Origin of the sequence: Kluyvera chengduensis (assembly GCF_044197065.1) — a bacterium.
In the GTDB taxonomy this organism is placed as follows: Bacteria; Pseudomonadota; Gammaproteobacteria; order Enterobacterales; family Enterobacteriaceae; genus Kluyvera; species Kluyvera ascorbata_C.
The window spans coordinates 1,145,375-1,201,169 of sequence record NZ_JBIQOI010000001.1; the positions used below are offsets into that span (position 1 = coordinate 1,145,375).

Annotated in this window: 49 protein-coding genes, 3 pseudogenes and 2 riboswitches (1 of these 54 only partly in view); of the genes and pseudogenes, 31 read left to right on the forward strand and 21 right to left on the reverse strand. The window is 54.4% G+C overall.

Annotated elements, in window-relative coordinates; translation table 11 throughout:
* On the forward strand, positions 1-705 hold the 3' portion of the coding sequence (gene nhoA / locus ACH1XZ_RS05315; RefSeq protein WP_395594621.1) for an N-hydroxyarylamine O-acetyltransferase. The gene continues 141 nt to the left of window position 1, outside the view; 705 of the gene's 846 nt are visible here — the last part of the coding sequence; its start codon lies off the left edge, out of view; its stop codon occupies positions 703-705.
* 100 nt (positions 706-805) lie between these two features.
* Positions 806-1,594: an MBL fold metallo-hydrolase gene (locus tag ACH1XZ_RS05320; protein ID WP_395594707.1), complete on the forward strand. Its 789-nt coding sequence runs from the start codon at positions 806-808 to the stop codon at positions 1,592-1,594.
* 91 nt (positions 1,595-1,685) lie between these two features.
* Here ACH1XZ_RS05320 and ACH1XZ_RS05325 read toward each other — a convergent pair whose 3' ends face one another.
* The 7 genes from ACH1XZ_RS05325 to ACH1XZ_RS05355 all read right to left on the reverse strand — a co-directional run bounded on the left by ACH1XZ_RS05325 (position 1,686) and on the right by ACH1XZ_RS05355 (position 12,125).
* Positions 1,686-2,699: a magnesium transporter gene (locus tag ACH1XZ_RS05325; protein WP_395594622.1), complete on the reverse strand. Its 1,014-nt coding sequence runs from the start codon at positions 2,697-2,699 to the stop codon at positions 1,686-1,688.
* A gap of 54 nt (positions 2,700-2,753) precedes the next feature.
* Positions 2,754-2,938: riboswitch (M-box (ykoK) riboswitch) on the reverse strand.
* Positions 2,939-3,208: 270 nt separating this feature from the next.
* The gene (gene narI / locus ACH1XZ_RS05330) at positions 3,209-3,889 is read right to left on the reverse strand and encodes a respiratory nitrate reductase subunit gamma (RefSeq protein ID WP_271446983.1); all 681 of its coding nucleotides are present in this window, start codon (positions 3,887-3,889) and stop codon (positions 3,209-3,211) included.
* Positions 3,886-4,581, reverse strand: coding sequence for a nitrate reductase molybdenum cofactor assembly chaperone (gene narW / locus ACH1XZ_RS05335; RefSeq protein ID WP_395594623.1), 696 nt, complete (start codon positions 4,579-4,581; stop codon positions 3,886-3,888). Before narW ends, narI begins: the two co-directional genes overlap by 4 nt.
* Positions 4,581-6,107 (reverse strand): nitrate reductase subunit beta, encoded by a 1,527-nt coding sequence (narH, locus tag ACH1XZ_RS05340; RefSeq protein WP_395594624.1) that lies wholly within the window; start codon positions 6,105-6,107, stop codon positions 4,581-4,583. The genes narW and narH overlap by 1 nt, the downstream gene beginning before the upstream one ends.
* The gene (locus tag ACH1XZ_RS05345) at positions 6,104-9,844 is read right to left on the reverse strand and encodes a nitrate reductase subunit alpha (protein ID WP_395594625.1); all 3,741 of its coding nucleotides are present in this window, start codon (positions 9,842-9,844) and stop codon (positions 6,104-6,106) included. The genes narH and ACH1XZ_RS05345 overlap by 4 nt, the downstream gene beginning before the upstream one ends.
* A 137-nt stretch (positions 9,845-9,981) precedes the next feature.
* On the reverse strand, positions 9,982-11,367 hold the full coding sequence (locus ACH1XZ_RS05350; protein ID WP_395594626.1) for a NarK family nitrate/nitrite MFS transporter: 1,386 nt from the start codon (positions 11,365-11,367) through the stop codon (positions 9,982-9,984).
* Positions 11,368-11,543: 176 nt separating this feature from the next.
* Positions 11,544-12,125 carry a TetR family transcriptional regulator gene (locus ACH1XZ_RS05355; protein WP_395594627.1) on the reverse strand — a complete coding sequence of 194 codons (582 nt, stop codon included), beginning with the start codon at positions 12,123-12,125 and terminating at the stop codon, positions 11,544-11,546.
* Between the two features lie 122 nt (positions 12,126-12,247).
* Here ACH1XZ_RS05355 and ACH1XZ_RS05360 point away from each other — a divergent pair, with 122 nt between their 5' ends.
* The 3 genes from ACH1XZ_RS05360 (at position 12,248) to ACH1XZ_RS05370 (ending at position 14,959) form a co-directional block, all read left to right on the forward strand.
* Positions 12,248-13,738 carry an MFS transporter gene (locus ACH1XZ_RS05360; protein WP_395594628.1) on the forward strand — a complete coding sequence of 497 codons (1,491 nt, stop codon included), beginning with the start codon at positions 12,248-12,250 and terminating at the stop codon, positions 13,736-13,738.
* A gap of 127 nt (positions 13,739-13,865) precedes the next feature.
* A complete protein-coding gene (locus tag ACH1XZ_RS05365; protein WP_395594629.1) occupies positions 13,866-14,267 on the forward strand; it encodes an antitoxin Xre-like helix-turn-helix domain-containing protein in 402 nt (133 codons plus the stop codon).
* On the forward strand, positions 14,264-14,959 hold the full coding sequence (locus ACH1XZ_RS05370; RefSeq protein WP_395594630.1) for an RES family NAD+ phosphorylase: 696 nt from the start codon (positions 14,264-14,266) through the stop codon (positions 14,957-14,959). The genes ACH1XZ_RS05365 and ACH1XZ_RS05370 overlap by 4 nt, the downstream gene beginning before the upstream one ends.
* Before the next feature lie 5 nt (positions 14,960-14,964).
* Here the strand turns inward: ACH1XZ_RS05370 and yddG are convergent, their stop codons facing one another.
* Positions 14,965-15,843 (reverse strand): aromatic amino acid DMT transporter YddG, encoded by an 879-nt coding sequence (gene yddG / locus ACH1XZ_RS05375; RefSeq protein ID WP_395594631.1) that lies wholly within the window; start codon positions 15,841-15,843, stop codon positions 14,965-14,967.
* Positions 15,844-16,063: 220 nt separating this feature from the next.
* Between yddG and fdnG the strand changes: the two genes are divergently transcribed.
* The 4 genes from fdnG (at position 16,064) to araJ (ending at position 22,129) form a co-directional block, all read left to right on the forward strand.
* Positions 16,064-19,111, forward strand: coding sequence for a formate dehydrogenase-N subunit alpha (gene fdnG, locus ACH1XZ_RS05380; RefSeq protein ID WP_395594632.1), 3,048 nt, complete (start codon positions 16,064-16,066; stop codon positions 19,109-19,111).
* An 11-nt stretch (positions 19,112-19,122) separates the two neighbouring features.
* Positions 19,123-20,010, forward strand: coding sequence for a formate dehydrogenase subunit beta (gene fdxH, locus ACH1XZ_RS05385; RefSeq protein WP_322263330.1), 888 nt, complete (start codon positions 19,123-19,125; stop codon positions 20,008-20,010).
* Positions 20,003-20,659 carry a formate dehydrogenase-N subunit gamma gene (gene fdnI, locus ACH1XZ_RS05390; protein WP_035896970.1) on the forward strand — a complete coding sequence of 219 codons (657 nt, stop codon included), beginning with the start codon at positions 20,003-20,005 and terminating at the stop codon, positions 20,657-20,659. Before fdxH ends, fdnI begins: the two co-directional genes overlap by 8 nt.
* A 303-nt stretch (positions 20,660-20,962) precedes the next feature.
* Positions 20,963-22,129, forward strand: a complete 1,167-nt coding sequence (araJ, locus tag ACH1XZ_RS05395) for an MFS transporter AraJ (RefSeq protein ID WP_395594633.1) — start codon at positions 20,963-20,965, stop codon at positions 22,127-22,129.
* Between the two features lie 35 nt (positions 22,130-22,164).
* Here the strand turns inward: araJ and adhP are convergent, their stop codons facing one another.
* Positions 22,165-23,175 carry an alcohol dehydrogenase AdhP gene (gene adhP, locus ACH1XZ_RS05400; protein WP_395594634.1) on the reverse strand — a complete coding sequence of 337 codons (1,011 nt, stop codon included), beginning with the start codon at positions 23,173-23,175 and terminating at the stop codon, positions 22,165-22,167.
* Positions 23,176-23,392: 217 nt separating this feature from the next.
* Between adhP and ACH1XZ_RS05405 the strand changes: the two genes are divergently transcribed.
* The gene (locus tag ACH1XZ_RS05405; RefSeq protein WP_395594635.1) at positions 23,393-23,992 is read left to right on the forward strand and encodes an inorganic diphosphatase; all 600 of its coding nucleotides are present in this window, start codon (positions 23,393-23,395) and stop codon (positions 23,990-23,992) included.
* 62 nt (positions 23,993-24,054) lie between these two features.
* On the opposite strand, the gene ACH1XZ_RS05410 is transcribed toward ACH1XZ_RS05405, so the two are convergent.
* Together ACH1XZ_RS05410 and ACH1XZ_RS05415 are read right to left on the reverse strand one after the other, a co-directional pair.
* Positions 24,055-25,767, reverse strand: a complete 1,713-nt coding sequence (locus ACH1XZ_RS05410; RefSeq protein WP_395594636.1) for an ABC-F family ATP-binding cassette domain-containing protein — start codon at positions 25,765-25,767, stop codon at positions 24,055-24,057.
* A 409-nt stretch (positions 25,768-26,176) separates the two neighbouring features.
* Complete coding sequence (locus tag ACH1XZ_RS05415; protein WP_395594637.1) at positions 26,177-27,871, reverse strand: NAD-dependent malic enzyme; 1,695 nt, start codon at positions 27,869-27,871, stop codon at positions 26,177-26,179.
* A 296-nt stretch (positions 27,872-28,167) separates the two neighbouring features.
* Between ACH1XZ_RS05415 and ACH1XZ_RS05420 the strand changes: the two genes are divergently transcribed.
* From ACH1XZ_RS05420 to ACH1XZ_RS05430, 3 genes and pseudogenes are all read left to right on the forward strand, one after another.
* On the forward strand, positions 28,168-29,214 hold the full coding sequence (locus ACH1XZ_RS05420) for an NAD(P)-dependent alcohol dehydrogenase (RefSeq protein WP_395594638.1): 1,047 nt from the start codon (positions 28,168-28,170) through the stop codon (positions 29,212-29,214).
* Between the two features lie 180 nt (positions 29,215-29,394).
* A pseudogene (locus tag ACH1XZ_RS05425) lies at positions 29,395-29,946 on the forward strand (LysR family transcriptional regulator); the annotation flags it as partial.
* Positions 29,945-30,921 (forward strand): annotated as a pseudogene (locus ACH1XZ_RS05430) (zinc-dependent alcohol dehydrogenase family protein). The pseudogenes ACH1XZ_RS05425 and ACH1XZ_RS05430, both read left to right, overlap by 2 nt.
* Before the next feature lie 115 nt (positions 30,922-31,036).
* Here ACH1XZ_RS05430 and ACH1XZ_RS05435 read toward each other — a convergent pair.
* Positions 31,037-31,795 carry a class I SAM-dependent methyltransferase gene (locus ACH1XZ_RS05435; protein ID WP_395594639.1) on the reverse strand — a complete coding sequence of 253 codons (759 nt, stop codon included), beginning with the start codon at positions 31,793-31,795 and terminating at the stop codon, positions 31,037-31,039.
* A gap of 102 nt (positions 31,796-31,897) precedes the next feature.
* Here ACH1XZ_RS05435 and ACH1XZ_RS05440 point away from each other — a divergent pair, with 102 nt between their 5' ends.
* Complete coding sequence (locus ACH1XZ_RS05440; RefSeq protein ID WP_395594640.1) at positions 31,898-32,683, forward strand: helix-turn-helix transcriptional regulator; 786 nt, start codon at positions 31,898-31,900, stop codon at positions 32,681-32,683.
* Positions 32,680-32,847 (forward strand): thioesterase, FlK family, encoded by a 168-nt coding sequence (locus tag ACH1XZ_RS05445; RefSeq protein ID WP_395594641.1) that lies wholly within the window; start codon positions 32,680-32,682, stop codon positions 32,845-32,847. The genes ACH1XZ_RS05440 and ACH1XZ_RS05445 overlap by 4 nt, the downstream gene beginning before the upstream one ends.
* Here ACH1XZ_RS05445 and ACH1XZ_RS05450 read toward each other — a convergent pair.
* Positions 32,837-33,742, reverse strand: coding sequence for a LysR family transcriptional regulator (locus ACH1XZ_RS05450; protein ID WP_395594642.1), 906 nt, complete (start codon positions 33,740-33,742; stop codon positions 32,837-32,839). The genes ACH1XZ_RS05445 and ACH1XZ_RS05450 overlap by 11 nt on opposite strands.
* A 115-nt stretch (positions 33,743-33,857) precedes the next feature.
* On the opposite strand from ACH1XZ_RS05450, the gene ACH1XZ_RS05455 reads away from it, so the two are divergent.
* Genes ACH1XZ_RS05455 through ACH1XZ_RS05470 form a run of 4 tightly spaced genes read left to right on the forward strand, consistent with a single transcriptional unit; the run spans position 33,858 to position 36,934 of the window.
* Complete coding sequence (locus ACH1XZ_RS05455; protein WP_395594643.1) at positions 33,858-34,835, forward strand: 2Fe-2S iron-sulfur cluster-binding protein; 978 nt, start codon at positions 33,858-33,860, stop codon at positions 34,833-34,835.
* A 37-nt stretch (positions 34,836-34,872) separates the two neighbouring features.
* Positions 34,873-36,129, forward strand: coding sequence for an aromatic ring-hydroxylating dioxygenase subunit alpha (locus tag ACH1XZ_RS05460; protein ID WP_395594644.1), 1,257 nt, complete (start codon positions 34,873-34,875; stop codon positions 36,127-36,129).
* Positions 36,130-36,133: 4 nt separating this feature from the next.
* On the forward strand, positions 36,134-36,610 hold the full coding sequence (locus ACH1XZ_RS05465) for an aromatic-ring-hydroxylating dioxygenase subunit beta (protein ID WP_395594645.1): 477 nt from the start codon (positions 36,134-36,136) through the stop codon (positions 36,608-36,610).
* 9 nt (positions 36,611-36,619) lie between these two features.
* Positions 36,620-36,934, forward strand: coding sequence for a non-heme iron oxygenase ferredoxin subunit (locus tag ACH1XZ_RS05470; protein WP_035896118.1), 315 nt, complete (start codon positions 36,620-36,622; stop codon positions 36,932-36,934).
* 44 nt (positions 36,935-36,978) lie between these two features.
* On the opposite strand, the gene ACH1XZ_RS05475 is transcribed toward ACH1XZ_RS05470, so the two are convergent.
* Entirely contained in the window at positions 36,979-37,956 is a 978-nt protein-coding gene (locus tag ACH1XZ_RS05475; protein WP_395594646.1) for an NAD(P)H-dependent flavin oxidoreductase, read from the reverse strand.
* A 148-nt stretch (positions 37,957-38,104) separates the two neighbouring features.
* Between ACH1XZ_RS05475 and ACH1XZ_RS05480 the strand changes: the two genes are divergently transcribed.
* The 4 genes from ACH1XZ_RS05480 to ACH1XZ_RS05495 all read left to right on the forward strand — a co-directional run bounded on the left by ACH1XZ_RS05480 (position 38,105) and on the right by ACH1XZ_RS05495 (position 40,487).
* Positions 38,105-38,998, forward strand: a complete 894-nt coding sequence (locus tag ACH1XZ_RS05480) for a LysR family transcriptional regulator (protein ID WP_395594708.1) — start codon at positions 38,105-38,107, stop codon at positions 38,996-38,998.
* A gap of 83 nt (positions 38,999-39,081) precedes the next feature.
* Complete coding sequence (locus tag ACH1XZ_RS05485; protein ID WP_395594647.1) at positions 39,082-39,405, forward strand: antibiotic biosynthesis monooxygenase family protein; 324 nt, start codon at positions 39,082-39,084, stop codon at positions 39,403-39,405.
* A complete protein-coding gene (locus tag ACH1XZ_RS05490) occupies positions 39,398-39,781 on the forward strand; it encodes an amino acid-binding protein (protein WP_395594648.1) in 384 nt (127 codons plus the stop codon). The genes ACH1XZ_RS05485 and ACH1XZ_RS05490 overlap by 8 nt, the downstream gene beginning before the upstream one ends.
* Positions 39,774-40,487 (forward strand): ArsR/SmtB family transcription factor, encoded by a 714-nt coding sequence (locus tag ACH1XZ_RS05495; protein WP_395594649.1) that lies wholly within the window; start codon positions 39,774-39,776, stop codon positions 40,485-40,487. The genes ACH1XZ_RS05490 and ACH1XZ_RS05495 overlap by 8 nt, the downstream gene beginning before the upstream one ends.
* A gap of 13 nt (positions 40,488-40,500) precedes the next feature.
* Here the strand turns inward: ACH1XZ_RS05495 and tam are convergent, their stop codons facing one another.
* On the reverse strand, positions 40,501-41,259 hold the full coding sequence (tam, locus tag ACH1XZ_RS05500; RefSeq protein WP_395594650.1) for a trans-aconitate 2-methyltransferase: 759 nt from the start codon (positions 41,257-41,259) through the stop codon (positions 40,501-40,503).
* A gap of 74 nt (positions 41,260-41,333) precedes the next feature.
* Here tam and ACH1XZ_RS05505 point away from each other — a divergent pair.
* The 3 genes and pseudogenes from ACH1XZ_RS05505 to ACH1XZ_RS05515 form a co-directional block, all read left to right on the forward strand.
* Positions 41,334-42,068 (forward strand): annotated as a pseudogene (locus ACH1XZ_RS05505) (S66 family peptidase); the annotation flags it as partial.
* A 232-nt stretch (positions 42,069-42,300) separates the two neighbouring features.
* Positions 42,301-42,765 carry a hypothetical protein gene (locus ACH1XZ_RS05510; RefSeq protein ID WP_395594651.1) on the forward strand — a complete coding sequence of 155 codons (465 nt, stop codon included), beginning with the start codon at positions 42,301-42,303 and terminating at the stop codon, positions 42,763-42,765.
* Positions 42,766-42,810: 45 nt separating this feature from the next.
* Positions 42,811-43,005: a hypothetical protein gene (locus tag ACH1XZ_RS05515; RefSeq protein WP_395594652.1), complete on the forward strand. Its 195-nt coding sequence runs from the start codon at positions 42,811-42,813 to the stop codon at positions 43,003-43,005.
* Positions 43,006-43,344: 339 nt separating this feature from the next.
* Here the strand turns inward: ACH1XZ_RS05515 and uca are convergent, their stop codons facing one another.
* The 6 genes from uca to ACH1XZ_RS05545 form a co-directional block, all read right to left on the reverse strand.
* Positions 43,345-46,947 carry an urea carboxylase gene (gene uca, locus ACH1XZ_RS05520; protein ID WP_395594653.1) on the reverse strand — a complete coding sequence of 1,201 codons (3,603 nt, stop codon included), beginning with the start codon at positions 46,945-46,947 and terminating at the stop codon, positions 43,345-43,347.
* A gap of 152 nt (positions 46,948-47,099) precedes the next feature.
* Positions 47,100-47,732 (reverse strand): urea amidolyase associated protein UAAP2, encoded by a 633-nt coding sequence (locus ACH1XZ_RS05525; protein WP_163446363.1) that lies wholly within the window; start codon positions 47,730-47,732, stop codon positions 47,100-47,102.
* An 11-nt stretch (positions 47,733-47,743) separates the two neighbouring features.
* Positions 47,744-48,460: an urea amidolyase associated protein UAAP1 gene (locus ACH1XZ_RS05530; protein ID WP_395594654.1), complete on the reverse strand. Its 717-nt coding sequence runs from the start codon at positions 48,458-48,460 to the stop codon at positions 47,744-47,746.
* A gap of 4 nt (positions 48,461-48,464) precedes the next feature.
* Complete coding sequence (locus tag ACH1XZ_RS05535; protein ID WP_395594655.1) at positions 48,465-49,241, reverse strand: ABC transporter ATP-binding protein; 777 nt, start codon at positions 49,239-49,241, stop codon at positions 48,465-48,467.
* The gene (locus tag ACH1XZ_RS05540) at positions 49,238-50,053 is read right to left on the reverse strand and encodes an ABC transporter permease (RefSeq protein WP_395594656.1); all 816 of its coding nucleotides are present in this window, start codon (positions 50,051-50,053) and stop codon (positions 49,238-49,240) included. The genes ACH1XZ_RS05535 and ACH1XZ_RS05540 overlap by 4 nt, the downstream gene beginning before the upstream one ends.
* A 17-nt stretch (positions 50,054-50,070) precedes the next feature.
* Positions 50,071-51,129, reverse strand: coding sequence for a putative urea ABC transporter substrate-binding protein (locus ACH1XZ_RS05545; RefSeq protein WP_395594657.1), 1,059 nt, complete (start codon positions 51,127-51,129; stop codon positions 50,071-50,073).
* 57 nt (positions 51,130-51,186) lie between these two features.
* A riboswitch (guanidine-I (ykkC/yxkD leader) is annotated at positions 51,187-51,284 on the reverse strand.
* A gap of 251 nt (positions 51,285-51,535) precedes the next feature.
* On the opposite strand from ACH1XZ_RS05545, the gene ACH1XZ_RS05550 reads away from it, so the two are divergent.
* From ACH1XZ_RS05550 to ACH1XZ_RS05570, 5 genes are all read left to right on the forward strand, one after another.
* Entirely contained in the window at positions 51,536-52,552 is a 1,017-nt protein-coding gene (locus ACH1XZ_RS05550; protein WP_395594658.1) for an ABC transporter substrate-binding protein, read from the forward strand.
* Positions 52,552-53,577, forward strand: a complete 1,026-nt coding sequence (locus tag ACH1XZ_RS05555) for a FecCD family ABC transporter permease (protein ID WP_395594659.1) — start codon at positions 52,552-52,554, stop codon at positions 53,575-53,577. Before ACH1XZ_RS05550 ends, ACH1XZ_RS05555 begins: the two co-directional genes overlap by 1 nt.
* A gap of 2 nt (positions 53,578-53,579) precedes the next feature.
* Positions 53,580-54,335, forward strand: coding sequence for an ABC transporter ATP-binding protein (locus tag ACH1XZ_RS05560; protein WP_395594660.1), 756 nt, complete (start codon positions 53,580-53,582; stop codon positions 54,333-54,335).
* 299 nt (positions 54,336-54,634) lie between these two features.
* Positions 54,635-55,507 (forward strand): hypothetical protein, encoded by an 873-nt coding sequence (locus tag ACH1XZ_RS05565; protein WP_395594661.1) that lies wholly within the window; start codon positions 54,635-54,637, stop codon positions 55,505-55,507.
* 206 nt (positions 55,508-55,713) lie between these two features.
* Positions 55,714-55,795, forward strand: an 82-nt coding sequence (locus tag ACH1XZ_RS05570) for a transposase (RefSeq protein WP_395594709.1), incomplete at its 3' end; no start/stop codon positions are given.

Sequence of the window (55,795 nt, forward strand, 5' to 3'; positions counted from 1 at the left end):
GAGATGCACCTCGACGATCAATCACTAGAAGATAAGCTGGTTCACGCGCGTCGTGGCGGCTACTGCTTTGAACAAAACGGTCTGTTTGAGCGCGTGCTGCGTGAACTCGGTTTCCACGTGCGCAGCCTGTTGGGGCGCGTGGTGCTGGCACATCCGCCGCAGATGCCTCCGCGTACACATCGTCTGCTGCTGGTGGACGTTGACGGCGAGCGCTGGATTGCTGACGTTGGTTTCGGCGGCCAGACGCTGACCGCGCCAATCAAGTTGTTAGCGGATATCACCCAAACCACGCCGCACGGCGACTACCGTCTGCTGTATGAAAACCAGGAATGGATTTTACAGTTCAGCCACCACGATCACTGGCAGTCTATGTATCACTTCGATTTAGGCCGTCAGTACGCGTCAGATTACGTGATGGGTAACTTCTGGTCGGCACACTGGCCGCAGTCGCATTTCCGTCACCATCTGCTGATGTGTCGCCATCTGCCGGACGGTGGCAAAATGACGCTGACCAACTTCCACTTCACCCACTGGGATAAACACCATGTGGTCGAGAAGATTGATTTCCCGGACGTGCCCACGCTGTACGAAGCGCTGCAAACCCGCTTCGGGCTTGGTGTCAGCGATCCGAAATACGGTTTTAGCGTTAGCGAACTGGCGGCCATCATGGCGGCATTCGACACCCACCCCGAAGCCGGAAAATAACCCGTAGCCCGGCCAAGCGAAGCGCCGCCGGGAAGTAGCACAGAGCTAAACCCCGGCGGCGCTTCGCTTGGCCGGGCTACAAAATTTCAGGGATGAGATGATGGCATTAACGGTCCGTGTACTACTTGAAAACCAACTGGCTCGCGGCGCTGATAGCGGGCTGAGAGCCAAAGCGGGATTAAGTCTGCTGCTCGAGGATGAAAGTACCTCGATTCTTTTCGACACCGGCCCAGACGACAGCTTCCAGCACAATGCCGCACAGATGGGTCTTTCGCTGGACAATCTCACGGCGACGGTGCTTTCACACGGTCATTACGATCACTGTGGCGGCGTGCCCTGGCTGCCGGATAACAGCCGCATTATTTGTCACCCGACCATCGGCAATGAGCGTTATGCCGCGCTGAACGTGGCGGGGCGCAGCCATAAAATCAAAAAGCTTTCTCTGGAGATTGATTACGCTCGCCATCGTATGGAATACACCCGCACGCCGCTGCACATTAGCAACCGTTTTATCTGGTCAGGGGAAATAGCCGTTGAGCGTCCCAAAGCCTACGGCGTGACCGGCGATAAAACGGATTACGTGATTGATGAGGGCGTGTTGATTTACCTGTCTGAGCGAGGCTTAGTGATTATTACCGGCTGCGGGCATCGCGGGATTATCAACATTGTGCGGCACTGCCAGCAGATCACCGGCATCGACAAGGTTCACGCGATTATCGGCGGTTTTCATCTACGCTGCGCTTCACCGCGCACGCTCTGGCAAGTCCGGCAGTTTTTACAGCAGCTCAAGCCCGATAAGGTAATGGGCTGCCACTGCACCGGTGCCTGGGGCAAGCTGTGGCTGCCGGAGATTATCTCCCCGTCAACCGGTGACACCTTCACCCTGTAGCCCGGCCAAGCGAAGCGCCGCCGGGAATGTGCACGCTGCCAACCCCCGGCGGCGCTTCGCTTGGCCGGGCTACGGAATGGGAGGCTGCGGGTTAATTTAGTCCTAAGAAATGCTGGGCGATTTTGAAATAGATTATTAGCCCGGTGCCGTCAATTAGCGTGGCGATAAACGGGGCGGAGACCACCGCCGGGTCGATGCCGACGCGTTTGATAACCAGCGGGATCACCGACGAAACTATCGCACTCCAGATAGTGACGCACACCAGCGTCAGGCTGACGATAAAGGTGATTTCCGGACCAATGCCCATTATCCACGCCCGCAGGCAGCCTGCCGCGCCGAGCGTGATAGCAACCAGCATCGCCGTCGACATCTCTTTACGCAGAATACGTCCTAAATCCCGCAGACCGATTTCGCCCAGCGCCATGGCGCGCACCAGCGTGGAGGTGATCTGCGTGCCGCTGTTGCCCCCGGTGCCAATCAGCAGCGGGATAAAGAACGCCAGCGCAATGGCGGATTCCAGCGCCTCTTCAAAGTGCTGGATCACGGTGCTGGTGTAGGCTTCGGCGATAAACAACAGCAGCAGCCAGACGGCGCGCTTTTTCCACAGCGTGACCGGGCTTATCTCCAGATACGGTTTTTCAAGCGGCAACGTCGCCCCCTGAAGCTGCGCGTCTTCGGTGATCTCATCCGCTAACAGTTGGTCTATCTCTTTTTCATTCAGGCAGCCGATAAGCTTGCCGTTTTCAATCACCGGCAGCAGCGTCAGACGGTGCTTTTCGATAAGACCCGCCGCCACGTCACGGGTATCGTCCGGGCCGACATGGAATAGGGTGGTAGTCATCAACTGCGTGACCGGCTGATTATCATCGGACGCCTGGAGCAACGTGCGAGTCGATAATATTCCACGCAGATTGTCGCCGGAAACCACGAATACGGCGCAGGGGAAATGATCGTCATTTAATTGTCGCAGGAACATCTCGCGCGCTTCTTTTACGCTGAGGGGTTCCGGCAGCGAAATAAACGTTTTCGACATGTAGCTTGCAATATTATCGCCCGTTACTGGAGCAGTTGGGTAGTGCGGCGCAGTGGCATGAATATAAGACATCAAAATGTTCCCTATAGAAATTCTATATAGGGCGAACAAAACAGGAAAAGCTGAGAAAAATCCCTACGTCCCGGTTTTAGCACTGAACAACGTATCTGCACGGCCTTTGAGCCGTCAGAAGTTATCTTGGCAACACCTTGATTCGATGGATGCCTGTATTTCCCTGTGATGGTCTCTCTCGATACCACCAGGGCGATAACTTATGTTTATTCAGGAGCCTCGCCATAACAAGATTATTAATTACGATGCTGAGTGAATTTATATTTTCCATATGCCGCCAGGCACGGTGGTAAATTCAACGAGCGTAATATATCGCGTTATTACTTATTGTGGCGATGAAAGGTAAAGTGGTTGAGATTAGGTTTACTATTTTTTTGTGGCATAAAAAACCCGGCGTCGCGATGCTCGGCCGGGTTAGATGTAGGCCTGATAAGCGAAGCGCCATCAGGCATTTGGTGCTGGTTGCCGGATGGCGGCGATGCCTTATCCGGCCTACAGGGGCCGAGTTGCTATCGGCGGGAACGGACCACCTGATAACGTCGAGTCAGGTATTCCACTGGCGCGCTCCAGACGTGCACCAGACGGGTGAACGGGAACAGCAGGAAGATGGTCATGCCGAGTACCAGATGCACGCGGTAAACCCAGGCCACGCCGTCCAGATGTGCAGAGGCGCCGCCGTGGAAGGTGACTACGGCCTGCGCCCAGTCGACCAGTTTCAGCATTTCGCTGCCGTCCGGGTGCTGCGCGGAGAACGGAATGGTGCTCAGGCCGAGGCAGCACTGGATCAGCAAGATGCTGAGGATCAGAATATCCGCCGTCGATGAGGTGGCGCGAATGCGCGGATTGAACAGACGACGAATCAGCAGGCCAGCGCCGCCGACCAGCGTCATCACCCCGCAGGCACCGCCAAGGATCATCGCCATCAGCTGTTTCTGCGACAGCGGCAGCCAGGATTCATACACCCAGTGCGGCGTTAGCATACCGAAGAAGTGGCCGAAGAAGATCCCCAGAATCCCGACGTGGAACAGGTTGGACCAAATCACCATCCCGCGCTTGTCGAGCATCTGGCTGGAAGAGGCGCGCCAGGTGTACTGACCGTAGTCGTAGCGCAGCCAACTGCCTAGCAGGAACACCGTGCCGCAGAGGTAAGGGTAAATGTCGTAAAAGAAGACGTTGAGGTACTGTATCATTTCGGGCCTCCCGCACGGACGTCCACGTACTGTGGCGCCACGTCCTGGCTAAAGCGTCGTTGATAGCTTTGCAGCGGGGAACTGTCGCAGGCGGTGGCGTTATCTTCGATAAACTTCACCTGTTCCTCTTCCCAGACCGCATCCAGCGCCTGGCGGGTATCGTCTCGCGCTTCACCCGCCACCTGTTTTGTGACACTGTCACTTGATAATGATGTTTTAGCCAGCGCCAGCAGGGTATCGAACAGCTGATACCACGGTGCCTGACGCTGTTTCAGTCGACCGCCAATCAGCGCCAGAATCGGTGCGACGTTTTGCAGACCTTCCTGCGCCTGATCCTGTGGCAGAATGCTGAGATACTCAAGATAGAGCGGCAGATGGTCAGGCAGCTCGCGGCAGTCGAGCTGCAAACCGGCTTGTTCATACTGCGACATGAGCTCAACCATGGCCTGACCACGATCGCGAGATTCCGCATGTACATGCTCAAACAGCATGAGCGATGTCGCGCGACCGCGCTCGAAAATCTCGCACCATTCGGCCTGCTTATCGAGCAGCGAGGCCGCCAGGTGCTGTTCAAGGAATGGTCGCAGCGCCGGGGCGTCGCTGTCGATTAATGCAAACAGCTCATCCTTGTTGTCCCAGCTGAGCTCATCGGGATACTCCAGCAGCAGCCCGATTATTTTCAGGACTCGCATCAGTTTTTCTCCCCGATATTGATGGCGTCGATACGGTGGCTGTTAAACAGGTTGAACTTGGTGTCCGACCCGTGACAGCCGTCGCCGAAGGTGAAGCCGCAGCCCTTACTTTCCGGGAAGGCATCTTCCGCCATTTCGCGGTGGCTGGTGGGGATCACGAAGCGGTCTTCGTAGTTGGCGATCGCCAGGTAGCGGTACATCTCTTCAACCTGTTCCACGCTTAAGCCGACCTCTTCAATCGCGCGGGTATCGGTCACGCCCTCAACGGTCTGAGAACGTTTGTAGTGACGCATCGCCATCATACGTTTCAGCGCGCGCAGCACCGGGCCGGTATCGCCCGCGCTGAGCATGTTCGCCAGGTACTGTACCGGAATGCGCAGGCTTTCCACCGCGGGCAGAATACTGTCGGTTTTTGGCAGGGCTCCAGCATCGGCAACGGACTGAATCGGTGACAGCGGCGGCACGTACCAGACCATCGGCAGGGTGCGGTATTCCGGATGCAGCGGCAGCGCCAGCTTCCAGTCCATCGCCATTTTGTACACTGGTGAACGCTGGGCAGCGTCCAGCGTGTTCTGAGTAATGCCCTGTTTCAGCGCCTCTTCAATTACCGCCGGGTCGTGCGGGTCGAGGAATACATCACACTGACGCTCGTAGAGATCGGTTTCGTGCTCGGTGCTGGCGGCTTCTTCAATGCGGTCGGCGTCATACAGCAGCACGCCAAGGTAGCGAATACGGCCTACACAGGTTTCTGAACAGACGGTGGGCTGGCCGGATTCAATGCGCGGGTAGCAGAAGATGCATTTTTCTGACTTGCCGCTCTTCCAGTTGAAGTAGATTTTTTTGTACGGGCAGCCGGTGATGCACATACGCCAGCCGCGGCACTTGTCCTGGTCAATCAGCACAATGCCGTCTTCTTCACGCTTGTAAATCGCGCCGCTCGGGCAGGTGGCGACACAGCTTGGGTTCAGACAGTGTTCGCACAGACGCGGCAGATACATCATGAAGGTGTTTTCGAACTGCCCGTACATCTCTTTTTGCATCGCCGCAAAGTTCTGGTCGTGGGCGCGTTTTTCAAACTCGCCGCCGAGCAGCTCTTCCCAGTTCGGGCCCCACTCAATTTTGTTCATCCGCTGGCCGCTAATCAGCGAGCGTGGGCGGGCGGTCGGCAGGTTTTTGCCTTCCGGCGCGTTGTGCAGGTGCTGGTAGTCGTAGGTGAACGGTTCGTAGTAATCGTCAATGCCTGGAATAAGCGGGTTGGCGAAGATTTTCGACAGCACGCCCAGACGGCCACCCATGCGCGGGGTGAGTTTCCCGCTGATGCCGCGCACCCAGCCGCCTTGCCATTTCTCCTGGTTTTCCCAGTCTTTCGGGAAGCCGATGCCCGGTTTGGTCTCGACGTTGTTAAACCACGCGTATTCCATCCCTTCACGGCTGCTCCAGACGTTCTTACAGGTCACGGAGCAGGTGTGGCAGCCAATGCATTTATCAAGGTTTAAAACCATCCCAACCTGTGAGCGTATCTTCATTTTGCTGCCTCCTGAACCTGGTCATTGCCTTCATCATCCAGCCAATTAATATTTTTCATTTTGCGAATCATAATGAACTCATCACGGTTCGAACCGACCGTTCCGTAGTAGTTGAAGCTATAGGCAAGCTGCGCATAGCCGCCGATCATGTGGGTGGGTTTCGGGCAGATACGGGTGACCGAGTTATGAATGCCCCCGCGTCGTCCGGTGACCTCCGAGCCTGGGATGTTCATGATGCGTTCCTGGGCGTGGTACATCATGGTCATGCCCGGCGGTACGCGCTGGCTCACGACCGCGCGGGCAGTGAGCGCGCCGTTGGCGTTGAACGCTTCAATCCAGTCGTTATCGGCGATCCCCAGTTCTTTGGCATCGGTTTCGCTCAGCCAGACGATAGGCCCACCGCGCGACAGCGTCAGCATCAGCAGGTTTTCGCTATAGGTAGAGTGAATGCCCCATTTCTGGTGGGGCGTCAGGAAGTTCAGCGCTTTTTCCGGGAAACCGTTTGGCGGAATGTCCTTCATGTGGCTGACGCTGCGGGTGTCGATGGGTGGACGATAGGCCACCAGGCTCTCGCCGAAATCGCGCATCCACGGGTGATCCTGATACAGCGACTGGCGGCCCGATACGGTGCGCCACGGGATCAGCTCGTGTACGTTGGTGTAGCCCGCGTTATAGGAGACGTGTTCATCTTCAAGGCCGGACCAGGTCGGGCTGGAGATAATTTTGCGCGGCTGTGCCTGAATATCGCGGAAGCGAATCTTCTCGTCTTCTTTGTTGGTCGCCAGATGGGTATGGTTGAGGCCGGTAAACTCGCCCAGCGCTTCCCAGGCTTTTACCGCCACCTGACCGTTAGTTTCCGGTGCCAGGGTGAGGATCACCTCGGCGGCATCAATGGCCGTTTCAATGCACGGGCGGCCTTTCGCCGGGCCGTCGAGCTTGACGTAGTTGAGCTTGCCGAGGAAGTCGATTTCCGGTTGGGTTTTCCAGCCGATACCTTTACCGCCGTTGCCGAGTTTGTCCATCAATGGGCCAAGCGAGGTAAAGCGCTCGTAGGTGGCGGGATAATCACGTTCGACCGCGATAATGTTCGGCGCGGTTTTGCCTGGGATCAGGTCACATTCGCCTTTGCGCCAGTTCTGAATGGCAAACGGCTGCGCCAGTTCCGCCGGGGAGTCATGCTGTAGCGGTTGCAGTACTACATCGGTTTCAACGCCGAGATGGTCTTTACAGATTTCCGAAAACGCTTTGGCGATGCCTTTGTAGATTTCCCAGTCGCTTTTCGACTCCCACGCCGGGTCAACGGCGGCAGAGAGCGGGTGAATGAACGGGTGCATATCCGAGGTGTTCATATCGTCTTTTTCGTACCAGGTGGCGGTCGGCAGGACGATATCGGAGAACAGGCAGGTACTGGACATACGGAAGTCGAGTGTCACCAGCAGGTCAAGCTTGCCCTCAATGGCGGCGGTCTGCCATTCCACTTCTTCCGGTTTGACGTCGTCAGTCGAGCCAAGATCGTCGCCCTGAATCCCGCTGTCGGCACCGAGCAGGTACTTCAGCATGTATTCGTGGCCTTTACCGGAAGAACCCAGCAGGTTGGAGCGCCAGATAAACAGGTTACGCGGGTGGTTTGCGCCGTTGTCCGGCTGCTCGCTGGCAAAACGGATATCGCCAGATTTCAGCCCCTGAACGGTGTACTCCTGCGGCGTCATGCCTGCCGCTTCAGCTTTCGCCTTCACGGTCAGCGGGTTGAGGTTGAGCTGCGGTGCGGACGGCAGCCAGCCCATACGTTCAGCGCGGACGTTAAAGTCGATAAGATGACCGGTATACTTTTTCGGGTCGGCCAGCGGTGAGAGTAGTTCCTGCGCGGTCAGCTTCTCATAGCGCCACTGGCTGGCGTGGTTGTAGAAGTAGGAGGTGCTGTTCATCTGGCGCGGCGGACGGTTCCAGTCCAGCGCGAAGGCCAGCGGCAGCCAGCCGGTTTGCGGACGCAGCTTCTCCTGGCCCACGTAGTGCGCCCAGCCGCCGCCGCTCTGACCAACACAGCCGCAGAACACCAGCATGTTGATCATCCCACGGTAGTTCATGTCCATGTGGTACCAGTGGTTGACCCCGGCACCAAGGATGATCATCGAACGGCCGTGCGTTTTGTGCGCGGTGTCGGCGAACTCCAGGGCAATCTTTTCGATGTTGTGGCGCGATACGCCGGTTATCTGCTCGCCCCAGGCCGGGGTGTAGGCTTTTACTTCATCGAAGCTTTTCGCCGCCAGATCATCGTCCAGACCACGGTCAAGGCCGTAGTTCGCCAGCACCAGATCATAGACGCTCACCACCAGACGGCTGCTGCCGTCGGCGAAGGTCAGCTGTTTTGCCGGCAGCTTACGCACCAGAATTGGGTCTTGTTTGACGCTGCGGAAGTGTGGGTTTTCGTTGCCGCCAAAGTAGGGGAACGCCACGCCAGCGACGGTATCGCGGTTATCCAGCAGCGATAGCGTCAGCTCGGTCTCTTTACCGGCGGCCAGCGATTCGAGATTCCATTTGCCTTTTTCACCCCAGCGGAAGCCGATTGAGCCGTTAGGCACCACCAGTTCGCCGTCGCGGTTGTAGGCCACGGTTTTCCATTCCGGGTTGTTGGCTTCGCCCAGCCCATCCACCAGGTCCGACGCACGCAGCATCCGGCCTGGGGTATACGAACCATCGTCGCGGCTGTCGAGCATCACCAGCATCGGCATGTCGGTGTAGCGGCGGCAGTAGTTGATGAAGTATTCGCTTGGGTTATCGAGATGGAAGGCTTTGAGGATCACGTGACCCATGGCCATCGCCAGTGCGCTGTCGGTACCCTGTTTTGGTGCCAGCCACTGGTCGCTGAGTTTGGCGACTTCCGAGAAATCCGGGGTGATGGCGACGGTTTTAGTGCCTTTGTAGCGCACCTCGGTAAAGAAGTGGGCGTCCGGCGTACGGGTCTGCGGTACGTTGGAGCCCCAGGCGATGATATAGCTGGAGTTGTACCAGTCGGCGGATTCCGGCACGTCGGTCTGCTCGCCCCAGGTCATTGGTGACGCGGGCGGTAAGTCGCAGTACCAGTCGTAGAAGCTCAAGCAGGTGCCGCCAATCAAGGAGAGATAACGGGTACCGGCGGCGTAAGAGACCATCGACATTGCCGGGATAGGCGAGAAGCCCGCCACGCGGTCGGGGCCGTACTTTTTAATTGTCCAGACGTTGGCGGCGGCAATGAGTTGATTAAGCTCTTTCCACGACGAACGCACAAAGCCGCCTTTACCGCGGGCCTGTTTGTAGCTCTGGGTCTTTTCCGGATCTTTCATGATGCTATCCCAGGCCACCATTGGGTCCGGGTGCTCGGCGAGGGCGTCACGCCACAGTTCAATCAGCTTTTTGCGCGCCAGCGGGTATTTCAGACGGTTGGCGCTGTAGAGATACCAGGAGTAGCTGGCACCGCGCGGGCAGCCGCGAGGCTCATGGTTTGGCAGGTCAGGGCGGGTGCGGGGATAGTCGGTCTGTTGGGTTTCCCAGGTGACCAGCCCATTTTTAACGTAGATCTTCCAGCTGCATGAGCCCGTACAGTTCACCCCGTGCGTGGAGCGAACGATTTTGTCGAATTGCCAGCGCTGACGATAGCTGTCTTCCCAGTCACGGTTGTTGTCATAGACCTGTCCGTGACCGTTGGCAAAGGTCTCGCCTTTCTGCTTAAAGTAGCGAAAGCGATCCAGTAATTTACTCATGACATTTCTCCTGCTTCGATAATGTTCGGCATCGTGCCTTTGCCGGATGGCAACGCTAACGCGTTTTATCCGGCCTACAAGACCGCTCGACCCCGTAGGCCGGATAAGGCGTTAGCCGCCATCCGGCTCGTTTCTCGTTATTTTTTTGTCGGTGTGCGGCGGCCATAGACCAGCCACGTCACCAGCACGCACACGACGTAGAAGACAAAGAACACTTTCATGGCGCCCACCGGCGAACCGGTCATGGCTAAAGAGGTGCCGAAGGCTTTCGGAATGAAAAAGCCGCCGACCGCGCCGATGGCGGAGATAAAGCCAAGCGCTGCGGCGGTATCGGTTACCGCTTCGTGCTGGGCTTCTTCATCGCTGCCGCCGCGTTTTTTCACGCTGTCGAGGGTGATTTGACGGAAAATCACCGCGATCATCTGGAAGGTGGAGCCGCTACCGAGACCGGCGGTGAGGAACAGGCCCATAAACACCACGTAGAAAGCGACGAAGCTGCCGGAACCGCTGCCCGGCAACGTCAGGAACAGCAGGCCGGTAAAGACCGCCATCAGCACGAAGTTCACCAGCGTCACCTTCACGCCGCCGAGACGATCGGAAATCACACCGCCGAACGAACGTGCCAGCGCGCCGATAAACGGCCCGAAGAAAGCGAGTTTGAGAATGTTAACGTCCGGGAACTGGGTTTTCGCCAACATGGCAAAGCCGGCGGAGAAGCCGATGAATGAGCCGAAGGTCGCCAGATAAAGCAGGCTCAGTAGCCACATGTGCGGGCGTTTCAGTACCGGAAGCTGGTCGCGTACCGAGGCTTTTGAGCTGGCGATATCGTTCATCCCCACCCAGGCCGCTATGGTGGCGATAATCAATAAAGGCACCCAGATAATGGCGGCGTTGGACAGCGACAGGATAGAGCCGTCTTCTTGCGGTACGCCGTGAACGCCAATAAAGGTGAAGATCGGCAGGAAGATCACCGCGGGCGCCACCATCTGCATCACGCTGACGCCGAGGTTACCGAGCCCACCGTTAATACCGAGCGCGCTGCCTTGCTTCGCTTTCGGGAAGAAGAAGCTGATGTTGCCCATACTGGAAGCAAAGTTGGCCCCAGCGAAACCGCACAGCAGTGCGATGATGATAAATACTTCGTAAGGAGTAGAGGTGTTTTGAATGGCAATGCCCAACCAGATGCACGGCACCACCAGAATTACCGTACTTAACACCGTCCATTTCCGCCCACCCAAAATGGGTACCATAAAGGAGTAGGGCACGCGTAATATGGCACCAGAAAGTGAAGGTAACGCGGTTAATAAAAAGAGCTGGTCGGTAGTGAAATTAAAACCAACTTTATTGAGATTCACCGCAACGGCACTAAATAACATCCAGACGCAGAAGGCGAGTAATAAACAAGCAACGGAAATCCATAGATTCCGCCTTGCAATTGATTTTCCTTTATTCTCCCAGAAGCCGGGATTCTCAGGTTTCCATTCTTTTAGAAGATAATGATTCTCTTTCTCATTGCTTGCCATATAATCCTCGAGGAACGAGTCATAAAAAAGAAACAAAGGAAAAACAGCGAGGTAGGTGGGGAGGGTTATTATTGTCAGGCCGTTTTATCTCTTTATCGTTGAAGAATAGATAAAAAAAACGCGTTGTAAGAAAACGCGCTGTGAATAAAACGTTGTTAATTGTTACTAAATGTAAATTAAATGGGGTTGAGCTCTAGCGTAATATAATGTTGTATATAGCGATTGAAAATTTCATCACTTATTTCCGCCATCCCTAGCGCATAAATTCCATCCAGTCCACACACTAATGCAATTAATCGCCACGCAATATTCTCCGCGCTATCTATTGGCCGGAATTCATTCGCTTGCGTCCCGCGCAAAATGAGCGATACGGTTTCTTTATGCCACATATCCATCGTGAGCAGATACGCCCCCTTTATTTCGCTATCGCTGTCCGCCAGCAGCTGCGCTTCACGCCACAGGCGTATATAGGGTTCGAGTCGACCGTCGTCACTGCCGAGCATAGAAAACAGACGTTCATGCCAGTTTGCGTCGTCCGCTACCAGAGGCATATCGAGCATTTCGCGGATCAGCCTGACGAAGGCGAGGGATTTGAGTTCACCAATAGAGGTGAAGTGGTGATGGACCTGACCGCTGGATACGCCGGCAACGCTGGCAATGTTGCGTACGGTCATGGCGTTAAATCCTCCGTTTAGTGCCACTTGCATGGCCGTTTTAAGGATCGCTTCGCGTCGTTCTTCTCGGGTTAAATAGTTCATTTTTCTTCGTTTAAGTAGGGTTTAGCTGAGAATAACAAAAAATTGGACATGCGTTCAACAATCCGGCAGGATCCGTTTCCTGGACGTACGTCCAACAAATTAACGATGTGAGGAATGGAAGAATGTCACGCCAATGGTTAACGCTCATGGCTATCCTGATGGTCTATATCCCGGTGGCAATTGATGCCACCGTGCTGCACGTGGCTGCGCCGACGCTGAGCGTTGCGCTGGGCACCAGCGGCAATGAGCTGCTGTGGATAATCGATATCTATTCACTGGTGATGGCCGGAATGGTGCTGCCGATGGGGGCGCTCGGCGATAAAATTGGTTTTAAACACCTGTTGCTGCTGGGAAGCGGGATCTTTGGTCTGGCTTCGCTGGCGGCGGCATTTTCACCGACCGCGATGACGCTGATTGCTTCCCGTGCGCTGCTGGCGATTGGTGCGGCGATGATCGTTCCGGCAACGCTTGCCGGGATCCGCACGACCTTTGCCGAAGCCCGTCACCGTAATATGGCGCTGGGGCTGTGGGCAGCCGTGGGCTCCGGCGGCGCGGCGTTTGGACCGCTGGTGGGCGGTCTGCTGCTTGAGCACTTCTATTGGGGCTCGGTGTTTCTGATAAACGTCCCGATTGTGCTGGTGGTCATTGCCATTAATGCCCGAGTGGTGCCGCGTCAGCCTGCCCGACGCGAACAGCCGCTTAATCTTTTCCAGGCGCTGGTGCTGATTGCCGCCATCCTGATGCTGGTATTTAGCGCTAAATCGGCGCTGAAAGGGCAGCTCGCGCTGTGGCTGGTCACAATGGTCGCGATTGCCGGTGCCGGAATGCTGTACTGGTTTGTCCGCAAACAGCTCTCCGCCACGCGCCCGATGGTCGATATGCGCCTCTTTACCCATCGCATTATCTTAAGCGGAGTAATGATGGCGATGACGGCGCTGATAACCCTGGTCGGTTTTGAGTTGCTGATGGCGCAGGAGTTGCAGTTTGTGCACGGCAAAACGCCGTTTGAAGCCGGGCTGTTTATGCTGCCGGTGATGGTGGCGAGCGGCTTTAGTGGGCCGATTGCCGGGATGCTGGTCTCTAAGCTTGGGCTGCGTGAAGTGGCGACCGGCGGGATGTTGTTAAGCGCGCTGAGCTTTATTGGCCTGTCGATGATTGATTTCAGCACCCAGCAGTGGCTGGCATGGGGGCTGATGACGCTGCTGGGCTTTAGCGTGGCCAGCGCGCTGCTGGCCTCTAGTTCCGCGATTATGGCGGCAGCGCCGAAAGAGAAAGCGGCGGCGGCAGGGGCGATTGAAACCATGGCCTACGAGCTGGGCGCGGGGCTGGGTATTGCGCTGTTCGGCCTGATTCTGACCCGCAGCTACACCTCGTCGATTGTGTTACCCGCAGGGATAGACGGCGCGGCGGCCGAGCAGGCGGCTTCGTCGATTAGCGAAGCCATTAAGCTGGCGCAGTCGATGCCCGCTATACCGGCACAAAGCCTGATTGAGGCGGCAAAAACGGCGTTTATCAACTCGCACAGCATCGTGCTGGCGACGGCGGGGGTATTGCTTCTGCTGCTGGCCGCCGGTATCTGGCGCAGCCTGGCGAAGGTGCCGAATCCGGCATAATCTGCCAATCAGCCAGCCGTGCTCTCTCTGGTGGGTGTGTACATTATTGAACATTTGCACTACAATCGTTATTAAATGTACACAACCCTTTTCGGATGATGTACGGAGATAACGTACGGGAGGGCATATGGCCACAGTACAAGAAAGCCATGTAAACAGGAATGTCGACACCAGCAAGGCGCTGCCGGTTGTCTTTCGCATTCTGGAAAAATGGCAATGTAACACAGATGAACAACTTCGATTATTGGGTATTAGCTCACGTTCAACATTGAACAAATACAAAGAGTCGAAGGGGGGCATCCGCTTAAGTGTGGATATTCAGGAGCGTATGAGCTACATCCTGAACATTCATAAATGCCTGCGTTTACTGTTCACCGCCGATGACAGCATCTACGGTTGGGTGCGTAAACCAAACTCGCATCCTTTCTTTGCCGGACGCTCCGCTATGGACGTGATGAACGGTGGTCGGGTTGCAGACCTTTATGAGGTCGCCACGCGGCTTCAGTCCTGGCGAGGAGGCATGGCTTGAGCACTGAAGCGCCACCACTCATCGACTTAACCGGGGCCGCGGCATACCGGATCATTCCCAGCCGCTATCCCACCATCGATTTGTTCGAAGACGTTGCCAGCAGTGATGAGCTGGAAGCGGTCTGGGCCGTTGAAGCGCTGACCAACGAGCGATTGCTGGAGCAGGCGGGGGAATTGATGCGGGTGCCGAAAGCGGATTGGCTGGTCGGGCTGAACGGCAGCAGCTACGTGATGGCGGCCTTTACGCATATCAATCCGGAAGGGGCGCGATTCAGTACCGGCGATTTTGGTGGCTATTACTGCGCCCCTCAGCTTGATACCGCCATTAAAGAGACGGTGTATCATCAGGAACGTATTTTCGGCTATACCAATGAACCGGCGCAGAAGGTGCAGATGCGGGTGCTGTTTACCGAATTTGATGCAACTCTTGCGGATATCACCCAGGAACCCTTTATCTCATCGCCGCTCTATCACGCCACGGATTACAGCCAGTCGAAGGTTTTTGCCCAAACGCAGAAAATGCAGGGCAGAGACGGTATTCATTACTGCTCAGTGCGCCATACCGGCCACACCTGCTATGTGCTTTATCGGCCCTGCCTGGTCAAAAAAGTGACGCAGGCAGAGCATCTGGAGTATCACTGGAACGGTCGTTCGATTACTAACATTCTGAGCATTAAGCTCTACGGCGACTAAGCCGTTTACCGCCGGGTGGCCTGCCAGCAGAGCAGCGAACCCACGCAGACCATCGCCGCGCCTTGCCAGAATGACCAGGAGAGCGCGGCGCTGAGTAATACCGCCGCCAGCGCCGAAGAGAGGACTGGCGTAAAGTAAGATGCGACGGCCAGCAGGCTGACGTTGCCGTGCAGAATGCCCACATTCCATGCCGCATAGGCTAATCCTAATGCCAGTGCGCACATCACCAGTTTAATCACCACCGGCCAGCTAAAGACCATCGGCGGCTGATCGCTTAGCAGGAATTTCACCCACAAGCTTAACGCCGTCAGTAAAACAAACAGCGTAATACCGTTTTTGCCTTTGGCGTATTTGGCGGTGACGGTGCAGTACGCCGCCCAGATAAAGGCCCCGGCAAAGGCCAGAATATAGCTGAGCGGGCTGGAGATGACGTTGCGGGTTATTTCGTTGAGATCGAGCCCTTGTTCGCCGCCTAATACCCAGGTCACACCGAATACGGAAAGCAATAAGCCCGGGATCACCAGCCAGCTGCTTTTCTGGCCGTTGAAGATAATGGCAAATAAAATCGTCAGGCTTGGCCAGAGATAATTGACCATGCCGACTTCAATCGCCTGCTGGCGGGTGCCGGCATAGCCTAGTGACAGCGCGAGACAGATTTCGTAGCTGACAAAAAGCACGCTACCGGCCACAAGATAACGCGGTGGGATCTGACGCAACTGCGGGAAGCCGACGGTGAAGATGAGCAACAGGCCGCTCAGGCTGTAAATCATCGCCGCACCGCCCACGGGCCCAAGCCCTTCACTGACGCCGCGAATCAGCCCCACCATGGTGCTCCATAAGACGATAGCGGTGAGTCCCGTCAGCGTCGCTTTCTTATTATCCATCTCTAACCTGATGCTTTTACAAACGAAGTTTCCGGTTATAGCATTTTTTTGTGGCGGCGGGTGATATTTTTCCGCGATGTCTAACTCTAAAGGGTTAAGTAAAATCGCTGACCCTGACTATTAAGGGGGGCTCAGTTTTCGACATTGATTTGACGCAAAAAAAACAGGGGCATTGCTGTTAATTTTCCTCTCGAAGTACATCCATACAATGAGGAAAATAATGGACGTCAGCCGCAGAAAGTTTTTTAAAATCTGCGCGGGCGGTATGGCTGGGACGACGGCTGCGGCATTAGGGTTTGCCCCAAAAATGGCGTTAGCACAGGCGCGAAATTTCAAATTACTCCGCGCTAAAGAAGTTCGTAACTCCTGCACATACTGCTCCGTAGGTTGTGGGCTATTAATGTATAGCCTGGGCGATGGAGCCAAAAATACCCGGGAATCGATTTACCACATTGAAGGTGACCCGGATCATCCGGTAAGCCGTGGCGCACTGTGTCCGAAAGGCGCGGGGCTGCTGGACTATGTACACAGTGAAAACCGCCTGCGCTATCCGGAATACCGCGCACCTGGCTCAGATAAATGGCAGCGTATTTCGTGGAATGAAGCCTTCGACCGCATCGCAAAATTGATGAAGGCCGACCGCGACGCCAACTTTATTGAGAAGAATGAGCAGGGCGTGACGGTTAACCGCTGGCTCTCCACCGGGATGCTGTGCGCATCCGCGGCAAGTAATGAGACCGGCATGCTGACGCAGAAGTTTGTGCGCTCACTCGGCATGCTGGCGGTAGACAACCAGGCGCGCGTCTGACACGGACCAACGGTAGCAAGTCTTGCTCCAACATTTGGTCGCGGTGCGATGACCAACCACTGGGTTGATATCAAAAACGCTAACGTCGTGATGGTGATGGGCGGTAACGCCGCTGAAGCCCATCCAGTGGGTTTCCGCTGGGCGATGGAAGCGAAGAACAATAACGATGCCACGCTTATCGTTGTCGACCCGCGCTTTACGCGTACGGCGTCGGTGGCCGATATCTATGCGCCTATTCGTTCCGGTACCGACATTACCTTCCTGTCGGGCGTACTGCTGTATCTTATCGAAAACAATAAGATCAACGCTGAATACGTGAAGCATTACACCAACGCCAGCCTGCTGGTGCGGGATGACTTTGCCTTCGAAGACGGCCTGTTCAGCGGCTACGATGCCGAAAAACGCCAGTACGACAAATCGTCCTGGAACTATCAGTACGACGAAAACGGCTATGCCAAACGCGATGAAACGCTGACCCATCCGCGCTGCGTGTGGAACCTGCTGAAGCAGCACGTTTCCCGCTATACGCCGGACGTGGTGGAGAACATCTGCGGTACGCCGAAAGCGGACTTCCTGAAAGTGTGCGACGTGCTGGCCTCCACCAGTGCGGCAGACCGCACGACCACTTTCCTGTATGCACTGGGCTGGACACAGCACACCGTGGGGGCGCAGAACATTCGCACCATGGCGATGATTCAGCTGCTGCTCGGTAATATGGGGATGGCAGGCGGCGGCGTGAACGCCTTGCGCGGTCACTCGAACATTCAGGGGTTAACCGACTTAGGTCTGCTGTCGACTAGCCTGACCGGTTATCTGACGCTGCCGTCGGATAAACAGGCGGATCTGCAAACCTATCTGACAGCGAATACGCCGAAAGCGCTGCTGCCGGAACAGGTGAACTACTGGAGCAACTATCCGAAGTTCTTCGTCAGCCTGATGAAGTCGTTCTACGGCGACGCGGCAACGAAGGATAACGACTGGGGCTTTAACTGGTTGCCGAAATGGGACCAGGCCTACGACGTTATCAAATACTTCAACATGATGGATAACGGCAAAGTCACCGGCTATATCTGCCAGGGCTTTAACCCGGTTGCGTCGTTCCCGGACAAAAACAAGGTGGTACGCAGCTTAAGCAAGCTGAAGTACATGGTGGTTATCGACCCGTTAGTGACCGAAACCTCGACCTTCTGGCAGAACCACGGCGAGTCTAACGACGTTGACCCATCAACGATCCAGACCGAAGTGTTCCGCCTGCCGTCGACCTGTTTTGCCGAAGAAGACGGTTCGATTGCCAACTCCGGCCGCTGGCTGCAGTGGCACTGGAAAGGTCAGGATGCACCGGGGGAAGCGCGTAACGACGGCGAGATTCTGGCCGGTATTTACCATCGTCTGCGCGAAATGTATCGCAACGAAGGCGGTAAAGGCGTTGAACCACTGCTGAAAATGGGCTGGAACTACAAACAGCCGGACCATCCTGAGTCTGAAGAAGTCGCGAAAGAGAACAACGGCTATGCGTTGGCCGACCTTTATGATGCCAACGGCGTGCTGGTGGCGAAAAAAGGTCAGTTGCTTAATAGCTTTGCGCTGCTGCGCGATGACGGTACCACTGCGTCCTCCTGCTGGATCTACACCGGTAGCTGGACTGAAAAAGGTAACCAGATGGCCAACCGCGATAACGCCGACCCGTCAGGGCTGGGCAATACGCTGGGTTGGGCATGGGCATGGCCGCTGAACCGTCGCGTGCTGTATAACCGCGCCTCGGCGGACGTTAACGGTAAGCCTTGGGATCCGAAACGGATGCTGATCAAGTGGGATGGTAGCAAATGGACCGGTAACGATATTCCCGACTTTAATACCGCACCGCCGGGCAGCAAAACCAATCCGTTTATCATGCAGCAGGAAGGTCTGGGTCGCCTGTTTGCCCTCGATAAGCTGGCAGAAGGGCCGTTCCCGGAACACTACGAGCCGATGGAAACGCCGCTGGGTACCAACCCGCTGCACCCGAACGTTATCTCGAGCCCGGTTGTCCGTATTTACGAAGAAGATGCCCTGCGTCTTGGGAAGAAAGATAAGTTCCCATACGTCGGCACCACCTATCGTCTGACCGAGCATTTCCATACCTGGACCAAGCATGCGCGTCTGAACGCTATTGCGCAGCCAGAGCAGTTTGTGGAAATCAGCGAAGGGCTGGCGAAGGCCAAAGGCATTGCCAACGGTGACCGTGTGACCGTCAGCAGTAAGCGCGGCTTTATTCGCGCGGTGGCGGTGGTGACGCGTCGCCTGCAGACCCTGAATGTGAACGGTCAGCAGGTCGAAACCGTCGGTATTCCGCTGCACTGGGGCTTTGAGGGCGTAGCGCGTAAAGGCTATATCGCCAATACCCTGACGCCGAACGTCGGCGATTCCAACTCGCAAACGCCGGAGTATAAGGCGTTTCTGGTTAACATCGAGAAAGCGTAAGGAGCGTTTAAATGGCGATGGAAACACAAGACATTATTAAACGCTCTGCAACTAACCCGATTACCCCCGCGCCTCGTGCGCGGGATTATAAGGATGAAGTTGCCAAGCTGATTGATGTCTCCTCCTGTGTGGGCTGTAAAGCCTGCCAGGTGGCCTGCTCTGAGTGGAACGATATTCGCGACGAAGTAGGGCATTGCGTGGGGGTTTACGATAACCCCGCCGATCTCAGCGCTAAGTCCTGGACGGTGATGCGCTTTAGCGAAACCGAACAGAACGGCAAGCTGGAATGGCTGATTCGTAAAGACGGCTGTATGCACTGTGAGGACCCAGGTTGCCTGAAGGCATGTCCGTCCGCCGGGGCGATTATTCAGTACGCCAACGGGATCGTCGATTTCCAGCAGGAAAACTGCATCGGCTGCGGTTACTGCATCGCCGGGTGTCCGTTTAATATTCCGCGCCTCAATAAAGAGGATAACCGCGTTTATAAATGCACCCTGTGTGTAGACCGCGTCAGCGTGGGTCAGGAACCGGCCTGCGTGAAAACCTGTCCGACCGGAGCGATTCACTTCGGCACCAAAAAAGAGATGCTGGACGTGGCGCAGGAGCGCGTCGATAAGCTTAAGAAACGCGGCTATCCGCATGCCGGTATCTATAATCCGGAAGGCGTGGGCGGAACGCACGTGATGTATGTACTGCATCATGCGGACCAGCCGGAGCTGTATCATAAGCTGCCGAAAGATCCGGCCATCGATACCAGCATTAATCTGTGGAAAGGGGCGCTCAAACCGCTGTCTGCCGCTGGCTTTATCGCCACCTTTGCCGGGCTGATTTATCACTACATTGGTATTGGCCCGAACAAAGAAGTGGATGATGACGAAGAGGAGGATGGCCATGAGTAAGTCGAAAATGATTGTGCGCACCAAGTTTGTCGATCGCGCCTGTCACTGGACGGTGGCTATCTGCTTCTTCCTGGTGGCGGTATCGGGGATTTCGTTTTTCTTCCCGACGCTGCAATGGCTGACCGAAACTTTCGGTACACCGCAGATGGGGCGTATTCTGCACCCGTTCTTCGGCGTGCTGATCTTCGTGGTGTTGATGTTTATGTTTGCCCGCTTCGTGCATCACAACATTCCGGACAAGCAGGATATTCCGTGGGTGCTGGGGATTGTCGAAGTCCTGAAAGGCAACGAGCATAAAGTGGCGAAGGTCGGGAAATATAACGCCGGACAGAAGATGATGTTCTGGACCATTATGAGCATGATTTTCGTGCTGCTGGTGACCGGGGTGATTATCTGGCGTCCTTATTTCGCGCCGTTCTTCCCGATTCAGGTGATTCGCTATGCGCTGCTGATTCATGCTGCTTCCGCTATTATCCTGATCCATGCAATCCTCATCCATATGTATATGGCGTTCTGGGTCAAAGGGTCGATTAAAGGGATGATTGAAGGCAAGGTGAGCCGCCGCTGGGCGCAGAAACACCACCCGCGCTGGTATCGTGAAGTTGAGCGAGTAGAGGCGAAGAAAGAGAGTTCGGAAGGGATGAAGTAGGGGTTCTTTCCGGAAGTGAAGAGCGGTTTGATGTTTCTTAAGGGGAATGTTGAGCCGCTTTTTTTTGTTTGTGGTATAGCAGCACTCATGTGTTTGTAATGAGAGCATCGATGGCTGATATGATGCTTGAGCGTTCGTTGCATATTCTCCTGTTGCATTACGCACTCATGCCAGCATCGTGTATGAATCATTCGCGCTGTATATATGGATAAACCCGCCGTCGCACCTTTTTGTCTGGTCTGCTCCCCATGAATGGTCAATAATGCCCCTCTGCAAACTCAACAGAAACAAGTGATTAGAGGGATGAAAAAGACAATTTTTGCGCTGGCGCTGGGCACGTTTGGCCTGGGGATGGCGGAGTTTGGCATTATGGGCGTGCTGCCGGAACTGGCGCATGACGTGGGAATCTCGATCCCAGCGGCAGGCAATATGATCTCCTGGTATGCCTTCGGCGTGGTCATTGGTGCGCCGATTATTGCGCTGTTTTCCACGCGCTTCTCTCTGAAGTCAATCATGCTGCTGCTGGCGGCACTCTGCGTGCTGGGTAACGTTATTTTCACCGTGTCATCGAGCTACACGATGCTGGCGATTGGGCGACTGGTGTCAGGTTTTCCGCACGGGGCATTCTTTGGCGTGGGGGCGATTATTCTGTCGAAGATTGCACCGCGTGGCAGGGTGACGGCGGCGGTGGCGGGAATGATCGCCGGTATGACGGTGGCTAATCTGGTTGGCGTACCGGCGGGAACGTGGTTAGGCCATCAGTTCAGTTGGCGCTATACCTTCCTCGCGATTGCGCTGTTTGACGTGGCGGTGCTGGTGGCGATTATCGCCTGGGTACCAACGCTGTTTGATAAATCCGACGCGCGCCTACGCGAGCAGTTCCACTTCCTGAAAAGCCCTGCACCGTGGCTAATCTTTGCGGCGACCATGTTTGGTAATGCTGGCGTGTTCGCGTGGTTCAGCTACATCAAGCCGTTTATGATGAACGTCTCGGGTTTCCCGGAAGGGGCCATCATGTTCATTATGATGCTGGTGGGGCTTGGCATGGTGCTGGGTAATATTCTCAGCGGCAAGCTTTCCGGGCGCTACAGTCCGCTGCGCATAGCGGCAACAACCGATTTCGTCATCGTGGTCGCGCTGTTGCTTATTTTCGCGCTCGGCGGTTTCAAAATCGCGTCGTTGGTCTTGGCATTTATCTGCTGTGCGGGGCTATTTGCGCTTTCCGCGCCGTTGCAAATTTTGCTGCTGCAGAACGCAAAGGGCGGTGAAATGTTAGGAGCGGCTGGTGGGCAGATTGCCTTTAACCTTGGCAGTGCGATCGGGGCGTTCTTCGGGGGGCTGATGATTACGATGAATTTCGGCTGGAGTTCTGTGGCGCTGCCGGCAGCGGCGTTGTCATTCCTGGCGATGTCGTCTCTGCTGCTTTATGCCCGTTACCAGCAGCAGCAACAGAAGCTGGTGGCTGCCTGAGAGTAGCCTCTCCCTCACAGGAGAGGCTCTGAACATTAATGGCGAAGATCGATAACCATACGGCCACGAATCTGGCCCAGCTCCATCTCTTTAAAGATGGCGTTGATGTCGTTTAACGGACGCAGCGCCACTTTCGGTACCACTTTCCCTTCAGCGGCAAACTGGAAGGCCTCGGTCAGATCCTGACGGGTGCCGACCAGCGAACCGACCACTTCGATACCGTCGAGTACCAGACGTGGAATATCAAGGCTCATTGCTTCCGGTGGCAGGCCAACGGCCACCACGCGGCCACCGGCACGTACGGCGTCAACGGCGGAGTTAAAGGCCGCTTTCGCAACGGCGGTAACGACTGCAGCGTGCGCGCCGCCGGTCAGTTCCTGAACCTGTTTGGCGGCATCTTCGCTGCGTGAGTTGATAATAAGATCCGCGCCCATCTCTTTGGCCAGCTTCAGCTGCTCATCGTTCACATCGAGAGCGATCACTTTGGCATTAAAGACGTTTTTCGCGTATTGCAGCGCCAGGTTGCCCAGACCACCCAGACCGTAAATGGCAATCCACTGACCTGGTTTGATTTTCGAGATTTTGACGGCTTTATAGGTGGTGACACCTGCGCAGGTGATGCTGCTCGCCGCGGCGGAATCAAGGCCATCCGGGACTTTGACTGAATAGTCAGCGGTGACGATGCACTCTTCTGCCATGCCACCATCTACACTGTAGCCCGCATTTTTTACCGAACGACACAGCGTTTCGTTACCACTGTTACAGTATTCACAGTGGCCACAGCCTTCGAAGAACCAGGCAACGCTCGCGCGATCGCCCACTTTAAGAGAGGAGACGCCAGGACCGATAGCTTTGACGATCCCAATACCTTCATGGCCGAGGATAACCCCAGTCTTGTCGCCGAAATCACCGTTTTTCACGTGCAAATCGGTGTGACAGACCCCACAGCACTCCATTGTTAACAGGGCTTCACCGTGCTGCAGTGGGCGCAGCGTTTTTTCAGTGACGTTTACCTGATGGTCATGTGTGACAACAGCAGCCTTCATATCCTACTCCTGGTTAATATGTATTTGATAATAATACTCATTAATGATTAGTGAAAATGGCGGAAATTGCAAGGCGGAGGGTAGGCGGAATCTAGTGGTTTTTCATATTGATAGCACAGAGTGTTCACCGTTCTGTCACTAAGCGTTCATCATTTATTCATCAGTAAACTCTACCGTGTCGTTTTTGTTTTTCTTATAACGATAGAGTGACGACACAATGCATCTGGTAAAAAAAATCCTTGCAGCAAGCCTTTTTCTTTCCGCCGTCGCGCAGGCTCACAACGTACTTGATTTCCCACAGCCGGAAAATAACCCTGAAGAGTTTTACGCGGTTACCGAGATTCCAGCCGGCGGTATTATTAAATATGAAACTGACGCCAAGACCGGTTTTCTGGTCGCCGACCGCTTTCAGTCCATGCCGGTGTCTTATCCAGCAAACTACGGTTCTCTGACACAGTCTCTGGCAGGCGATGGCGATCCGCTGGATGTTGTATTTTATACCCGCGCTCCAATGGCGCCTGGTACGCTTATCAAACTGCGCGCGATCGGTGTGTTGAAGATGATTGATGGGGGTGAGAAAGACGATAAAATTATCGCCGTGCCAACCAGCAAAATTGACCCAACCTATGACGATATAAAGAATGTGAGCGACCTGCCGAAGGTAGAGCAGGAACGTTTGCAGGCGTTTTTCCGCGTCTACAAACAGCTACCGGAAGGTCGCAAAAAGGTAGAATTGAACGGTTTTAATGATGCCGCTGCCGCGAAGCAGGAAATTAAGCAGGCGTGGGATGCCTGGAAAGAGAAGAATCCACAGTAAAACGCCGACTCCGGGTATAGCGAAAACCCGGCGTCGCTGCGCTCGGCCGGGCTACGAGGTGGTTAGGTTAGCTGATTGTTGATGTTGGCAATCTCCTCGCGCCAGCGCTGTTGCAACTGCGGTTTCTGATGTTTTGGCTTACGCGCCAGGTCTTCGGCTAACCGCCACTCAAGCTCAATTAAACGCTCCAGCAGGTCATCAGCCTCCGTTGTGACTTTCTCGTCTATGGCGGTGACTAAGCACGGTGCGTCCGGACAAGTACGGTGACGAAGTTGCTCGTACACTGCGTCAGCATCAGGCCATTCGCTTAAACCCTTCTCGTCAATCAACCAGAAACGGTTGCAGCTATTGCTGATAAGCTGACGGTCGTGGCTGACCAGCAAAACGCCGCCGGGATACTCACTAAGCGTTTGCGCAAGCGCCGCTTTTCCGTCGATATCCAGGTGGTTTGTAGGTTCATCAAGCAATAGCAGGCTGTATCGGGCGAGCGATAACCCGACAAACAGCAGGCGAGAGCGCTCACCGCCGCTTAAGGTTCTGACCTTTTGCCCGTGTCGCGCCCAGCCAAAACCGGTGGAAATCAGCGCGCGTTTACGGGTTTCAGCATAGGGTTCAAAGGCTTCAAGTGCGTCCAGCAGGCTGTCGTCGTCCGCTAACTGGTGCAGCGTCTGATCGTAATAGCCTGCTTTAAGGCGAGGGTGAAGCTTAAGCCCGGCATCCGCTGATGTATGCTGTATCTGCCGCCAGAGCAGGCGTAACAGCGAGGACTTACCGCCGCCGTTACGTCCCATAATGGCGACGCGATCGCCACTTTGTAGCCGCGCAATATCGGTCGTAAACAACGGCGCCAGGCCTGGTGCTGGCGGCACAGGCAAGTTGTCCATTTCCAACAGACGGTCTGCCCGCAGTGCATCGCCGTGAAGCGCGAGCGTCCATGGCGTGCCGGCGGTGAGTTCCGTCTGGCTCTCCTTTAATCGTGTGACCTGTTTTTCCATCTGCTTGGCTTTACGCGAGAGGTCTTCGTTGTCATACACCCGTCCCCAGGTGGCCAGCCGTTTGGCGCTGGCGGTGACGCGGTCGATCTCTTTTTGTTCCGCTTTATGACGCAGCGCATCACTTTCATCCTGCTCTTCTAACGCCTGGCGGGCCGCGGAGCAGGGCAGTGAAAACGCATGCAGGGTTTTATCACGCAAAATCCAGCTGGTATTGGTGACCGCATCCAGCAGCGGATTATCGTGTGAAACCAGAACGAAGCTGCCGCTCCAGCTATTCAGGAAGTTTTCCAGCCATAGCAGTGTTGGCAGGTCGAGATGGTTGCCCGGTTCATCCAGCAGCAGCAGGTCCGGTTGCAGGATGAGTGCACGAGCCAACAACAGTCGGGTATGCTGGCCACCACTTAGGGTTGCCGCCGGGTTATCTATCTCAACTGGGGAGAAGCCCATTTCCGTTAACAAACGCTCGGCTTGCCAGCGCTGGCTTTCACGAACGGATTCTGGCAGCTGTGCGAGTACCGACTGAATCAGCGTGCGGTCGAGTAGTTCAGCAGGAAGATGCTGTTCTACACGGGCCATCAGACAATGGCTGGCTAACGCGACGCGTCCGGAAGAGGGGGCAAGCGTGCCATCCAGTACCTGTAACAGGGTACTTTTGCCGCAGCCGTTGTAGCCGATGAGGCCAATACGGTCGCCTTTTTTCAGGGTAAAAGAAAGGTCAGTGAAAAGAGGGCCGAAAGCCGTCTCAACGTGAAGAGATTGTGCAGTTAATAATGTGCTCATTTGCTTACTCAAGAGTTACAGGCATGTGGATGCCTCGTCAAACATCGCTGACGATAACTAAGTAAGCCCGAGGGAAGGGTTTAGGGATTGGTGTCTTCGCTCAAGCCGAAGTTATCGCAGCATGAAACCGATAACGCTTGAGCTGGTGCGATCACCAAATGTATGTGAAACATTGAAAATTTCACAGTACAGCATAATTAGCCTCCTTTTGATTTTGTCAGGTTGATAGGTGAAGGCAGTGTAGCGGCCATGTGAATATTAATCTAGTGAATATATCATTAGTTACAACATACATTATGGGGGATATAAAATATTCAGCTTTAACCACCGTGCCAATCATCTTTTTCTGCAGGGAAGAAGAGTAAACCCGGCGGCGCTGCGCTTGGCCGGGCTACTATTTTGCTACGATTTAGATGGAGGTACGACGGTAGTTGCGGTATTCCGGCAGCCAGAAGTTCTCATCAATCGCTTCTTGCAGGGCGTCGGCGGAGGTATTGGTGGCAACACCTTGTTGCTGGGCCATTTTACCGACCGCGAACGCGATAGCGCGGGAGACTTTATGAATATCCTTCAGCTCTGGCAGCACCAGACCTTCGCCATTGTTAGCGAGCGGAGAGTGTTTGGCCAGCGTTTCACTTGCGGACATCAGCATCTCGTCAGTAATACGCGACGCGCCTGAGGCAATCACCCCCAGACCAATTCCTGGGAAGATATAGGAGTTGTTGCACTGGGCAATAGGATAGACGGTATCTTTCCAGGTGACCGGTGCGAACGGGCTGCCGGTGGCAACCAGCGCCTGACCGTCTGTCCAACTGATGATGTCCTGCGGCGTGGCTTCAACGCGTGAGGTTGGGTTCGACAGCGGCATCACAATCGGGCGTGGGCAGTTCTTGTGCATCTCACGAATAATTTCTTCCGTGAATAGTCCGCTCTGGCCGGAAACGCCGATCAGAATGTTTGGCTTTACGTTGCGCACGACATCGAGCAGAGAAATCTCGTCGTTTTCGTGCTGCCAGCCCTGAATTTTTTCCTGTTTCTGCGCCAGTTTGCTCTGGAATGGAAGCAGGTTTGGCATCTGGTCGGTCAGCAGGCCAAAGCGATCAACCATAAATACGCGGCCGCGCGCCTGTTCCTCACTCAAACCCTCGCGCTGCATCTGGGCGATAATCTGTTCGGCGATGCCGCAGCCCGCAGAGCCTGCGCCCAGGAAGACCACTTTCTGCTCATTGAGCTGGCTGCCCGCCGCGCGGCTTGCCGCAATCAGCGTACCGGCAGTGACCGCCGCGGTGCCCTGGATGTCATCGTTAAAACAGCAGATCTCATCGCGGTAGCGGTTGAGCAGCGGCATCGCGTTTTTCTGCGCGAAATCTTCAAACTGCAGCAGCACGTTTGGCCAGCGGTGTTTCACGGCCTGGATAAAATCATCCACAAACTGATAGTACTCGTCGTCGCTGATACGCGGGTTACGACAGCCCATGTACAGCGGATCGTTCAGCAACTGCTGGTTATTGGTACCAACATCGAGCACCACCGGCAGCGTATAGGCCGGGCTGATACCACCACAGGAGGTGTACAGGGAAAGCTTACCGATAGGAATACCCATACCGCCGATGCCCTGATCGCCCAGGCCGAGAATACGTTCACCGTCGGTTACCACGATAACTTTAATATTGTGATTTGGTACGTTTTGCAGAATGTCGTCCATATTGTGACGATTCTGATAGGAGATAAAGACCCCGCGGGCGCGGCGGTAAATCTCAGAGAAACGTTCGCAGGCAGCGCCAACGGTTGGGGTGTAGATAACCGGCATCATCTCATCAAGATGATTCTCTACCAAGCGATAGAACAGCGTTTCGTTGGTGTCCTGAATATTGCGAAGGTAGATATGCTTGTCGATTTCAGTTTTAAAACCCTGGTATTGAATCCAGGCACGCTCGGCCTGCTCCTCAATACTCTCAACCACTTCAGGCAGCAGCCCGAGCAGGTTGAAGTTGCTGCGTTCTTCCATGCTGAACGCGCTGCCTTTATTTAGCAGGGGAAATTCCAACAGAACCGGTCCCGCATAGGGGATATAAAGGGAACGATTTTTATTGCCTGGTAACATCTTACGTAACTCCGTTGTCTTTCACTTCAGACCCGTTGGCGGGCTGGCAGAAACTGCAGCGCGCAAGATTATAGAGCAACGTTTAACACGATGCTGACAAATTGGACGTAACGGCACAAAAAAGCGCACGATTGCTTATAACATCGCCAATTAACCCTTTGTGCGATGGGAAAGGCGGGCCAGCATTCATGAACTAAGCTCATGACGGTATTGCACCAGCGGGCATAGTTTCAGTGAACAATGTGCTGTAGGTTGTACCCTGACTGAAAATGAAACAAGTAATGCGAGGTAACGTCATGAAAGTGTTAGGTTATGCTGCTACAAACCCATCGACACCCCTGGCGCCATTCACCTTTGAGCGCCGTGAACCGCGCTCGGATGACGTGGTTATCGATATTCTCTATTGCGGCGTATGCCACTCGGACCTGCACCAGGCACGCAACGACTGGGGATTCAGTACCTATCCGATTGTTCCCGGGCATGAAATTGTTGGTCGCGTTCGCTCCGTTGGCAGCGGAGTCACCAGGTTTAAGCAGGGCGACCTGGCCGCCATTGGCTGCATGGTTGACTCCTGTCGCGTATGCCAGCCCTGTCAGCAGGGGCTGGAACAGTACTGTGAAGAGGGTAACGTTCAGACCTACAACGGCCAGGATCGTCACGATCATTCCACTACCTACGGCGGCTATTCACAGACCATTGTTGCCAGCCAGGATTTTGTTCTGCACGTACCGGAAAACATGGATTTGAAAGGTGCCGCGCCGCTCCTGTGCGCCGGTATCACCACCTGGTCGCCGCTGCGTCACTGGAAGGTAGATGCCAACAGTAAAGTGGCGGTAGTGGGGTTAGGCGGGTTAGGGCACATGGCCATCAAACTGGCCAGCGCGCTGGGCGCGGAAGTCACGCTGTTTACCCGTTCTCCGGGTAAAGAGGCGGATGCCCGCCGCCTTGGTGCCCATCACGTGGTGGTTTCGACTGACCCGGCCCAAATGGCGAAAGTGCAAAATCAGTTCGATCTGATTATTGATACTGTACCGTACGTTCACGAGGTCAATCCCTATCTGCCAACTCTGACGCTCGACGGCACGCTGGTCTTTGTTGGCCTGCTGGGCGATATGCCGGAGTCGAGCACGCTGCCGCTATTGCTGGGTCGCCGTTCTATTGCCGGTTCCTGTATTGGCGGTATTGCTGAAACGCAGGAAATGCTCGATTTCTGCGGTAAACATGGCATCACTGCCGATATAGAAATGATTGATATTCATAACATTAACGATGCGTTTGAACGTATGCTCAAAAGCGATGTGAAGTACCGTTTTGTTATCGATATGGCGACATTGACCGCATAACCACCGTAGTTCTCCCGGCGTCGCTGCGCTACCCATTCGAACGTAGCCCGGCCGAGCGCAGCGACGCCGGGAAACACAGTAACGCTTGTTACACTGTCACTTACCGCCGTGAATTTACCCATCCCGCCCGTCATCGTATAATCATCACTCATCTCTCGCCATCAACGGAATCCCTCAGCTATGCGCGCCAATATCACTGAATATATGGATATTTTTGTTCACGTGGTCGAATCGGGGAGTTTTATCCGTGCCGCAGAACAGCTACAGATGCACCGTCCCGCAGTGAGCAAGGCGCTTCAGCAACTGGAAGAGGCGCTCGGCGTAAAACTTCTACATCGCACCACGCGCAGACTCAGTCTGACCAGTGAGGGAGAGGCGTTTTATCAGCGGGCGAAAGTGCTGCTGGGTGAGATGGCTGATTTGATGGCGACGTATTCTTCAACACAATCAGTCAGCGGCAGCCTGCGCCTTGATTTCCCACTCACGCTGGCACATTCACTGCTCATTCCTGCACTTGACGAGTTCAGGGAAAGATACCCGGGCATCGAAATCATCCTTACCTCATCTGACCGTCGAATCGACTTGATTGCCGAAGGCATCGACTGCGTTGTGCGCTTAGGCGTGCTGGAAGATTCCAGCTTTATTGCCCGGCGCATTGGCGAGGTGGCGATGGTGACCTGTGCTGCGCCCAGCTATCTCGCAAAGTACGGCGCGCCGCTGACGCTGGACGATTACCTTTAACCGCATCGGCGGTCCGGAAGTTCTGGAAATAACTGAGTCACGGTTGCCGCCCCGGCAGTTGGCGAAGTACAAATTCGCGTAAAAGCCATTGGTATTAACCGCGCAGAAGTGATGTACCGCACGGGACAGTATGTGATTGAACCGCAGTTCCCGGCAACGCTCGGCTATGAAGCGGCCGGTATCGTCGAAGCCGTCGGGGCTGGCGTGAGTGAATTTGCCATTGGCGATCGGGTGAGCGTGATTCCTTCCTTTATGTTTACCGAGTACGGCATGTACGGTGAGCGAGTGAATGCGCCAGCGCATGCGGTGGTGAAGCACCCTGAAAACCTGACCTTTGCCGAAGCCGCCGCCAGTTGGATGATGTTTATCACCGCCTATGGCGCACTCGTTGAGTACGGTCATTTACAGGCGGGTCAGTACGCCGTGATAGGGGCCGCGTCCAGCAGCGTCGGCATTGCCGCTATTCAGATTGCCAATATGTTGGGCGCACATCCCATTGCGCTTTCCCGTACCAGCCGTAAAAACGAATGGCTGCGAAACGCCGGGGCACAGGCGGTGATTGCGACCACAGAACAGAATGTCACCGCAGAGTTGAATGTAATAACTCAAGGGGCCGGCGTGAACCTGGTCTTTGACCCAGTGGGTGGGCCGGATGCCGCGAAGCTAACTGCCGCCATGGCCATGAACGGTACGTTCTTCCAGTACGGCGCGCTGGATACCCGCAATTTATCCATCCCGGTGATGGATATTCTCGGTAAACACCTGCAGTTTCGCGGCTACGAACTGTTTGAGATAACCACCGTTGCCGAGAAACTGGCGCGGGCGAAAGCCTTTGTTTACGACGGACTGAAGTCTGGGCAACTGAGGCCGGTTATTGATAAAACCTTTGCATTTGAGGATATTGCCGAAGCCCATCGCTATATGGAAGCCAACGGGCAGGTCGGAAAAATAGTCGTGACACTGTAACTAATAATGTTGTTTTTGTAGGCCGGATAAGGCTTCGCCGCCATCCGGCAATGCGCCGTACAAAGCCTGATGGCGCTGCGCTTATCAGGCCTACACCAGCAGCACAAACATTCGGTTAGCGCGCCTGAAACATAATGGTGTCGCTGACAAAGCTACCGTCGGCGGCAATCTCAAAGTGCGCACGCACTTCATCAGAGACTTTATCCTGTAAATAACGGATAGCGTTGACGATATTTTCTGGCGTTTTCATTCGAGCAACCCAGGATGAAAACTCCAGGTGCAGCTTATCGCCAATCAGTTTATCCACCACCATCCCACGGTTGTTGACCATCGCCAACCATTCACCCTGCGAGTAGTTATGAATGTGCGAAGGGTCACGCAGCATTTCAATCGTCTGCAACCAGACGTTGAGCAATGCTTTACCCGGAGACGCGATATCCATCATGATAAAACGGCCGCCTGGCTTCAGGACGCGACGAATTTCCATCAACGCCGCCTGAATATCGTGCCAGTGGTGCGCGGAATAGCGGCTGATCACAATATCAAAGCTGTTATCCGCAAACGGCAGAATCTCGGCCGGGCCCTGCGCGCAGGTGATATTTGCCATGCCGCGCTTTTGGGCTTCCTGCGCAACGACGCTCAGCATCCCTTCGGATAAATCATACGCGGTGACCTGCGAAACCAGCGGCGCCGCGGTAAAGCTGGCATGCCCGGCACCACAGCCAACGTCCAGCAGGTGAGCCTGCGCGTCATCGGCCAGCCATTCAGCCAGACGGCGTAAATCGGCCCCCTGGGCGTGGACGTTACTCTGCAAATAGGCGGCAGCCTGACCGCTAAACTGTGACTTCACTAATGCTTCATGATGGTTGCTCATACCGGTCTTCCTCTGTTGTTATGTTCTTGTTAAAACGGACTATACGCCGGGATTAATACGGGTACAATATTGGTACTTATACTGGTATATCGAGTTACTACCATGGACAACACGGGACTGAAAGGGCCAGAAGCGCTGGGGACATTCTTACGCGTCAAACGGGAAAATACCTCACCGGAAATGCTGGGGATCCCGGTGCTTTCACGCCGGAGAACAAAAGGGCTGCGCCGGGAAGAGGTGGCGCAGATGAGTGGGATCAGCACCACCTGGTATACCTGGCTTGAGCAGGGACGCGATATCACCGTTTCGGCTCAAACGCTGTCAGGCATTGCCTTTGCGCTCCAGCTCAAGCCTGCGGAGCGGGAATATCTGTTTTTGTTGGCGCATAAAAGCGATCCGCTGGTTGAGCAGGTTCCCGCCGTAGAGCAGACCATTTTGTCCGCCGTATACGCCGTGTCAGAGCCCTGTTACTTACTGGATCTCACCTGGCAGGTGCTGTCGTGGAACAAAGGTGCCGAAGCGCTGTTTACCGGCTTTCTCGATATCGAAAAAGCCCCGAACATGATGCACTTTATGTTCCTGAATCCACTCGCCCGAGAACTGGTCGATAACTGGGAAGTGCGCGCTCGCCGTATTGTCGCGGAGCTCCGCGCTGATGCTATTCACTATCCTAACGACACCACGCTTAATGCATTTGTGCAGCAAATGAGCGAAAACAGTAGCGATTTTCGCGAATTCTGGTCCCAACAGCAGGTTATCGTGCGGGAAGGCGGTGAGCGCATTTTTCACCATGTCACGCGAGGCGATCTGACCTATCGTCAGCTTAGCTGGCAACTGGCAAGCAACCGGGCGCTGAAAATGATCATGCTGGTTCCTGATTCGGCGTGATCGATGACACGGTGACAGCCAGCGTGACGCTGGAGAAAATCGAGGGGCGCTTGCTGTTATTCCGCGTCAGCTGCCGTGATTCTCATGGGCTCATCGGTGAAGGGACGCATCAGTGGGCCATTATTGACCCGGTGCGTTTTATGCATCGGTTAACTACTCGGTAAACAAGCGCATAAAACAACGGCGTAGCCAGGTGTTGGCCGCATCCTGATGCACATGGCTATGCCAGAACAGGTTAATCTGGATGGTGGGTAGATCGTAAGGCAAGGGGCGGATGGCAAGCCCGAACCGCTGCGCCGTCTGTAATGCCAGCTTTTCCGTCACCGTGACGATAAAATCGGTTTCGCTCAGAATATAGGGAATCGCCATAAAGTGGGGGACACACAGCAGCCCCTGGTCGGCGATACCCGCTTTGGCAAAAAGCTCAAAAATACGTTTATGCCCGGAGTCCTGCGCCATCACCTTGATATGCTGTGCCTCGCGAAAGGCGGCTTCGTCAAAGGTCGCGTTGCTCAGTGGATGGTCTTTACGCATTAAGCAGACATAGCGCTGATCGAAGAGCCGCCGCTGATAAAACCCGGCCTCCAGCTGCGGCAGCAGACCAATGGCCAGATCCACGCCACCGTTTTCCATCTCTGTTTTTAACGGCACCGCGGTATCACGCACTGTGGTGATACGCACGCCGGGCGCTTCTTTACTCAACAAATTCATCAGCCGGGGCAGCAGATAGATCTCTCCAAGGTCGGTCATTGCGACGCGAAATTCACGCTGACTTTCCCAGGGGTTAAAGCTGTTACGGTAGCTCAGCGTCTTTTCCAGCGCGCTGAGGATCTCATCCACATCACCGGCAATGGCTTCGGCATATGGCGTAGGGCGCATCCCTCGGGAGGCCTTTTCAAACAGCTCATCGCCGAGCATCGTGCGCAAGCGCTTGATGGCATGGCTGACGGAAGGCTGCGTGAGGCCCATCATTTCTGCGACTCTGCCAGTGTGACGCTCATTGTACATATGGCGAAACAGCACCAGCAGGTTCAGGTCGACTTCAGCTAAACGTGACATAGATATCGTTATCAATCCGATTAATAACCGCTATAAACCCCACGGCATATCTCACCGCTCCGTTTCTTTATACGATTCATTAACAAAATAACAACATTAATGGTAAGGAACTGTGATGCAAGTGGATTTCATGCCGTCTCGCCGTCAGGTCACCGTTACCCCCGGCAGTAATCTGTTGGATGTATTACGTGAGCACCAAATTCCTATCTCTTACAGCTGCATGGCCGGGCGCTGTCAAACCTGTCGTTGTCGGGTGATCTCGGGTGACGTTGCCCATACGCTGCCGGACGATGCACCAGAACTGGACGCCGGCGAGGTACTGGCCTGCTGCGCCACGCTGTTGTCACCGAGCGTTATTGAACTCCCGCCTGCGGATGAAATTGTGGTGCATCCGGCACGCACTCTCAAAACCACGGTGGTCTCTTTTACGCCGCTGTGTCCTGACGTCTGGCGTCTCTGCTTAAAACCCGCCAAGCCGTTTTCCTGGTCTGCCGGGCAGTTTGTCCGCCTGACATTTCCCGGCGGCGGCCAGCGTAGCTACTCCATGGCTAGCTGCCCGCAAGACGACGAGCTGGAGTTTCATATTCGTATCGTTGCCGACGGGCGAGTGACGCCAGGATTACTGGAAACGCTCAAACCGGGTACCGCCATCAAACTCAACGGTCCACTGGGCGCCAGCTGGCTGCGTCAGAGACATGAAGGCCCGATGCTTTGCGTTGCTGGCGGCACGGGTCTTGCGCCGCAGCTCTCTATTATCCGTTCTGCACTGGCGGCCGGTATGGATAACCCCATTCACCTCTATTACGGCAGCCGCTGGGCAGCCGATCTCTATGGCATCGAGGCGTTAGATGCGTTGGCACAAACCTACAGCAACTTTCGCTATCAGGTGGTACTCAGCCAGGAGGCATCAACACCGGGTAGCCGTGGCGGAAGATTGCCTGCGGCTGTAGCTCAGGATTTATCGACGCTGGCGGGCTGGAAGGTTTATCCCGCCGGGCCTCCTGCGATGGTTGAGGCGATGACGCTTCAGGCAAAAGCGTTGGGGGCAAGGGCAGAGGATATTCACGCCGATGCGTTTTATTACCAACCGTAATGTCGTTTACCTGCACTGATAACAAAAAGGAGTCACGATGAACTTCACCTCTGAATCGCAAAACAATTTACTGTGGCCTGACGATGGCACTAGCCGGATCCCGTTCTGGGCCTATACCCGCGACGATATTTACCAGCGCGAACTGGAGAAAATCTTCTATGGCAAACACTGGTGCTATGTGGCGCTGGAAGCTGAAATCCCAGAACCGGGCGATTTTGTTCGCAGCGTGGTCGGCGAACGCTCGGTCATCGTGGTGCGCAATCAGCAGGGTGAAATCAACGTGGTGGAGAACCTCTGTGCCCACCGCGGCATGCGCTTTTGCCGTGAAAAATCGGGAAATCGCAGCGATTTTGTCTGCCCATATCACCAGTGGAACTACGACCTTGACGGTAATCTGCAGGGCGTGCCGTTCCGTCGAGGCGTGAAGCAGGACGGCAAAGTGAACGGTGGTATGCCGAAAGACTTCAACCCATCTGAGCACGGGCTAAAAAGACTCAACGTCGCCTGCCATAACGGCGTGGTGTTTGCCTCGTTCTCATTCGATGTCGAACCGCTGGAGCGCTATCTTGGGCCGGATATTCTGGCCTATTTCGAGCGCGTATTCAGCGGCCGCCCACTAAAGCTGCTGGGCTATAACCGCCAGCGCATTCCCGGCAACTGGAAGTTGATGCAGGAAAATATTAAAGATCCGTACCACGCGGGGTTGCTGCACACCTGGTTTGTCACCTTCGGTCTATGGCGCGCGGATAACCGCTCACAGCTGATAATGGACGATAAATACCGTCATGCGGCGATGATAAGCCGCAAAGGAAACGGCGGGAAAAGTGCGGTAACACAAGGGGTGAGCAGCTTTAAAGAACAGATGCAGCTCAATGATTCCAGCTTCCTCGACGTGGTTGAAGAACCGTGGTGGAACGGCCCGACGGTGGTGATGATGACGCTGTTCCCAAGCCTGGTGATTCAGCAGAACGTGAACTCGATGTCGGTACGTCATATCCAGCCGCGCGGGGCGAATGAGTTTGATTTTGTCTGGACTCACTTCGGTTTTGCCGATGATTCCGAGGAGATGACCCAACGCCGCCTGAAGCAGGCGAACCTGTTCGGCCCGGCCGGGTTTGTCTCCGCCGATGATGGCGAAGTGGTTGAATTTTCTCAGCAAGGACTACGCCAGAACCCTTCTCAACGCACTATCGCGGAAATGGGCGGCACCGGCTGTGAAAATACCGATCATATGGTTTCGGAAACCTTAATCCGCGGGATGTACCACTATTGGCGCGGCGTGCTGGAGATTTAAAAACATGATGATTAACAGTGAAATCTGGCAGCAGTTGGTCACGCTGCAAACGGAATATAGCGATATCGTAGACCGCGCCGAATGGGATAAATGGACCGAACTCTTCACCGATGACTGTGTGTATAAGGTTATCCCGCGCGAAAACTACGACCGCCATCTGCCGCTCTCCACCATTAATCTGGAGAGCAAAGGGATGCTGAAAGACAGGATCTACGGCGTGGCCGAGACGCTGTTCCACGATCCGTATTATCAGCGTCACGTGGTGGGGCTGCCGCATATAACGGCGATCACCGAGGAAGGGATTGTTGCGCGCACCCACTATGCCATTTTCCGTACCAAAGCGGACGGGCATAGCGAAGTATTCAACGTGGGTTACTACCTGGATAACGTCGTACAAACGCCAGAAGGGCTGCGCTTTGCCAGCCGGCTGTGCATTTTCGACAGCGAACTGGTGCCTAACTCCTTAATCTATCCAATCTGAGGTGAGTATATGTCCGATAACTGGATTTTAGCCGCTGAACTCGCCGACTTGCCGGAAGATGATGTCATCGGCATTGACGTGAACGGTCATGATATTGCGTTGTACCGTACCGAAGATGGGGTATTTGCCAGCGCCAACCTTTGCTCTCACGGTAATGCGCGCTTGAGCGATGGTTTTCTGGAAGATGGCGAAATTGAGTGTCCGTTGCATCAGGGGCGCTTTTGCATCAAAACCGGCAAGGCGATGTGTAGCCCGTTAACCGAAGGGATCGCCACCTATCCGGTGCAGATTGAGGGTGAGCAGGTCTACCTGAAATTTGCCTGATTATTAATGCGGCCTGGCTTCCACCAGGCCGCATTAATATGGGCTTACGCCGTCAGTTGTTCCACGACGTCCGCTACGCTCATCACTCGGTGAATACCACCAATACCGGTTCCCAGCGCGACATAACCTTCATCGGTGTTGCCTTCCAGCATCCCCACGCGCAAACCGCGCAGGCCGCCCATGGTATGGGCAATTTCTTCCTTGCTGGCACCGGCTTTATCCATCTCAACCAGCGTTGACGTCAGCTTACCCGGCAGTGAACGATAGTAATCGGGGAGGGTGCGGAACAGGTTCAGATCCAGACCATTGGCGTCGACAATCATTTCTTTAATCGACGACGGCACGCGGCTTTCTTCGGTACTGATAAAGACGGAACCCGCGAATACGCCTTCTGCGCCCAGCGCATGTGCGGCGCGCGCCGTACGCTTATCCACAATCCCTCCGGCGGCCAGAACCGGGACACTTTCGACGGCGTCAGCAATCAGCGGCACGATAGAAAAGGTACCGAGCACCGTTGCCGGGAGCGTACCGCCTTCATCGAAGCCCGTTGCCACGATAATGTCCGCCCCAGCACGTTCAGCTTCTCGGCTGTTTTCAGGAGTCGGGTTGATATCGCGGTAGATAATCGTAATGCCAGCGGCTTTTAGCTCATTAAACAGCGCGGGGATAATCGCCCCCTCGCCATAACCGGTATACACCACCACTTTAACCGCTTCTTCTTTGATAACTTTAAGAATATCTGGCGTCCAGATATCGTTATCCGGGCTTGGGATCAGGTTCACACCAAAGGGTTTATCGGTCAGCATTTTGGTTTTACGTATCTCTTCACGCATTTTCTCTGCCGTTTCTTCCGGCGTAGAGACCGCCGTTTCCGCCGTTAAGCCCGCGTTTGGCCCCAGCACGCCCAAGACACCGGCATTGCTGACGGCCGCGACTAGACGCGCGTCGGTGAGCCATGAGAGCGGCCCCTGAATCACAGGTTTTTCAATGCCGAGGATCTGGCTGATACGGTTATTTTTCATGATGTTATTTCCTGGTTGCAGCGCAAAATGGCTGGTATGCGTGCAGTGTAGGCACCTTCATTATTCAGAAAAATAGTGAAAAATGTTCATCACTATTATTAAATAAATAACAATAGTGTCACGCGCCACAAAGGCAGTCCGTATGCAGATGAATCTGTTTGAAAATATTAAGATTTTTATTGAAATTATTGATTCAGGCAGCTTCAGTAAGGCCGCTGAAAATTTGCAGTTGCACCGGCCAGCGGTTACCAAAGCCTTACAGCAGCTGGAAAAAGAGAGCGGGGTGAGACTATTGCAGCGCACCACCCGGCGGATTTATCTGACGCCGGAAGGCGAAGAGTTTTACCGCCGTAGCAAGCCGCTGTTGGCGCAGGCGGACGATCTGCTGACGTCGTTTGCGCCGGAAAAACCGTTACATGGTCAGCTACGCGTCGATATGCCCATCGCTTTTGCACGCCTGGTGGTGGTGCCGAAATTACCCCAGTTCTACGCCAAACATCCGAGTCTCGAAATCATCCTCAGCAGCTCTGACATGCGCCGGGATATGCTGCGCGATGGCCTGGACTGCGTGCTGCGCATGGGTGACCTTGACGATGGTGACTATGTAGCGCGACCGTTGGGGAATATCAAAATGACCACCTGCGCCAGCCCCGAGTATCTGGCGCGATACGGTACACCAAAAACGTTGGACGACCTTCGGGTACATCACCAGGGGGTAAACTGGATTAACAGCAGCAGTCGGCAGATCATGCCATGGCGTTTTGAAACGGCAACGGGGACTGCGGAAATCGCGCTGCCGGGGAAACTTATCCTCGATAATTCCGAAGTGTATATCGCCGCCGGTATCGCAGGACTCGGTTTACTACAGGGTATGAATTTCTTTTTACAGCCCTATATCGACAATGGTCAGTTAGTTGAGGTGCTGCCAAATCATCCTTGCCCTCGGCGTCAGCTCTCGCTGATGTACCCACACCGACATCTGTCGCATAAGGTTCGCGTCTTTGCTGAATGGGTGGATAGCCTGCTGGATGATTTACGTTAGCGGCGCGGACACATTTCGTTGTCTGACGAAGCATTGCTATTTCGTCGCTCTATAGTAGTCCCACTTATCTGGAGGAGACCACTATGATTGCCGTACTGTTTGAAGCCAACGCCGTTGCTGAAAAGCAGGCCCGATATCTTGAACTTGCCGCCCAACTTCGTTCAGAACTCGACAACGTTGAAGGTTTTATTGCCATCGAACGCTTTCAGAGTTTGAGTACGGAAGGGAAAATTTTATCGCTCTCGTGGTGGGAAAATGAAGAAGCGGTGCTGGCGTGGAAACGGAACACGCTGCACCAGGCGGCGCAGCGAGAAGGACAACAAACGATTTTTGCTCACTACCGCATTCGGGTAGCTCAAGTGCTCCGTGAGTACTCATCTGATTCGAGGCATACCGCTCATGTATGATATCCACGTTATACTGCGTAATATTCCCGGTGAGCTGGCGCGTTTAGGCTCTACGCTGGGGGAAAATGGCATAGGGCTTGAAGGCGGCGGCGTTTTTAGCATTGGTCACGAATCCCATGCGCATTTTCTGGTCAACGACGGCGAGCGGGCTCGGGCAGTACTTGAGGCCGCGGGGATGCGCGTTAGCGCGGTAAGTGAACCGCTTATCCGGCGATTGAAGCAGGAGCGCCCCGGAGAACTGGGCAATATAGCTTCCGCGCTGTCCGAACACGGTATCAGTATCCGCGTACAATACAGCGATCATGCCAATCGACTAATTCTGCTAACCGATAATAACGAGCTTGCCGCTCAAGTCACCGGACAATGGGATGAATAAACCGCTTAACATCGCTCCGGCCAACGCTGATGGCAACACCCTCGAAAGCAGCATGTCAGAAGTAGCCGCCGCGATTGCCGATCCGTCAAGGGTCAGTATGCTGTGCGCGTTGATGGATGGTAGGGCGTGGACGGCAACCGAGTTGAGTACCGTCGCGGATATTGCCCCATCAACCGCCAGCGCCCATCTGGCAAAATTAGTGCAGGGGCAATTGATTAGTTGTTTATCTCAGGGGCGTCACCGCTATTACCGTCTGGCCGGGAACGAGATTGCGACACTGCTGGAGACGCTGATGGGCGTATCCATGCGGGCAAAACCGGCACGAACTATCACGACGCCGGTGCATTTACGTAAAGCGCGAACCTGCTACGATCATCTGGCCGGCGACGTTGCCGTCCGGCTCTATACATTCATGCAGGAAAAGGGCTGGTTTACGGCGGAAGGGACTGAGCTTTCTGCGGTGGGATTAGCCGGTTTTCAGCAAATAGGCGCCACGCTTAATCCACTAACCCGGCGCAAAACGGTCTGCGCCTGTCTGGACTGGAGCGAACGACGGCCGCATCTTGGTGGCAACGCTGGTGCGGCATTATTGGCGGCTTTCGAACATCATGGCTGGGTTGAACGGATTGCTGGCTACCGGGAAGTACGCTTTACCGATGCGGGAAGAAGGGCGCTGGCAAAAAATTTTGCCATCACCCTTACCTGACATCTTCCGTTCACTACGATTTACGTTGCGCCACCATAAAGAGGCGAGGGAATGCCAGCAATATCCGGCCATCTTGCTGTACCGGATAATGTTCCTGTAGCCGTTGATGATAACGCGCTAAAAATTGCTGCTTCTGCGCTTCATCCAGATCCTGCAGCCACGGCCGCAACCCGGTGGCGCTAACCCAATCGATAATCGCCTGGTGCGAATTCATTTTGTGATAGTAGGTCGTACGCCAGATATCGACCTCACATCCCGCCTGACTCAAAATATCATAGTAGCGATGAACGCTCGGTAGCGGGTCGCGGCCGCGATTAGGATAGCCTTGCTCTTTTGCCACTTCACGCATCAAAACATGCGAGGGTTCTTCCCAGTTATACGGCATTTGAACGGCCAGAAAACCGTTATATTTCAGCAGGCTGATAAGTTCAGGAAGCAGTTCGTCGTGATTCGAAATCCACTGTAACGAGGCATTGGCATAAATCAGATCCGGCGGTGTTGCTGGCTGAAGAGAGCGTATATCCGCTTCAATAAAATGGCATTTGGGTAATGCGTTTCGGGCTTCATTTAGCATCGCGGGAGAAGTATCGATACCGGTAATGGCTGCATCTGGCCAGCGTTGATAAAGCAGGGCCGTGCTGTTGCCCGGCCCGCAGCCAAGATCGAGAGCCGAAGCAACATCTTTGAGCGGAATACGCGCCAACAGTTCAGCGGCGGGGCGTGAGCGTTCTGCACCGAACTGCATATACAGCGTTGGGTTCCAGTCGGACATGTCGATTATCCTTAGGCGTTGTTAGGTAAGTAGTTTATGGGATATGTTATTTCGATGTTAATAAGGAATATTCCATGAAAACACGCTTCCCGTCCAGATTAGTTTCTGGCGATTTAATTGCGATAACCGCGCCATCGTCGGGCGTTCCTGCGCATCGCCATGCCCGGCTTGATCTGGCCATTAATGCCTTAAAATCCAAAGGATTCAGGGTTATCGAAGGCCAGTGTTTGCGTTCGCAGCATAAGAATAAGAGTGCGGATAAAGCAGTGCGGGCAAGTGAGCTAATGCAGTTTCTGTGCGACCCTGAGGTCAAAGCCGTGATGCCACCCTGGGGAGGCGATCTGGCCATCGAACTGTTAGAACACATTGATTTCGATAAATTAAAAGCGGTTGAGCCAAAGTGGTTTTCAGGCTTTTCAGACCTGACAACGCTGCATTTCCCGCTGACCACCTTAAGCGGCTGGGCCACAGCGCATGGCCCAAACCTTATGGAGCTCGGCGCCACAGTACTGGATGAAACCACAGGTGGCATCTGGGCGGTGCTGGAGAGCGAACGTGGTAGTACGGTCACTCAGTATGCGTCAGCACAGTATCAGGTTGAGGAGAACCAGTGGGGAGCAGAATCCGACGCCGGGTTTAATCTGACCCAGGAAACAGCGTGGAAACGCCTTGATGGAAAAAGTGGAAAAATCACGTTCAGTGGTCGATTGATCGGCGGATGTCTGGACATCATCGGCAGGATAGCCGGAACCCAATTCGGCAGTATTGAACCGTTTAAAAAACAGAGCGCTGGCGATGGCGTCATTCTTTAGGCAGAAGTTGGTAGTAGAAAACGTCCATATAATTACGCATGCTGAGGAAGGCGTATCCAAAAATTGAAAACGGTACCGCGCTTGCAGTTGATCTACACGTCTGTTGGATAGTTGGCACCAGCGCGTAGTAGACGGTAAGGTGAAAACTACGTAATCGTCCAATTTGATGGCCGCATACTTTGCGCAGCCTTAAAGCTTAGGAATAATAAACATGGAAATGGAGGAATAGATGTCAGGAAATACAGTAACTGCGCACAATGCCTGGAGGAAGGGACTTAAAAAATTTGCGCTCTGCAAGTATGTCAATATTTTTGCCTTGCTGATGTTTGTGAGCGGTATTTTATGCAACATGGTCGGAAATGCCGAAAAGTATGTTGCATGTGTGAACGTTATTTTTTGCCTATGGGCGTTCAGTTACCTTCGCGCTAAAAGTAATAAAATAGATTTAGACTGGTGGTACGTTGTTTTACCGCTGATCTACGCTTTTTTTGATGCAGTAAAATCCTATCTAAAAAATCCTGGGAGTCTGCAAGATATTGCAGTTGGGGTAGCCCTGGGTATCCTTGGAGCGATAATAATTGTAGCCATCACTTACGGTAGCAAACTCAATAAGCTCTCTGATAAAGCTGACTATATCTTTATTGGTTTAGTCTTTGTAACTATGACGGCCGCAGGGATACTCATATACAGGTAGAGGGTGAAGTGGTGGTGTAAGTATCCCGGTAAAACGAACCATTGAATGGCAAGAACAGTGAAACAAATTGAGCATCAGCTTGTGCAGGCTCGTCGTGAACGAGATGCCTGGCAAAAGAATCGTGGTGGAAGCCATCATGACCAAATGGCGAGTTTGTTAGTTTCCGCACTGGAGAAAGAGCTTTCAGAGGCACTGAACGACCAGGGCAATCATGACCACAAAACGCCGGATTCTGCCTGACTCTACGTTGGTGCGCATAATGTATATTATGTTAAATTAATTATAAAGGATCTTTACGTCACCGCTCGTGGTTTGTAAGCACACCCGTTTTGGTTCCACACACGTTGTTATCTATGAGCAATCTCCTTCCCTGCCGTATGTTGCCCATTTCTCCAGAGATAAAAAAACCCGGCTCAGGCCGGGTTGATATGACTATCTGGTGCCGGAAGCAGCCAGGTTAATGACAGGCAATTACATCCAATGTAATTAAAAACTATTGCCTATCAGTATAGAGATTGATTTGAATCGCAAACCCCTGATGGCTAAACAGGCTAATTCAGCCATCAGGCATGAAATACATCAGACCTCAGTTTCCAGCACCACCACACACTGACCCGCTCTCACAGACGACCCCGGTTGAACGCGCACCTGGCTGACTACGCCATCCTGTGAGGCCACTAATGGGATCTCCATCTTCATCGATTCCAGGATTACCAGCACGTCGCCTTCGCGTACGGCTTTCCCAACCTCAACGTTGACCTGCCACAGATTGCCAGATATCGGGCTGTCGATGCCTGCCTGCCCGGCCCTTAACGGTACATCTTCGCCCTCTTCTATCACCACATCGCTGCTGTCAAAATGCGCCTGACCGTTGGCAATCCAGCGCTCGCGCTCCGCATCAAATGCCCCTTGCTGATGGGCGCGGAAAGCCTTAATTTCCGGAGCTTCATCCGCTAGAAACTGTTGGTATTCGGCCAGATTCAGCGTGGTATGTTCAATGCGCAGCGGATAACGCCCCAGCGGGAAATCACGGCGGATCGCCAATAACTCGTCGGCAGAAACCGGGTAGAAACGAATCTGGTCGAAGAAGCGCAGCAGCCAGGGCTTACCGTCAAAATCTTCCACCGCATGATAGCGATTCCACATTTGCAGCGTACGGCCAACGAACTGATACCCGCCCGGCCCTTCCATGCCATAAACACAGAGATAGGCCCCGCCAATACCCACCGAGTTTTCCGCCGTCCAGGTGCGCGCCGGGTTGTACTTGGTGGTGACAAGTCGATGGCGTGGATCAAGCGGCGTCGCGACCGGCGCACCGAGATAGACATCTCCGAGCCCCATCACCAGATAGCTGGCGTCGAACACCGTTTTATAAACTTCATCAACATTCGCCAGATCGTTAATGCGGCGAATAAACTCAAGGTTGCTTGGGCACCAGGGCGCATCGCGACGCACGGTGGTCATGTATTTGTCGATGGCTTTCTGACATGCCGGATCGTCCCAGGAGAGCGGTAGCCAGACGATGCGAGACGGCACTGCCAGCGAATCCTGTTCGCAAACGCCCTGCCATACTCCGGAGACTATTTCCAGAAGCGTTGCCAGACACAGCGTTTCCGGCTGGTAGTGAATTTGCAACGAACGGATGCCAGGCGTGAGGTCGACTATCCCATTCAGCGCTTTTTCCTCCAGCGCCTGCATTAACGCATGGCCGCGAAAACGCAGCACCAGATCCAGCTCCGGTTCGCCAATCTCCAGCAGCAGATGGGTATCGCCAGAGAGTCTTGCCACCAGACGTTTATCGGCGGCCCCAAGACTTAACACCACTGGCGAGACCAAAGCCGCGGGTTGCCAGGCTGGGCACTGTGGCGTCAGGCTGGCGATCTCGGTTTCCTGAGCCTGCGCCAGACGGCGCGCGGTTGCGATATCGACCGGAACAAAGCGGATTTTATCGCCGGCTTTCACCTGTCCGACCGCCGGTAGATCGGCCTCGATAATCGTGACCGGGCACACAAATCCGCCCAGGCTCGGGCCATCCGGGCCCAGGATCACCGGCATGTCACCGGTAAAATCCACCGCGCCAATGGCATACGGGTTATCGTGAATGTTTGATGGGTGCAGGCCAGCTTCGCCACCACTCTCACGAACCCATTCCGGTTTCGGCCCTATCAGGCGAACGCCCGTCCGGCTTGAGTTAAAGTGAACTTCCCATTCGGTAGCAAAAAACGTCGCCATATAATTCGGCGTGAAATACTCCGGCGCGCCGTGAGGACCATAGACAACACGCAGCTCGCGCACCGTTCCTAGCGAGGACCGCAGGGCTTGCGGCAGTTCGCTTTCCTGAACGCGCTCTGCTAACGGCGCCAGATGCAGCACGTCGCCGGTACGCAGCGCACGCCCCGCATGGCCGCCAAACTGCCCCAGCGTGAAGGTGCTTTTGCTGCCCAGATAATCCGGTACGTTGAAGCCGCCGCGCAGGCACAGATAGCTGCGCACACCGTGGTTGCGGATGTCGCCCATCCGTAGCGTCATGCCCGCCTGTACGGTGAAAATACGATTATTCGCCAGCGGCTCGCCATCGAGGGTGAGCGCAATCTCTGCTCCGGTGACCACCAGTTGTGCGTCACAATTAAATTTGAGCGTCGGGCCACTGAGGGTAATTTCCAGCGCGGCGGCGTTGGCATCATTTCCCAACAGCCGGTTGCCAAGACGCAGCGCCCGGCTGTCCATTGGGCCGGATGGTGGAACGCCCACCGCCCAGTAACCGGTTCTTCCGGGGTAATCCTGTACCGTGGTTTGCGTTCCGGCGTTGAGGACTTCCAGCGTGAGCGCCTGGTATTTAAGCCCTTCCAGGCAGCGAGTCCAGGGTTCTCCGATCGCAAACGGGGTAAAGGTTAAAATCTGTTGTAGATAGAGGCGATTGGTTTCTACGCCGTAAAGGCGCGTTTCGCCGAGGGCCGTGTGCAATGCGCGAATCGCCTGCTCGCGCGTTGGCTGCCAGGCGATGATTTTCGCCAGCATTGGGTCAAAAAACGGAGGGACCTCGCAGCCGGATTCTACCCAACTGTCGATACGCAGTGCCCGGCGGTCATTTGCCGGGAAGACGACTTCGGTGAGCAGCCCCGGAGACGGCTGGAACTGACGACCCGGATCTTCGGCGTAAACGCGCGCCTGAATCGCATGGCCATCAGGCTTGAGGCCTTCTCGCAGCGTTGACAGCGGCGGTAACGTCCCTGCCGCCAGCTCAATCATCCAGCGCACCAGGTCCACGCCCCACACCTGTTCGGTCACACCGTGTTCGACCTGCAAACGGGTATTTACTTCCAGGAAATAAAACCGTTCAGCGTGACTGTCGTAGACAAACTCGACGGTGCCCGCGCTGCGGTAGTTCACCGCTTTACCCAGCTTTATCGCTGCCTCACACAAGGCATTTTCCATTCCTTCAGGCAGATTCGGCGCGGGGGTTTCTTCCAGTACTTTCTGGTTGCGGCGCTGTATTGAGCAGTCGCGCACGCCGAGGGAAATCACTTCACCTCTACCATCGCCAAATAGCTGTACCTCAAGATGTCGCGCCCGCTCGATGTATTTCTCAATGAATACCCCCGCATCGCTGAAGTTGTTTTTCCCCAGGCGCACCACGGTATCGAATGCGTCGTTGAGTTCTTCTGGGGTATAACAGACGCGCATTCCGATACCGCCGCCGCCCGCGGTGCTTTTCAGCATTACCGGATAGCCGACGCGCTCAGCGGCGTGCAGCGCTTCCGCCACATCAGCCAGGAGTTCAGTACCTTCCAGCATCGGCACGCCGTGCTGCTTAGCCAGCGCGCGAGCGGTATGTTTCAGGCCAAACAGGCGCAACTGTTCCGGTGTCGGGCCGACAAAGGCAATACCTGCGGCTTCACAAGCTTGCGCAAAAGCGGCATTTTCAGACAGAAAACCATAACCCGGATGAATCGCTTGTGCGCCGCTGGCTTTGGCGGCCGCGATGATTTTTTCCGTCACCAGATAGGTATTGGCCGCCGGGCCATCGCCCAGGCTCAGAGCTTCATCAGCTTCGCGAATATGCAGGCTGCTGATGTCAGCATCAGAATAGACCGCCACGCCGCGCAGGTTCATAGCGCGCAGGGTACGTAAAATGCGGCAGGCAATCGCCCCGCGGTTCGCAATCAGGAGTGTCGTCAGCATAGGTCAGACTCAATCGTGGCGGGTCGTCCCACCGAAAATCGGCTCACCCATGGTCGTCCATGGGGGAAAAAGCGTTTATGGCAGGAGGCGTCCGGCTCGGACTTCAAACAGGCGATAAATCGCCCGACGCAGGCGTTGCCAGCGGCTTGGCGTTAGTTCCATATCAGCACCTCGGCAGGCGTTGGGTTCCAGCCGTTACAGGGGTTGTTCAACTGCGGACAGTTAGAAATGAGCACGATGACGTTACACTCGGCGCGTAGCTCAACGTACTTACCCGGCGCAGAGATGCCGTCCTCAAAGGTCAGTCCGCCCTGCGGCGTCACCGGCACGTTCATAAAGAAGTTGATGTTCGCGCCAATGTCGCGTTTTTGCAGACGGCCATCATGCAGGCAGGCGCAGAGAAAATTATCCCGACAGCTATGCATATGCCGTTTGTCGAGGGCGTAACGGACGGTATTACTCTCCTGTGCGCAGGCGCCGCCGAGGGTATCGTGGCGTCCGCAGGTATCGGCGACGATGGTCAGCAGCGGGTTGCCGAGGTTCGAATACAGCACGCTGCCGCTGGTCAGGTACGCGTTGTTCTGGCGGCGCAGCGTGCGCTGGGCGTCGTAGCGTTCGCGCGGTTTATCCGCGTTATAAAACAGCGTGTCTACGGCTTGATTACCTTCCAGATCGAGCAGGCGCAAAGTTTGCCCCTTCTTTACTTCAAACAGGTACGGTTCACCTGCTGGGATTACGTGGCGAAAGCTGGCGTGCTGGGCTTGTTTCTCGCTGGCTACGGTCATCTTATGGCTCCTTAGAGGGCAAAAAGTTGGGTATTGGTAAGCGCGCGTTCGTTTTCCGGACGAGTCCGCAATGCGTTAATGGCGGCGTCTTCATCCTCAGCCTGTCTCCAGCTCAGCTGCACAGAGCGCGGCGCATACTCGCGGGACGGGTCCATCGGATGCTGCAATGCGGTCATCACAACCAGCGTGTCCATGGGCGCGAATAGCTCGATATAACTCCCCGGTTGCGAATGCCCGCTGTGGAAGCTGAACTGCCCGTGGTCATCCACCGTGACCTTGCTGAAGAAATTAACCACCATCAGCAGGTCTTCGAGGTTGAGATCCCACTTGCCCATCTCGACCAGCAGGTTATCGGTGCCGTTACGGTAGAAACCGTTGCGCCGTTCCTGATAGCGCCCTTGTCCGTATTTTTCCGCCACTTCCTGCGCGTTCAGGACGCCGCCAAAAGGGTCGTGCCAGCCGCTGGTATCGGCAATTACGCCTGCCAGAACGCGGCCCATATCGGAGTAAAAACAGTGCCCGGCGGTGAGCCGCGCCGTATGCTGACCTTTCAGCGTATCGGGCAGGTTCAGACGCTCGCTTTTGTGATGTGGATTAAGCATCAGCAGGCTGACGTTTGCCCCGCCGTCGATATCCGTCATACGCAGGATCTGCCCGCGCTTGAGCACAAACGAAAGATGCCCGCCGCCCGGTAAGATCTCTTCTCGCAAGAGTGTTTCGGTCTTCATATGGTTAACCCCTTAAGGCATAAACGTTGTCGGGAGCCGTACCGCTCAGCGCGGAGAGTCGCGTTTCGTTGAGCGGAATGTCATAGGTAATACGCGCGCCAAAGGCATTGGGGGCCTGCGGGTCGATGCGTACTTTGTCAAACACCAGTAAACGGGTGCCGAGGTTGAAACCTTCGGAAAGATCGTGTGTGACCATAAACACGGTCATGCGGGTTTCACTCCACAGCTGTAACAGCAGCGCGTGCATGTCTTTACGAATACCCGGGTCGAGTGCGCCAAAGGGCTCGTCGAGCAGAAGTACGCGCGGTTGCATAATGAACGCCTGGGCAATGGCTAAACGCTGCTGCATGCCGCCAGAGAGCTGCGCCGGGTATTTATCCAGCGCATGGCCAAGGCCGACTTTTTCCAGCATCGCCGTCGCCCGCTCGCGCGCCGCACGTTTTTTTGCACCGAATAGTCGCCCGAAGCGCGGTGATTGCGGCAGTTCGAGGCCTATGGCGACGTTATCCAGCACGCTCAGGTGCGGAAAAACGGAATAGCGCTGGAACACCACGCCCCGGCTGCTATCCGGTTCAGCATGGAGTTGTTGACCATCCAGAGTGATAGAACCCCGGCTCGGCGCTTCCTGACCAAGCAGCAGGCGCAGAAACGTCGATTTTCCGCAACCGGACGCGCCAACCATCGAGCAGAATTCGCCCTCTTTCACCTGCAGGTTAAGACGCTCCAGTACGACGTGATCGCCGTATTCCTGCCAGATATTGTTGATAGTGATAAAGCTCATGCCTTCCCTCCTTCCGCCCAGGGAAAACAGGTTTGATGTAGTTTGCGCAGCGCCAGATCCATCAGCCAGGCCAGCAGCGTGATCCACAGGACATAAGGAATAATCACGTCCATGGCCATATAGCGACGCACGAGGAAAATGCGGTAGCCCAATCCGGCAGTGGATGAAATGGCTTCTGCCGAAATCAGGAATAACCATGCCGAACCCAGCAGTAGACGCAGCGAAGTCAGCAGACGCGACAACAGCTGAGGCAGCACCACGCGCAGCACTAGCGTCCAGCTGTTCGCGCCCAGGGTCTGGGCTTTAATCAGGATCTCTGGCGGGATTTCACAGGCGCGATGCTCCAGATCGCGCGCCAGCATCGGCGTAATGCCGATAACAATCAGCATCACTTTCGACAACTCATCGAGGCCAAAAACGATAAACAGCACCGGTAGAATCGCCAGCGGCGGGATCATCGACAGCACCGTCATCAACGGTGACAGCGACGCACGCCACAGCGGGAACACGCCGGACGTCACGCCGATACAGAGACCCAGCAGTGAGGCAATGGTCAGCCCAACCAGCAGACGCGCCAGACTGACCAGGGTATCAACCCAGAACAGATACTCACCGCTGCGTTTATCCGGGCTAAACGCCATCCGTGATAGCGCATCCAGCATCTGCTGTAGACCCGGCAGCAGTTTGTCCTGCGGGTTGGCCTCCAGCCGTACCGCCGAGCCAAAGAAGTAGACCGCCAGCAGCAGGAGGAACGGCAGCATGACCAGCATCAGCCGCATACCAGAAGTGGGATGACGATTAATTTGTCGCATGGGAACTCCGTCCGTTATCACAGCGTGCCGGCAGCGGCCATTTTCACGAAGCTGTCGTCAAATCGCAGTTTGATGTTCTGGTTATCGCCCAGAGTCACGTTGCCAGGAAAGCGCATACCGATAAAATCAGCGCTCTGCGCTCCATCGCCCAGTAACCCTTTATCAAAGGAGAACGAGGCAACACGCTGCATAGTTTTCGCCAGATCCGGGGAGCTGATAAAGGCAATGTTGTCCTGTGGGGTGTAGAACAAATGGGTGGTTTTGAGCTGCGCCTGATACCCGGCCAGGTCGGTACCGGAGGCGGCTGCCATCGCATTCAGCGCGTTAGCATCCTGAGCTTTCATCATCCCCATCATTTCGTACCATGCGCCGGTTAAGGCTTTGCCGAGTGCAGGGTTATCTTTCAGGGTTTCGCTGTTGACGACCATCATGTCGATAAGCTCCCCCGGTACCTGCGAGGAGCTGAACACCTCGGTCGTTTTCGGCGTGCCTTTGATAACGGAAAGCTGCGGGTTCCAGGCCACGGCTGCCTGTACGCCGGAGGTACCAAACGCCGAGACGATATCCGCATCTGAGGTATTCACGACGGTAACGTCTTTTTCCGCCAACCCCGCTTTTTCCAGACCGCGGACTAATAAGTAGTGGGAAACGGACAGTTCTGGCAGGTAGACCTTCATCCCTTTCAGGTCTTTGAGGGTTTTGCCCTCACCCTTCATCACCACGCCGTCATTACCTTCCGAGTAGCTACCGAGGATCAGTGCGGTGCTATCTACCCCACCTGCGGCCGGAATGGTCAGCGCATCCATATTGGTCATGGTGCAGCCATCGAACTGGCCCGCGGTGTACTGGTTGATGGACTCGATATAGTCGTTGAGCTGTACCACGTTGATTTTGATACCGTACTTGTCAGCCCATTTATCGATAATTTTGCTGCTGCTAATGGTGCCCCAGGGCATCCACCCGGCGTAGATGGTCCAGCAGACGTTAAACTCTTTTTTCACAGCAGCAAACGTGGGGAGACTGACCAGCATCGCCAGCGACAGTACAAGAGTGCGGAGTAATGGCGTTTTCTTCATGCTTGACCTCTGAGTGGCACAAAATTAGGGGGCAGCGCGACACCAACTGGTGCTGCTGTCTCCCGGGCTTTTGTCCCGCCGTGTAACCTCTCAGAGGTCGCCAGCTCTTGGACCAGTCATTCACTCAGTGAACCGGAACCCTAGCCAGCTATTGATTAGATTGTGTGTGCTGCCCTTTCCGTTTTATCTAAGCAAGAGATATGCCATATATTTATTGTCCTTATTATCAGAATGTTAGTGTTTTCCTTATGGTGCCGCTCACTATTTTGGGGAAGAATTTCTAGGGGTTGCACTGCGGTGGTGCTCAGAGGAGATCCTGATATATACAGGAGGCGTACTATGCGTTGACAGCGAATTTTAGAATCCGTATATTGTTACGTTATAACATAACCTTGCATATGGAATTATGAAACTCACCTTCCCACTATTGATGTCTGCACTGCTGTTGATTCCCCTGACTGGCGCAACCGCCGACAACTATCCACTGACAATCGAAAACTGCGGCGTTAAAGAAACCTTTAACCATGCACCTTCACGTGTGGTGACAATTGGTCAACATGAAACGGAACTCATGCTGGCGCTGGAACTGAAAGATAAAATTGTAGGCACTGCCGTTTGGTTTGGAGCATTACCCGATGATTTGAAAAAGCAAGGGGCGGAGTTGAAGCGACTTGCTGAGAATGCGCCGGGATTCGAAGCCGTAGCGGCCCAGCGTCCTGAGCTTGTTCTTGCTCAGTACAGCTGGCACGTTGGCCCGCAAGGAGAAGTTGCTACGCGTCAACAATTTGAACAGTTGGGTATCAGGACCTGGATCTCTCCAGCCGACTGTACTGCAAAAACGGTCACAGCGACCTCCAACGGCGATGGCGCACGATCAAAACCTTACTCAATCGATGTCATTCTTGATGAAATCTCGGCGTTGGCGCGTGTTTTTGATGTGCCAGCACGAGGCGAGGCTCTGAAGCAGAAGCTGGCGGACCGTATTGTCGCCGCGCAGCAGCAAATCCACATGCAGCCGCGAGCGCCGCTTAAAGTGGTTTACTGGTTTTCAAGTTCCCGTCTGAAAGGCGATCCATGGATAGCAGGCAGCCAAGGCGCGCCTGGCTGGATTAATAAAACACTTGGTCTGAATAATATCATCGATTCTGATGAAGAGTGGCCTGCGGTGACCTGGGAACATATCGTTAAGTCTCAGCCTGATATTATTGTCATTGCGAGTATGGAAAGACGGCTTTATCCCGCCGATGACGTAGAGACTAAAAAACGGTTCCTGGAAACCGATCCCGTTACGCGTGAAATGCCAGCGGTCAGACAAGGGCATATTGTGGTGGTTCCTGCCATGTCGCTCAATCCATCATTGCGTAACGTAGAAGCCGTAGAACTGATTAGCCAACAGATTAACGCTTTCGCTCCCTCCAGATGATGAGCAAATCTGTTTTTTACTGGCAAATCAGCCTGATAATTTCCTTAGGGATACTAAGTCTGCCGGTCATGATGATCCTTGCTGCGGCAACTGGCGATATACCGATAAGTTTCGCGACTGCCTTTCGCGCAATAACCAATGGTCTGGGGCTAACGCACTTTGATTTACCCGCCGTAGAAGCAGGGATTGTCTGGCAGTACCGTATGAGTCGTGCGCTGATGGCTGCCAGCTGCGGTGGAGGGCTGGCGTTATGCGGGCTGGTTCTACAATCCTTGTTGCGTAATTCGCTGGCCGACCCTTATTTGCTGGGTATCTCTGCGGGTGCCTCAACCGGCGCCGTCAGCGTAATGTTGCTTGGTATTGGCAGCGGCTCCATCACGACGGGGGTTGGGGCGTTTATCGGAGCCTGTGCTGCTTTTATGCTGATTGTATTGTTATCGGGAGGTATGCGCGCGAACTCTGCACGCATCATTCTGGCTGGTATCGCCGGTACGCAGCTGTTTAACGCGTTAACATCGTACATTGTCAGCACGGCGGCCAATGCTGAACAGTCGCGAGGCGTTATGTTCTGGCTGCTGGGTAGCCTGAGTGGCGTACGCTGGGCTGATGCGCTGCTGTGCTTCGCTGTCGTCATCATCGGGTTGCTTATCGTGGTTTGCTATAGCCGCTCACTGGACACCTTTAACTTTGGCATGGAAGTCTCCTCAACGCTTGGCACGCGTGTGCTTCAGGTACGCGTTATTTTACTGCTGACTACCGCGTTGATTACGGCGGTAATCGTCAGCGCCATCGGTGCTGTAGGCTTTGTTGGGCTGGTCATCCCGCATATAACCCGCATGATCGCCGGGCATCGTCATTTGCTCACTATCCCTGTTGCTTTTCTTGCCGGATGCCATTTTATGATTCTTGCAGACCTGATCTCACGCACCCTGATTAGTCATCAGGTTTTGCCGATTGGCGTAGTAACGGCGCTTGTGGGCGCACCTGTTTTTGCCATGATTCTGTACCGCAACCGGGATAAATAATAATGCATATCGTGATTGATAAGCTAAGTGTGACGCTCCAGGCTCGTCGGGTGTTATCTGATATCAGTTTTGTTGCCCACCGTTCGCAAACGGTGGGGCTACTCGGTCCTAACGGCTCTGGTAAATCCACACTGATTCGCGCGATTGCTGGCGTTCAGCCCTGCGCGTGTGAGGGAGTGAAAATTGGCGGCAGGCTGACAAGTAACTTGAGCCAGCGCCAGCTTTCCCGCACGCTTGCTTTTGTTCCACAGCATGCAGAGGCAGAGGCGGAGCTGAGTGTTATTGATATTGTTCGCCTCGGCCGCACGCCGCACCGCAATGCATTCACGCCATGGCGGCAGGCGGATGAAGATGCTGTACAACAGGCGCTTTCATTGATGAGGCTTGATGCACTGATCCACAGAACCTGGCAACGTCTGTCAGGCGGCGAGCGTCAGCGCTGTCAGATAGCCCGCGCGCTCACTCAGCAACCGGATATTCTATTACTGGACGAACCGATAAATCATCTGGATATCCAATTCCAGCTGGAGCTGATGCGCCTTATTTCCGCGCTGCCGATTACAGTGATTATGGCATTACACGATTTGAATCTGGCTGCTAGATATTGTCAGCACCTGGTCGTGCTGCATGAAGGTCACGTTGTGGCGTCCGGTCAACCTGCTGCTGTGCTTACCCCGGAGCTGATTCAGTCTACCTGGCAGGTCGATGCGACCATCTATCGAACTGAACAGGGAATGATGAATATCCAGTACACCTGAAATAGGACTACGCAGAACCATTATCAATATTTAGCGTCCACTGGATTAAATTACCGAAATGTCAGTTTTGAGCGAGGAGCGGAAGTTTACTAAATCCTGAAACCATCAGGAATGGGCGCAGGCCCATAGCTCTCTTTACTCGCTTCCAAGCTAGCATTACCACTCTCTAAAAGAGAATGGCGCGGATTTTAGGGATACTTACAGTTTTGTACACTGCAGAGAAAACTTGCCTACATAGAAGAGTTGCATAATGCTATCACTCAGTATGTTTTTGCTTCGACTAACCTCAAGGAGAATCCGTGCAGTTCAGTGACTTAACAAAGATGGTGCAAGATATCTGGTCATTCTCCTGGCCCCCTCTGGCGATCTGTATCATTGCATTTTTTATGGCGAGGTTTTTTCACCCAATCGGAACCATTTATGCATTTCGGGCAACAGTTGCGAGAGCGAAGAAGTACGGTATGGCATTGGAAAGCGCCCGAACGATCCTCGAGCCCTATGGTCTTACAAAGCTGGTACCGACTATTTCTATTGTGGTTGTTATCAGCGTAATGTTTCTTTTGAACGGTCCAGTAACGAGCTTAGTTAGCGATCTTCCTCCACACATTTCTTTTCAACCCGATCTACTCCTCTCCGACTTCATGTCCCAGTCTCAGAAGCTTGCGCTCATACGACAGTATCCGATGACGAGAAGTCTGGGCGAGGCATACTACTTAGCGTTAGAGAGCGTAAGACTAGAGTCAAAGAATGAGCCAAGTTACAACCTCCCCGAGATTTGGTATCAAGTGCATGAATTGCTCAAATTTGCGTTTGTTTTTGCAATTATCATGTTCTTCATTAGTTTAAGGGCTGGGCTTCCCATAGGCCGACTACTTGTAAAATTGATATCGGTTTCGTTTTTCGTTGTATACCTGTGGTGTCTTTCTTTAACCGCGCTCTTATATGAACAACAGCAACAGCTTTATCTTGAATCAAGACCAGTCGTCCTTTCCTTGGAGAAAAATGCTTCAACCCTGATGTTTCTCCCTATGACCACTAAAGAAGAAGAAAAGCTAACACCCGGCTTACATGAACGAGGTCTAACTTGGTGGAACATATATTTATACGATAAACATCGCATGCAATGGCTGCAGAAAACATTTCTCCCTTCTAAATTTGATAAACCTGACTAGCGACTAACAGGCCTTTCCAAAGAATGCCCTCCGGATATAGAGGGGATAAGAGCTCAGTTTTCTAGGCTTCTTGCCCCCTTTTTCAAATTACGGGACAATCGTCAAACTGGACTGACCCCACCCCGGTAGACGATCCTGCCCTATAGTTGGACTGACCCCACCCCGGTAGACGATCCTGCCCTATAGTTTGAGTATAGGAGGAGCGTATGGGCACACCACGATTTACACCTGAATTTAAGGAAGAAGCCGTCCGTCAGATAACGGAGCGCGGTTATTCTGTTGCTGAAG

Bases quoted from the DNA above. Each gene is read 5' to 3' on its own strand.
- ACH1XZ_RS05320 (WP_395594707.1), top strand. From the start codon at position 806: ATGGCATTAACGGTCCGTGTACTACTTGAAAACCAACTGGCTCGCGGC.
- ACH1XZ_RS05325 (WP_395594622.1), bottom strand. From the start codon at position 2,699: ATGTCTTATATTCATGCCACTGCGCCGCACTACCCAACTGCTCCAGTA.
- narI (WP_271446983.1), bottom strand. From the start codon at position 3,889: ATGATACAGTACCTCAACGTCTTCTTTTACGACATTTACCCTTACCTC.
- narW (WP_395594623.1), bottom strand. From the start codon at position 4,581: ATGCGAGTCCTGAAAATAATCGGGCTGCTGCTGGAGTATCCCGATGAG.
- narH (WP_395594624.1), bottom strand. From the start codon at position 6,107: ATGAAGATACGCTCACAGGTTGGGATGGTTTTAAACCTTGATAAATGC.
- ACH1XZ_RS05345 (WP_395594625.1), bottom strand. From the start codon at position 9,844: ATGAGTAAATTACTGGATCGCTTTCGCTACTTTAAGCAGAAAGGCGAG.
- ACH1XZ_RS05350 (WP_395594626.1), bottom strand. From the start codon at position 11,367: ATGGCAAGCAATGAGAAAGAGAATCATTATCTTCTAAAAGAATGGAAA.
- ACH1XZ_RS05355 (WP_395594627.1), bottom strand. From the start codon at position 12,125: ATGAACTATTTAACCCGAGAAGAACGACGCGAAGCGATCCTTAAAACG.
- ACH1XZ_RS05360 (WP_395594628.1), top strand. From the start codon at position 12,248: ATGTCACGCCAATGGTTAACGCTCATGGCTATCCTGATGGTCTATATC.
- ACH1XZ_RS05365 (WP_395594629.1), top strand. From the start codon at position 13,866: ATGGCCACAGTACAAGAAAGCCATGTAAACAGGAATGTCGACACCAGC.
- yddG (WP_395594631.1), bottom strand. From the start codon at position 15,843: ATGGATAATAAGAAAGCGACGCTGACGGGACTCACCGCTATCGTCTTA.
- fdxH (WP_322263330.1), top strand. From the start codon at position 19,123: ATGGCGATGGAAACACAAGACATTATTAAACGCTCTGCAACTAACCCG.
- fdnI (WP_035896970.1), top strand. From the start codon at position 20,003: ATGAGTAAGTCGAAAATGATTGTGCGCACCAAGTTTGTCGATCGCGCC.
- araJ (WP_395594633.1), top strand. From the start codon at position 20,963: ATGAAAAAGACAATTTTTGCGCTGGCGCTGGGCACGTTTGGCCTGGGG.
- adhP (WP_395594634.1), bottom strand. From the start codon at position 23,175: ATGAAGGCTGCTGTTGTCACACATGACCATCAGGTAAACGTCACTGAA.
- ACH1XZ_RS05405 (WP_395594635.1), top strand. From the start codon at position 23,393: ATGCATCTGGTAAAAAAAATCCTTGCAGCAAGCCTTTTTCTTTCCGCC.
- ACH1XZ_RS05410 (WP_395594636.1), bottom strand. From the start codon at position 25,767: ATGAGCACATTATTAACTGCACAATCTCTTCACGTTGAGACGGCTTTC.
- ACH1XZ_RS05415 (WP_395594637.1), bottom strand. From the start codon at position 27,871: ATGTTACCAGGCAATAAAAATCGTTCCCTTTATATCCCCTATGCGGGA.
- ACH1XZ_RS05420 (WP_395594638.1), top strand. From the start codon at position 28,168: ATGAAAGTGTTAGGTTATGCTGCTACAAACCCATCGACACCCCTGGCG.
- ACH1XZ_RS05435 (WP_395594639.1), bottom strand. From the start codon at position 31,795: ATGAGCAACCATCATGAAGCATTAGTGAAGTCACAGTTTAGCGGTCAG.
- ACH1XZ_RS05440 (WP_395594640.1), top strand. From the start codon at position 31,898: ATGGACAACACGGGACTGAAAGGGCCAGAAGCGCTGGGGACATTCTTA.
- ACH1XZ_RS05450 (WP_395594642.1), bottom strand. From the start codon at position 33,742: ATGTCACGTTTAGCTGAAGTCGACCTGAACCTGCTGGTGCTGTTTCGC.
- ACH1XZ_RS05455 (WP_395594643.1), top strand. From the start codon at position 33,858: ATGCAAGTGGATTTCATGCCGTCTCGCCGTCAGGTCACCGTTACCCCC.
- ACH1XZ_RS05460 (WP_395594644.1), top strand. From the start codon at position 34,873: ATGAACTTCACCTCTGAATCGCAAAACAATTTACTGTGGCCTGACGAT.
- ACH1XZ_RS05465 (WP_395594645.1), top strand. From the start codon at position 36,134: ATGATGATTAACAGTGAAATCTGGCAGCAGTTGGTCACGCTGCAAACG.
- ACH1XZ_RS05470 (WP_035896118.1), top strand. From the start codon at position 36,620: ATGTCCGATAACTGGATTTTAGCCGCTGAACTCGCCGACTTGCCGGAA.
- ACH1XZ_RS05475 (WP_395594646.1), bottom strand. From the start codon at position 37,956: ATGAAAAATAACCGTATCAGCCAGATCCTCGGCATTGAAAAACCTGTG.
- ACH1XZ_RS05480 (WP_395594708.1), top strand. From the start codon at position 38,105: ATGAATCTGTTTGAAAATATTAAGATTTTTATTGAAATTATTGATTCA.
- ACH1XZ_RS05485 (WP_395594647.1), top strand. From the start codon at position 39,082: ATGATTGCCGTACTGTTTGAAGCCAACGCCGTTGCTGAAAAGCAGGCC.
- ACH1XZ_RS05490 (WP_395594648.1), top strand. From the start codon at position 39,398: ATGTATGATATCCACGTTATACTGCGTAATATTCCCGGTGAGCTGGCG.
- ACH1XZ_RS05495 (WP_395594649.1), top strand. From the start codon at position 39,774: ATGAATAAACCGCTTAACATCGCTCCGGCCAACGCTGATGGCAACACC.
- tam (WP_395594650.1), bottom strand. From the start codon at position 41,259: ATGTCCGACTGGAACCCAACGCTGTATATGCAGTTCGGTGCAGAACGC.
- ACH1XZ_RS05510 (WP_395594651.1), top strand. From the start codon at position 42,301: ATGTCAGGAAATACAGTAACTGCGCACAATGCCTGGAGGAAGGGACTT.
- ACH1XZ_RS05515 (WP_395594652.1), top strand. From the start codon at position 42,811: ATGGCAAGAACAGTGAAACAAATTGAGCATCAGCTTGTGCAGGCTCGT.
- uca (WP_395594653.1), bottom strand. From the start codon at position 46,947: ATGCTGACGACACTCCTGATTGCGAACCGCGGGGCGATTGCCTGCCGC.
- ACH1XZ_RS05525 (WP_163446363.1), bottom strand. From the start codon at position 47,732: ATGACCGTAGCCAGCGAGAAACAAGCCCAGCACGCCAGCTTTCGCCAC.
- ACH1XZ_RS05530 (WP_395594654.1), bottom strand. From the start codon at position 48,460: ATGAAGACCGAAACACTCTTGCGAGAAGAGATCTTACCGGGCGGCGGG.
- ACH1XZ_RS05535 (WP_395594655.1), bottom strand. From the start codon at position 49,241: ATGAGCTTTATCACTATCAACAATATCTGGCAGGAATACGGCGATCAC.
- ACH1XZ_RS05540 (WP_395594656.1), bottom strand. From the start codon at position 50,053: ATGCGACAAATTAATCGTCATCCCACTTCTGGTATGCGGCTGATGCTG.
- ACH1XZ_RS05545 (WP_395594657.1), bottom strand. From the start codon at position 51,129: ATGAAGAAAACGCCATTACTCCGCACTCTTGTACTGTCGCTGGCGATG.
- ACH1XZ_RS05550 (WP_395594658.1), top strand. From the start codon at position 51,536: ATGAAACTCACCTTCCCACTATTGATGTCTGCACTGCTGTTGATTCCC.
- ACH1XZ_RS05555 (WP_395594659.1), top strand. From the start codon at position 52,552: ATGAGCAAATCTGTTTTTTACTGGCAAATCAGCCTGATAATTTCCTTA.
- ACH1XZ_RS05560 (WP_395594660.1), top strand. From the start codon at position 53,580: ATGCATATCGTGATTGATAAGCTAAGTGTGACGCTCCAGGCTCGTCGG.